The sequence below is a fragment of the Actinokineospora xionganensis genome (assembly GCF_014323725.1).
In the GTDB taxonomy this organism is placed as follows: domain Bacteria; phylum Actinomycetota; class Actinomycetes; order Mycobacteriales; family Pseudonocardiaceae; genus Actinokineospora; species Actinokineospora xionganensis.
This window is the reverse complement of the sequence record NZ_JABVED010000004.1, coordinates 57,672-115,342: the sequence shown is the minus strand read 5'-3', so window position 1 is coordinate 115,342 and position 57,671 is coordinate 57,672. Positions and strand designations below refer to the sequence as shown.

At 69.6% G+C, this 57,671-nt stretch carries 43 protein-coding genes and 1 pseudogene (2 of these 44 cut by a window edge); 27 read left to right on the top strand and 17 right to left on the bottom strand.

The window, feature by feature from the left end:
* The 8 genes and pseudogenes from GPZ80_RS09335 to GPZ80_RS09300 form a co-directional block, all read left to right on the top strand.
* Positions 1-110: pseudogene (locus GPZ80_RS09335) on the top strand (type I polyketide synthase); its annotated part reaches 5,101 nt to the left of the window's first position; the annotation flags it as partial.
* A 9-nt stretch (positions 111-119) separates the two neighbouring features.
* Positions 120-4,760, top strand: coding sequence for a type I polyketide synthase (locus tag GPZ80_RS09330; RefSeq protein WP_187219892.1), 4,641 nt, complete (start codon positions 120-122; stop codon positions 4,758-4,760).
* A gap of 8 nt (positions 4,761-4,768) precedes the next feature.
* Complete coding sequence (locus GPZ80_RS09325) at positions 4,769-13,909, top strand: type I polyketide synthase (protein ID WP_187219891.1); 9,141 nt, start codon at positions 4,769-4,771, stop codon at positions 13,907-13,909.
* A 25-nt stretch (positions 13,910-13,934) separates the two neighbouring features.
* Complete coding sequence (locus tag GPZ80_RS09320; RefSeq protein WP_187219890.1) at positions 13,935-14,798, top strand: 3-hydroxyacyl-CoA dehydrogenase family protein; 864 nt, start codon at positions 13,935-13,937, stop codon at positions 14,796-14,798.
* A 29-nt stretch (positions 14,799-14,827) separates the two neighbouring features.
* Positions 14,828-15,082, top strand: a complete 255-nt coding sequence (locus tag GPZ80_RS09315) for an acyl carrier protein (RefSeq protein WP_187219889.1) — start codon at positions 14,828-14,830, stop codon at positions 15,080-15,082.
* A 2-nt stretch (positions 15,083-15,084) separates the two neighbouring features.
* Positions 15,085-16,236 carry an acyl-CoA dehydrogenase family protein gene (locus GPZ80_RS09310; RefSeq protein ID WP_312880221.1) on the top strand — a complete coding sequence of 384 codons (1,152 nt, stop codon included), beginning with the start codon at positions 15,085-15,087 and terminating at the stop codon, positions 16,234-16,236.
* A complete protein-coding gene (locus tag GPZ80_RS09305) occupies positions 16,233-17,306 on the top strand; it encodes an HAD-IIIC family phosphatase (protein ID WP_187219888.1) in 1,074 nt (357 codons plus the stop codon). Before GPZ80_RS09310 ends, GPZ80_RS09305 begins: the two co-directional genes overlap by 4 nt.
* Positions 17,303-18,070 carry a thioesterase II family protein gene (locus tag GPZ80_RS09300; RefSeq protein ID WP_187219887.1) on the top strand — a complete coding sequence of 256 codons (768 nt, stop codon included), beginning with the start codon at positions 17,303-17,305 and terminating at the stop codon, positions 18,068-18,070. The genes GPZ80_RS09305 and GPZ80_RS09300 overlap by 4 nt, the downstream gene beginning before the upstream one ends.
* A gap of 115 nt (positions 18,071-18,185) precedes the next feature.
* Here the strand turns inward: GPZ80_RS09300 and GPZ80_RS09295 are convergent, their stop codons facing one another.
* Entirely contained in the window at positions 18,186-18,671 is a 486-nt protein-coding gene (locus tag GPZ80_RS09295) for a hypothetical protein (RefSeq protein WP_187219886.1), read from the bottom strand.
* A 155-nt stretch (positions 18,672-18,826) separates the two neighbouring features.
* Here GPZ80_RS09295 and GPZ80_RS09290 point away from each other — a divergent pair, with 155 nt between their 5' ends.
* Positions 18,827-19,141 carry a resolvase gene (locus GPZ80_RS09290; RefSeq protein WP_246476919.1) on the top strand — a complete coding sequence of 105 codons (315 nt, stop codon included), beginning with the start codon at positions 18,827-18,829 and terminating at the stop codon, positions 19,139-19,141.
* On the opposite strand, the gene GPZ80_RS09285 is transcribed toward GPZ80_RS09290, so the two are convergent.
* Complete coding sequence (locus GPZ80_RS09285; protein ID WP_187219885.1) at positions 19,078-20,754, bottom strand: hypothetical protein; 1,677 nt, start codon at positions 20,752-20,754, stop codon at positions 19,078-19,080. The genes GPZ80_RS09290 and GPZ80_RS09285 overlap by 64 nt on opposite strands.
* Before the next feature lie 70 nt (positions 20,755-20,824).
* Complete coding sequence (locus tag GPZ80_RS09280) at positions 20,825-22,333, bottom strand: ApeA N-terminal domain 1-containing protein (protein WP_187219884.1); 1,509 nt, start codon at positions 22,331-22,333, stop codon at positions 20,825-20,827.
* Positions 22,334-22,452: 119 nt separating this feature from the next.
* On the opposite strand from GPZ80_RS09280, the gene GPZ80_RS32560 reads away from it, so the two are divergent.
* The 8 genes from GPZ80_RS32560 (at position 22,453) to GPZ80_RS09240 (ending at position 27,366) form a co-directional block, all read left to right on the top strand.
* Entirely contained in the window at positions 22,453-22,692 is a 240-nt protein-coding gene (locus GPZ80_RS32560) for a hypothetical protein (protein ID WP_187219883.1), read from the top strand.
* Positions 22,689-23,222 carry a DUF6879 family protein gene (locus GPZ80_RS09270; protein WP_376771664.1) on the top strand — a complete coding sequence of 178 codons (534 nt, stop codon included), beginning with the start codon at positions 22,689-22,691 and terminating at the stop codon, positions 23,220-23,222. Before GPZ80_RS32560 ends, GPZ80_RS09270 begins: the two co-directional genes overlap by 4 nt.
* The gene (locus GPZ80_RS09265; RefSeq protein ID WP_187219881.1) at positions 23,197-24,066 is read left to right on the top strand and encodes a helix-turn-helix domain-containing protein; all 870 of its coding nucleotides are present in this window, start codon (positions 23,197-23,199) and stop codon (positions 24,064-24,066) included. Before GPZ80_RS09270 ends, GPZ80_RS09265 begins: the two co-directional genes overlap by 26 nt.
* 305 nt (positions 24,067-24,371) lie before the next feature.
* Positions 24,372-25,337, top strand: a complete 966-nt coding sequence (locus GPZ80_RS09260; RefSeq protein ID WP_246476918.1) for a radical SAM protein — start codon at positions 24,372-24,374, stop codon at positions 25,335-25,337.
* Positions 25,338-25,360: 23 nt separating this feature from the next.
* Positions 25,361-25,912, top strand: coding sequence for a 3'-5' exonuclease (locus GPZ80_RS09255; RefSeq protein ID WP_312880220.1), 552 nt, complete (start codon positions 25,361-25,363; stop codon positions 25,910-25,912).
* Positions 25,890-26,537 (top strand): dTMP kinase, encoded by a 648-nt coding sequence (gene tmk, locus GPZ80_RS09250; RefSeq protein ID WP_187219879.1) that lies wholly within the window; start codon positions 25,890-25,892, stop codon positions 26,535-26,537. Before GPZ80_RS09255 ends, tmk begins: the two co-directional genes overlap by 23 nt.
* Positions 26,534-26,893: a hypothetical protein gene (locus tag GPZ80_RS09245; RefSeq protein ID WP_187219878.1), complete on the top strand. Its 360-nt coding sequence runs from the start codon at positions 26,534-26,536 to the stop codon at positions 26,891-26,893. The genes tmk and GPZ80_RS09245 overlap by 4 nt, the downstream gene beginning before the upstream one ends.
* On the top strand, positions 26,890-27,366 hold the full coding sequence (locus tag GPZ80_RS09240) for an ATP-binding protein (RefSeq protein ID WP_187219877.1): 477 nt from the start codon (positions 26,890-26,892) through the stop codon (positions 27,364-27,366). The genes GPZ80_RS09245 and GPZ80_RS09240 overlap by 4 nt, the downstream gene beginning before the upstream one ends.
* Before the next feature lie 187 nt (positions 27,367-27,553).
* Here the strand turns inward: GPZ80_RS09240 and GPZ80_RS09235 are convergent, their stop codons facing one another.
* The 5 genes from GPZ80_RS09235 to GPZ80_RS09215 are packed head-to-tail and all read right to left on the bottom strand — an operon-like array spanning position 27,554 to position 38,792.
* Positions 27,554-28,708: an acyl-CoA dehydrogenase family protein gene (locus tag GPZ80_RS09235; protein WP_187219876.1), complete on the bottom strand. Its 1,155-nt coding sequence runs from the start codon at positions 28,706-28,708 to the stop codon at positions 27,554-27,556.
* Positions 28,695-32,411, bottom strand: coding sequence for an SDR family NAD(P)-dependent oxidoreductase (locus GPZ80_RS09230; protein ID WP_187219875.1), 3,717 nt, complete (start codon positions 32,409-32,411; stop codon positions 28,695-28,697). The genes GPZ80_RS09235 and GPZ80_RS09230 overlap by 14 nt, the downstream gene beginning before the upstream one ends.
* Positions 32,408-37,105 (bottom strand): type I polyketide synthase, encoded by a 4,698-nt coding sequence (locus GPZ80_RS09225; protein ID WP_187219874.1) that lies wholly within the window; start codon positions 37,103-37,105, stop codon positions 32,408-32,410. The genes GPZ80_RS09230 and GPZ80_RS09225 overlap by 4 nt, the downstream gene beginning before the upstream one ends.
* A 48-nt stretch (positions 37,106-37,153) precedes the next feature.
* Entirely contained in the window at positions 37,154-37,966 is an 813-nt protein-coding gene (locus GPZ80_RS09220) for an ABC transporter permease (protein WP_187219873.1), read from the bottom strand.
* Positions 37,956-38,792 carry an ABC transporter ATP-binding protein gene (locus GPZ80_RS09215; RefSeq protein ID WP_187219872.1) on the bottom strand — a complete coding sequence of 279 codons (837 nt, stop codon included), beginning with the start codon at positions 38,790-38,792 and terminating at the stop codon, positions 37,956-37,958. Before GPZ80_RS09215 ends, GPZ80_RS09220 begins: the two co-directional genes overlap by 11 nt.
* 279 nt (positions 38,793-39,071) lie before the next feature.
* Between GPZ80_RS09215 and GPZ80_RS09210 the strand changes: the two genes are divergently transcribed.
* Entirely contained in the window at positions 39,072-39,587 is a 516-nt protein-coding gene (locus GPZ80_RS09210) for a DUF1707 SHOCT-like domain-containing protein (protein WP_187219871.1), read from the top strand.
* A gap of 64 nt (positions 39,588-39,651) precedes the next feature.
* Here GPZ80_RS09210 and GPZ80_RS09205 read toward each other — a convergent pair whose 3' ends face one another.
* The 5 genes from GPZ80_RS09205 to GPZ80_RS09185 form a co-directional block, all read right to left on the bottom strand.
* Positions 39,652-41,838, bottom strand: a complete 2,187-nt coding sequence (locus GPZ80_RS09205) for an MMPL family transporter (RefSeq protein WP_222719099.1) — start codon at positions 41,836-41,838, stop codon at positions 39,652-39,654.
* Positions 41,839-42,176: 338 nt separating this feature from the next.
* A complete protein-coding gene (locus GPZ80_RS09200) occupies positions 42,177-42,602 on the bottom strand; it encodes a DUF1761 domain-containing protein (RefSeq protein WP_187219869.1) in 426 nt (141 codons plus the stop codon).
* A gap of 176 nt (positions 42,603-42,778) precedes the next feature.
* On the bottom strand, positions 42,779-43,048 hold the full coding sequence (locus GPZ80_RS09195; RefSeq protein ID WP_187219868.1) for a hypothetical protein: 270 nt from the start codon (positions 43,046-43,048) through the stop codon (positions 42,779-42,781).
* Positions 43,049-43,123: 75 nt separating this feature from the next.
* Positions 43,124-44,272, bottom strand: coding sequence for a GTP-binding protein (locus tag GPZ80_RS09190; protein WP_222719098.1), 1,149 nt, complete (start codon positions 44,270-44,272; stop codon positions 43,124-43,126).
* A gap of 31 nt (positions 44,273-44,303) precedes the next feature.
* The gene (locus GPZ80_RS09185; RefSeq protein ID WP_187219866.1) at positions 44,304-45,044 is read right to left on the bottom strand and encodes an anti-sigma factor; all 741 of its coding nucleotides are present in this window, start codon (positions 45,042-45,044) and stop codon (positions 44,304-44,306) included.
* 131 nt (positions 45,045-45,175) lie between these two features.
* Between GPZ80_RS09185 and GPZ80_RS09180 the strand changes: the two genes are divergently transcribed.
* The 5 genes from GPZ80_RS09180 (at position 45,176) to GPZ80_RS09160 (ending at position 49,202) form a co-directional block, all read left to right on the top strand.
* On the top strand, positions 45,176-45,577 hold the full coding sequence (locus GPZ80_RS09180) for a DUF4383 domain-containing protein (RefSeq protein WP_187219865.1): 402 nt from the start codon (positions 45,176-45,178) through the stop codon (positions 45,575-45,577).
* Between the two features lie 69 nt (positions 45,578-45,646).
* On the top strand, positions 45,647-46,201 hold the full coding sequence (locus GPZ80_RS09175; RefSeq protein WP_187219864.1) for a DUF6529 family protein: 555 nt from the start codon (positions 45,647-45,649) through the stop codon (positions 46,199-46,201).
* Positions 46,202-46,301: 100 nt separating this feature from the next.
* Positions 46,302-46,736 carry a cupredoxin domain-containing protein gene (locus GPZ80_RS09170; protein WP_187219863.1) on the top strand — a complete coding sequence of 145 codons (435 nt, stop codon included), beginning with the start codon at positions 46,302-46,304 and terminating at the stop codon, positions 46,734-46,736.
* A gap of 62 nt (positions 46,737-46,798) precedes the next feature.
* Positions 46,799-48,052, top strand: a complete 1,254-nt coding sequence (locus tag GPZ80_RS09165) for a hypothetical protein (RefSeq protein ID WP_187219862.1) — start codon at positions 46,799-46,801, stop codon at positions 48,050-48,052.
* Between the two features lie 94 nt (positions 48,053-48,146).
* The gene (locus tag GPZ80_RS09160) at positions 48,147-49,202 is read left to right on the top strand and encodes an AI-2E family transporter (protein WP_187219861.1); all 1,056 of its coding nucleotides are present in this window, start codon (positions 48,147-48,149) and stop codon (positions 49,200-49,202) included.
* On the opposite strand, the gene GPZ80_RS09155 is transcribed toward GPZ80_RS09160, so the two are convergent.
* Positions 49,166-50,134, bottom strand: a complete 969-nt coding sequence (locus GPZ80_RS09155; protein WP_312880219.1) for a DUF3048 domain-containing protein — start codon at positions 50,132-50,134, stop codon at positions 49,166-49,168. The two genes, GPZ80_RS09160 and GPZ80_RS09155, sit on opposite strands and share 37 nt — an antisense overlap.
* Before the next feature lie 163 nt (positions 50,135-50,297).
* Here GPZ80_RS09155 and GPZ80_RS09150 point away from each other — a divergent pair, with 163 nt between their 5' ends.
* From GPZ80_RS09150 to GPZ80_RS09135, 4 genes are all read left to right on the top strand, one after another.
* Positions 50,298-51,059, top strand: a complete 762-nt coding sequence (locus tag GPZ80_RS09150) for a bestrophin-like domain (RefSeq protein ID WP_187219860.1) — start codon at positions 50,298-50,300, stop codon at positions 51,057-51,059.
* Positions 51,056-52,159, top strand: a complete 1,104-nt coding sequence (locus GPZ80_RS09145) for a DUF6923 family protein (RefSeq protein ID WP_187219859.1) — start codon at positions 51,056-51,058, stop codon at positions 52,157-52,159. Before GPZ80_RS09150 ends, GPZ80_RS09145 begins: the two co-directional genes overlap by 4 nt.
* Positions 52,160-52,503: 344 nt before the next feature.
* A complete protein-coding gene (locus GPZ80_RS09140; RefSeq protein WP_187219858.1) occupies positions 52,504-53,082 on the top strand; it encodes an HAD domain-containing protein in 579 nt (192 codons plus the stop codon).
* Positions 53,083-53,289: 207 nt separating this feature from the next.
* Positions 53,290-54,015 (top strand): TIGR02391 family protein, encoded by a 726-nt coding sequence (locus GPZ80_RS09135; RefSeq protein ID WP_187219857.1) that lies wholly within the window; start codon positions 53,290-53,292, stop codon positions 54,013-54,015.
* Between the two features lie 17 nt (positions 54,016-54,032).
* Here GPZ80_RS09135 and GPZ80_RS09130 read toward each other — a convergent pair whose 3' ends face one another.
* The 3 genes in view from GPZ80_RS09130 to GPZ80_RS09120 are tightly spaced (each overlapping or abutting the next) and all read right to left on the bottom strand, a layout consistent with a single transcriptional unit that may run on beyond the window.
* Entirely contained in the window at positions 54,033-54,560 is a 528-nt protein-coding gene (locus tag GPZ80_RS09130) for a DUF6262 family protein (RefSeq protein WP_187219856.1), read from the bottom strand.
* Positions 54,557-57,040 carry a tyrosine-type recombinase/integrase gene (locus GPZ80_RS32060; protein WP_222719096.1) on the bottom strand — a complete coding sequence of 828 codons (2,484 nt, stop codon included), beginning with the start codon at positions 57,038-57,040 and terminating at the stop codon, positions 54,557-54,559. Before GPZ80_RS32060 ends, GPZ80_RS09130 begins: the two co-directional genes overlap by 4 nt.
* Positions 57,037-57,671, bottom strand: partial view of a tyrosine-type recombinase/integrase gene (locus GPZ80_RS09120; protein WP_312880218.1) — the 3' portion only. The gene runs 472 nt beyond the window's last position; the window shows 635 of its 1,107 coding nt (coding positions 473-1,107); its start codon lies off the right edge, out of view — the gene reads right to left on this strand; its stop codon occupies positions 57,037-57,039. The genes GPZ80_RS32060 and GPZ80_RS09120 overlap by 4 nt, the downstream gene beginning before the upstream one ends.

Sequence of the window (57,671 nt, the reverse complement as noted above, 5' to 3'; positions counted from 1 at the left end):
GCACCCTCGCCCGGCTCGGCGCGGGGCCCGAGAGCGGCGACGGGGTGCGGGACAAGATCCGGTCCGCCACGGACGACGAGATCTTCGCCTTCATCGACACGGAACTCTGAGAGGCACCCATGGCGACCGAGGACAAGCTGCGCGACTACCTCAAGCGCGCGACCGTCGAGCTCACCGACGCCCGCAGGCGCATCGCCGAGCTGGAGGAAGGCGGCCAGGAGCCGATCGCGATCACCGGCATGGCGTGCCGCTACCCCGGTGGCGGCGACACCGTGGACGGGTTCTGGGACCTGCTGCGCGACGGGCGCACCGGAGTCGTCGAAGTGCCGCCCGCGCGCTGGGACATCGACGACTACTACGACGAGGACCGGAGCGTCACCGGCGGCGTCTACACCCGGCACGGCTCCTTCCTGCCCGACGTGGCCGGGTGGGACGCGGAGTTCTTCGGCCTGTCCCCGCGGGAGGCGCTGCGGATGGACCCGCAGCAGCGGCTGCTGATGGAACTGGTGTGGGAGGGCTTCGAGAACGCGGGCATCGCGCCGCCCCGGGTGGCGGGCAGCCGAACCGCGGTGATGGTCGGCTTCATGGACACCGTCCAATATGGACGGCTGCAGACCGAGCGGCACGGGCCCGGCGTCGCCGCCGACCCGTACTTCGGCCAGGGCGTGTCGGCCAGCGTGGTCGCGGGCAGGCTCGCCTACCACTACGACCTGCGCGGGCCCGCGGTCACGCTGGACACGGCCTGCTCGTCGTCGCTGGTCGGCGTGCACCTGGCCGCGCAGGCCCTGCGCCGCGGCGAATGCGACCTGGCCGTCGCCGCGGGCGCGTTCCTGATCATGCAGCCCGACACGTTCGTCCAGGCGTGCGCGACCTCCATGCTCGCCCCGGACGGTCGGTGCAAGACCTTCGACAGCGCCGCGGACGGCTACGTCATGGGCGAGGGCGGCGGGGTCGTGGTGTTGGAGCGACTCTCCTCCGCGCTGCGCAACGGACGCCGGATCCGCGCGGTGCTGCGGGGTTCGGCGGTCAACCAGGACGGCCGCAGCAACGGCCTCACCGCGCCCAGCCGCGGCGCCCAGGCCGACGTGATCGGCCGGGCGCTCGCCGCCGCGCGGGTGTCGCCGGACGAGGTGGCCTTCGTGGAGGCCCACGGCTCCGGCACCCAGCTGGGCGACGCCATCGAGCTCGCCGCCCTGCACGACGTGTTCGGCGGCAGGCGGGCGGAGCGCCCGTTGCACGTCGGCGCGGTGAAGACCAACATCGGCCACACCCAGTCCGCGGCGGGCGTGGCCGGGCTGATCAAGGCGGTGCTGGCCGTCGAGCACGGCGAGCTGCCCGCGAACCTGCACACCGCGGACCCGGCGGGCGCGATCCCCGCCGACGGGACCGTGCGGCCCGCGACCGCGCCGGTGCCGCTCGACGGCGACGTCATCGCCGGGGTCAGCTCCTTCGGCTGGTCGGGCACGAACGCCCACCTGGTCCTGCAGACCGCGCCCGCCGAGCGGGCGGCCGAGGGCGGACGGGCCGCGGCGTACGCGCTCACGGTGTCGGCGGCGACCCCGGCCGCGCTGCGCGCCCAGGCCGAGCGCCTCGCCGAGCGGCTGCGCGCGGAGCCGGGCCTGGACCTCGCCGACGTGGCGCACACGCTGACCGTGGGCCGCGCCGAGCACGACTACCGCCGTGCCCTGGTCTGCTCCGACACCGCGGCCGCGGCGCGCGGGCTGACCGCCGAATCGACCGCGGTCGACGCGCGACGGGCCAAGGGACGGCCGAAGGTGGCCTTCCTGCTGCCGGGCGTGGGCGACCAGTACCCGGGTCTGGGACGCGAGCTGTACCGGACCGAACCGGGCTACGCCGCCGCCGTCGACCGGTGCGTCGAGATCGTCGAGCGCCAGTCCGGGATCGATCTGCGCCCGCTGTTGTTCCCGGCCGACGACCGGGCGGCGGCGGGCTTCGCGGCCATGGTCGGGCGCGTCGGCGCCGAGGACGACCCGTCGCACCGCGCCGAACTCGCGCACCCGTTCCTGTTCACCGTCGAATACGCGCTGGCCACCCTGCTCGGACAGTGGGGCGTGCGGCCCGACGTCCTGGTCGGCTACAGCCTCGGCGAGTACGTCGCGGCGTGCCTCGCCGGGGTGTTCAGCCTGGACGACGCCCTGCGCGTGGTGGTCGAGCGGGCCCGGCTGATCGCCGAGGCGCCCGCGGGGGCCATGGTGGCGGTCGCCGCGGGCGAGACCGAGGTCCGGGCGGTGATCGCCGCGGCCGACGTCGACGTGGCCGCGCTGAACGGCCCGTCGATGACCGTGCTCAGCGGCGGCGCCGCCGAGATCGAGGCGGTCACGGCGAAGCTGGCCGCCGCGGGTCTCGTGGCCCGTCCCCTGCGCACCGCGCACGCCTTCCACTCGTCGCTGCTCGAACCCGCCCGGGACAAGCTGGCCGCGCTGGTCGACTCCGTCGCCCGGCACGCGCCGACCACGCCCGTGGTGTCCAACCGCACCGGCGCCGTGCTCACCGCGGCCGAGGCGACCAGCCGCGACTACTGGGCCGACCACCTGATCAGCCCGGTCCGCTTCGCCGACAGCGTGGCGCACTGCCTGGCCGAGGGCGTGGACGTGTTCGTCGAGCTGGGCGCCGGGCAGACCCTGGGCGGTCTGGTCCGACAGCACCCCACCGCGGGCGTCGACAGTGTCGGCACCCTGCCCGCCCACTGGGTCGCCGCGGACCGCGCGGACGACCGCGCCGAGCTGCTGGCCGCTTGCGGGCGGCTGTGGGAGAGCGGCGTCGGCGTGGACTGGGCGGCCACCCACCAGGGCGCGGCCAAGATCGTCAGCCTGCCGAGCTATCCCTTCCAGCGCACCGCCTTCTGGCCGGAGCAGCAGGTCGACGTGGTCGCCCAGGCGTTGCCGAGCAGGCCTGCGGACCTGTGCTACGCGCCCACCTGGCGGCACGACCCGGACCGCGCCCTGTCCACACTGGACCTGCCGGGTCCGCTGGTGGTCTTCACCGACGGCGTGCTCGGCTCGGCGCTCGCCGACCTGGCCGCCGCAGGCGACCGGCAGGTGGTCGAAGTGGTCGCGGGAACCGAACTGCGCCGCGACGGCCGGAGACTGGTCATCGACCCGACGAACCCTGAGCACTACCGCGAGGTCTTCGCCTGCCTGGACGACGGGCCGGTCGGCGTCGCGCACCTGTGGAGCCTGCTGGCCGACAGCGGGTCCGACAGCGGGTCCGACACTGGGTCCGACACTGGGTCCGACGCCATCCGGTACGGCTTCGACAGCCTGCTCCTCGCCGCCCAGGCGTTCGGCGATCTGCCCGGGCGCCCCGGTGTCCGGCTCCTCACCGTCAGCCAGGGCGCCGCGGAGATCCTCGGCGCGGACGCCCACGCGCCGTGGCGGGCCATCGTGCACGGCCTCGGTCGCGTCGTGCGCCACGAGTACGCGGGCCTCACCTGGCACGGTGTCGATATCGATGTCGACGTCGACGCGGACGCCACCGCCGGGCAACTCGCCCACGAGCTGATGGCCGACCGGGCCGACGTGGTGGGTTGGCGCCGCGGCAGGCGCTGGCTGTCCGACTGGACCCAATTGTCCACAGTGGACAGCAAAGAGCCGGTGTGGCGGCCGGACGGGGTCTACCTGATCACGGGCGGGACCCGGGGCCTCGGCATGGCCCTGGCCAGGCACCTGGTCAAGGCCGGTGTCCGAAACCTGGCCCTGCTGAACCGTTCCGGACGCGCCGACGTCACCGACCTTCAGGCCGCGGGCGCGCGGGTGCTGCTCCTGGCCGCCGACGCCGGCGTGCCCGACCAGCTGCGGGCCGCCCTGCGCGCCTGCCGCGACCACTTCGGCACGCTGACCGGGGTCGTGCACGCCGCCGGTGCCCCCGCGGGCGGAATGGTCGCCCGCCGCACGGTCGAGGACGCCCGCAAAGTCCTCGCGCCCAAGGTCTCGGCGATGGGACCGCTCGCCGAACTCGTCGGCCCCGACACCCCCGTCGACGAACGGCCGGAGCTGCTGGTCCTGTACTCCTCGGCGGTGACCGCGTTCGGCGGCATCGGCGAGGGCGACTACTGCGCGGCCAACACGGTGCTCGACGCCTACGGCGCGGCGCTGTCGGCCACGGCCGAGTCGACGAAGGTCGTCACGGTGGCCTGGGGACCCTGGCAGCACGACGACTGGCAGACCGAGGGCGTCGGGAACGGGCTGGCCGACAAGGCCCGCGAGTACCGCCGCAAGTGGGGCTTCGCCGACGAGGCCGGTTGCGCCTTCCTCGACGACATCATCCGCACCGGCCACGGCCAGGTGGTCGCGGTCCGCCAGCCGATGCGCGAGGCCCTGCGCGACTGGTCGGCGATGCTCGACATCGACGCCCTGGCGGGCGCGGGCGCCGCCAAGCCCGCGAACGAGCGGTTCCCCCGGCCGCGGCTGCGGACCGAGTTCGTCGCCCCCCGCACCGAGCTGGAAACCCGGATCGCCGACGTGTGGGGCGGTTTCCTCGGGATCGACCGGGTGGGCGTGCACGACCCGTTCTTCGACCTGGGCGGCAACTCGCTGGTGGGCATGGCGATGGTGCACGCCGTCGAGAAGCTGATCGACACCCCCATCGCGCCCGCGGTGCTGTTCGAACACCCCACCATCGCGCAGTTCGCCGCCGCGCTCGCGCCGGACGGCGCCGCGCGGGCCGCGACCGACTTGCTGACCACCAGTTCGGCCCGAGGACAGCGGCGGCGCCGCGCCCGGCCGGGTACCCGGAAATGAGGACCGACGTGAGTGAGCACCACGACAGTGCCGAGAGTGCCGGTGCGGACCACGGCACCGACATCGCGATCGTCGGCATGTCCGGCCGGTTCCCGGGAGCCGCCGACGTCGGCGAACTGTGGGCGGGCATCCGCGCGGGCCGCTCGGGCATCACCCGGTTCACCGACGACGAACTTCGGGCGGGCGGTGTCCCCGAGGAGCTGATCGCCGACCCGGGCTACGTCAAGGCGGGCGCGGTGATCGACGGCATCGAGCTGTTCGACGCCGGCTTCTTCGGCTTCGGCCCCAAGGAAGCGCAGATCCTCGACCCGCAGCACCGGCTGTTCCTGGAGCACAGCTGGCAGGCGCTGGAGGACGCGGGCTGCGACCCGACCAGGTTCGACGGCTCCATCGGCGTCTTCGGTGGCAGCGCGTGGAGTTCGTACCTGCAGAACAACCTCTCGCCCAGCGGTGTCGGCGCGGTGATGGGCGACCTCGCCGTGGGCCTGGCCAACGACAAGGACTCGCTCACCACCCGGGTCGCGCACACCCTCGGCCTGACCGGGCCCAACTACGGCGTGCAGAGCTACTGCTCGACCTCGCTGGTCGCGGTGTGCGCCGCGGCGAGCAGCCTGGCCGGGTTCGAGTGCGACCTCGCCCTCGCCGGCGGCGTCGCGGTCTCCGTGCCGCACCGCGTGGGCTACCTCTACCAGCAGGGCGGGATCGCGCCGCCGGACGCGGAGTGCCGGGCCTTCGACGCCGCCGGGTTGGGCAGCCCGCTCGGCAGCGGCGTCGCCGTGGTCGCGCTGCGCAGGCTCGAGGACGCACTCGCCGCGGGCGACCGCGTCTACGCGGTGATCAGGGGCTGGGCGGTCAACAACGACGGCGGCCGCAAGGTCGGCTTCACCGCGCCCGGCGTGCACGGGCAGGCCGCGGTGATCGCCGAGGCGCTCTCCAGCGCGGACCTGACCCCGGCCGACATCGACTACATCGAGGCGCACGGCACCGGCACCGCCCTGGGCGACGCGGCCGAACTCGCCGCGCTGCAACAGGTCTTCCACGACGAGTCGTGCCTCATCGGGTCGATCAAGACCAATGTCGGGCACCTCGACCGGGCGGCGGGCGCCACCGGCCTGATCAAGACCGCGCTCGCGCTGCGCAACGGGGAGATCCCGCCGACGCGCAACCTCACCGACCCCAACCACCAGCTCCGCACCGGAGCCGCCGCGCTGGAGGTCGTCACCGAGCTCACCCCGTGGCCCAAGCGGGACGGCCGGACCCGGCGGGCGGGGGTCAGCGCCTTCGGCATCGGCGGCACCAACGCCCACGTCGTCCTCGAAGAGGCGCCCGCGGTGGCCCGGCCCGAGCCCGCCGCCCGGGCGGAGCTGCTGGTGTGGTCGGCGCGGAGCGCCGCGGCGGCCGACGCCTTCGGCGCCCGGCTCGCCGAGCACCTCGCCGGGAGCGGCGACCGGCTCGCCGACATCGCCCACACGCTGCAGACCGGACGCCAGGTCTTCGAACACCGGCGCATGGTCGTCGCCGCCACCGCGGACGACGCGGTGGACGCCCTGGGCGACCCCGGGCCGCAGGCGCGGACCGACAGCGGCGCCGACCGCGCCGTGGCGTTGCTCATCGCGGGCACCGGCGAGCAGTACACCGGTATGGCCGCGGACCTCTACCGGACCGAGCCGGTGTTCCGCGAGGTGCTCGACGAGTGCCGCGCCGCGCTCACCGTCAGCCTCGGGTTCGACCCGCTCGACGACATGCTCCGCGAGCGGGAGGTCGCCGCGCCGGGATCCGGGCTGAGCTGGCTGCTCGGCCGCGAGTCCGAGCCCCGCGCCGAGGCGGGCGCGGCCACCGAAGTGGTGCAGCCGGCCACGTTCGCGGTCGAGTACGCGCTGGCCCGGCTGCTGCGGTCCTGGGGTGTGCGGCCGAGCGTCATGGCGGGCTACAGCCTCGGCGAGTACGTCGCGGCCTGCCTGTCCGGGGTCCTGACGCTGGACTCGGCGTTGGCGTTGGTCGCGCACCGGGCGAAGCTGATCAGCTCCCTGCCCGCGGGAGCCATGGCCGCCGTGCCGCTGTCGGAGGATCAGGTGCGGCTGCGGATCGAGCGCTGGGACGCCCGCGTCGACGTGGCCGCGGTCAACGGCCCCGAGCTGACCGTGGTGGCGGGCGAGCCCGAAGCGGTCCGCCGATTCCGCGCGGCGCTCGAAGCCGAGGCCGTGCCCTGCCGCCCGCTCGCCACCAGCCACGCCTTCCACTCCCGGATGATGGAACCGATCAAGGCGGAGCTCACCGCGTGGGTGGCCGAGCACATCACCGCCGGCGAGCCGCTGGTCCCCTACCTCTCCAACGTCACAGGCGGCCTGGTCACCGCCGAACAGGTGCGCGACCCCGGGTACTGGGCCGAGCACATGTGCTCCGCCGTCCGGTTCGACACCATGCTGGAAACCGTGCTGGCCCAAGGGGAATCGGCACTGCTGGAACTGGGACCGGGGCAGTCGCTGGGCGCGATGGCGCGCGGTAGGCGCGACTGCCCGCCCGCGCGCTGGTCCCTGGTGGTGCCCACGCTGCCCGCCGCCGGCGACCCGGCCGAGTCCGGCACGGTGCTGGCCGAGGCGGTCGGCAGGCTGTGGCTGGCGGGCGTGCCCATCGACTGGGCCGGCTACCAGGCGGGCCGGCCGGTCGGCAAGGTCGGGCTGCCCGGCTACCAGTTCCAGCGCGAGCGCTTCTGGGTCGACGCCCCGGCGGTCGGATCCACCGCTTCGGGGGTTGCCCGGCAGGCCGCGCCGCCGGTCGACCACGTCACCCTGCTGAGTCCTCAGTGGACAGCCGAGCCCGTGACCGGCGCGGCCCTGACCGGCCGGTACGTGCTGCTCGCCGACCGCGCGGGCATCGCCGAGGCGCTCGCCGAGGTCCTGCGGGCCGAGGGCGCCGACGTGGTCGTCGGCGAGCACGAGACGAACGCCGAACCGAGCGTCCTGGTCGACTTGCGGGCCATCGGTGTCCACGGCGACGAGTCGGCCGCGGTGCTGCCGATCGCGTCCCTGCTCGACGCCTGGGGCAGCGACGGCAACGACACCACGGAGGTCGTCCTCGTCACCCGAGGCGGGCAGGCGGTCGCGGGCGAGCGCCCCGAACCCGCCCAGGCCGCGGTCGCGGCGCTGCCCGCCGTGGCCAACATGGAGTACCTGAACCTGCAGTGCCGGGCCGTCGACCTGGACCCGGACGGTGACCTCGAGGCGGCGGTCCGCGCGCTGGCAGGCGAACTGCGGCACCGCTCGCAGGACGTCCTCGCCGCGTACCGCGCCGGCCGCAGGCACGTCCGCTCCTTCGTCCCCGTCGAGCCGGGCAAGTCGGGCGCCGCGCTCTCGATCCGCCCCGGCGGCACCTACCTGATCACCGGCGGTCTCGGCGACGTCGGGCTGCTGGTGGCCGAGCACCTGGTCCTGGCGGGCGCCGGGCGGCTGGTGCTGACCAGCCGCGCCGGCGTCGGCAACGGCCGCCGGGCCGCTGTCGAGCGTTTGCGCGCGCTCGGAGCGGAGGTCCGCACGCCCAAGGTGGACGTGACCGACGCGGCTGCCATGCGCGCGCTGTTCGACGAGATCGGCACGCCGCACGGGGTGGTCCACGCCGCCGCGCAGACCGGCCCGGAGACGTTCCGGCCGCTGCGCGACCTCGACCAGGACGCCGTCGACCGGCACTTCGGCGCCAAGGTGGTCGGCGCCCGGGTGCTCGCCGAGGCGCTGGCCGACCTGCCCGAGGCGCCGGAATTCTGCCTCGTGTTCGCCTCCACCTCGGCGATCCTGGGCGGGCTGGCGTTCGGCAGCTACGCCGCGGCCAACGCGGCGCTCACCGCCGTGGCCCACCGGCCGGACTCGCCGACCACGTGGATCGCGGCCGAGTGGGACACCTGGGCCTGCACCCTGGCCAAGATCGAAGGCGGCTTCGGCGCGGTCATGCACGCCCACTCCATGACGACCGCCGAGGGGCTCGCCGCCTTCGACGGGCTGCTCGCCGCCGGGCGACCCGAGATCGTGGTCGCCGCGGGCGGACTGGACGACCGGCTCCCGCGGGTCACCACCGTCCTCGGCGAACCGGTCGCGGCGGGGGAGCGGTTCCCGCGCCCCGACCTGCCCCAGCCCTACAGCCCGCCGCTGTCGGCGACCGAGCGGATGCTGGCCGAGCTGTGGTCGGAGGTGCTCGGCGTCGAGCCGGTCGGGACCCGGGACAACTTCTTCGACCTGAGCGGCAACTCGCTGCTGGCCCTGCAGATGCTGGCCCTGGTCAAGAAGCGCTCCGGGCTCACCGTGCCGTCGGTGGCCCTGTTCGAGGCGCCGACGGTGCAGGCCCTCGCCGTCATGCTGGACCAGCAGGGTGGGACGGTCGCCGCGCCCGCGGTCGTGGCCCGAGCCCCGCGCGCGACCACCGCCGAGCCCGATGTGGACGACCCGATCGCGGTGGTCGGCATGGCGGGCCGGTTCCCCGGCGCGGCCGACGTGGCCACGTTCTGGCGCAACCTGTGCGACGGCGTGGAGTCCATCAGCTTCTTCACCCCGGAGGAGCTGCTCGACTCCGGGGTCGACCCGAAGCTGATCGGCGACCCCGCCTACGTCCCGGCCCGACCGGTGCTCGACGACGTGGCCGGGTTCGACGCGTCCTTCTTCGGCATCAGCCCGCGGATGGCGGCCCTGACCGACCCGCAGCAGCGGCTGTTCCTGGAGGTCTGCTGGGAGGCGCTGGAGCAGGCGGGCTACGCCGCGCCGGAGAACCGCGACCGGGTCGGCGTGTTCGGCGGCACCAACCTGAGCACCTACCTGCTGCGGATGCCCGAGCAGATGTTCGCCGAGGGCGAGGTCAGCACCTACGAGATCATCATGGGCAACGAGAAGGACGCCCTGACCACCACCGTGTCCTACCTGTTCGACCTGCACGGCCCGAGCGTGGCCGTGCAGACCTTCTGCTCCACGTCCCTGGTCGCCACCCACATGGCGATGCAGAGCCTGCGCGGGGGCGACTGCGAACTCGCCATCGCGGGCGGGGTGTCCATCCGGGTGCCGGACAAGGTCGGCCACGAGTTCGCGCCGGGCGGCATGGAGTCCCCGGACGGGCACGTGCGGACCTTCGACGCCCAGGCCCGCGGCAGCATGTTCGGCGACGGAGCCGCCGTCGTCGTGCTCAAGCGGCTCTCGCACGCCCTGCGCGACGGCGACCACATCTGGTCGGTGATCCGCGGCTCGGCGATGAACAACGACGGGGCGCTCAAGGTCGGCTACACCGCGCCCAGCGTGGTCGGTCAGGCCAGGGTCATCGCCGACGCCATGGCCAACGCCGGGGTGACGGGCGAGGACGTCAGCTACATCGAGGCGCACGGCACCGCCACCGAACTCGGCGACCCCATCGAGGTCGCCGCGCTCACCCGCGCGTTCGGGCCCACCGAGACCACCCAGTACTGCCCGATCGGCTCGGTCAAGACCAACATCGGGCACCTGGACCGCGCCGCCGGGGTCACCGGGCTGATCAAGACGTCGCTGGCCCTGCGTGACGGCGTGATCCCGCCGAGCCTGCACTACACCAGCCCCAACCCCGACATCGACTTCGAGAACAGCCCGTTCTACGTCAACACCGCGCTCACCCCGTGGCGGCCGCGCGGCGGGCGCAAGCCGATCGCGGGCATCAACTCGCTCGGCATGGGCGGCACCAACGTGCACGTGGTGGTCGAGCAGGCCCCGGTCCGCGAGGTCTCGCGGGCCGAGTCCGACACGGCCCGGCGCTATCAGGTGGTGACGGTGTCCGCGCGCAACACCGCGGCCATCGACCAGTCCTGCGAGCGGCTCGCCGCGCACCTGGCGGCGGCGCCGCAGACCCGGCTGCTCGACGTCGCCTACACCCTCCAAGTCGGCCGCAAGACCTTCGAGCACCGGCGCGCGCTGGTCGCGGGCAGCACCGACGAGGCGGTCGCCGCGCTGTCCGGCGGCGCGCTGCTCGGCCGGGTGGACGCGGTGCGCGGCAGGCGGGTCGCGTTCCTGTTCGCCGGCGTCGGCGAGCAGTACCCGGGCCTGGTGCGTGAGTTGTACCGCCGCGAACCCGTGTTCCGCGCCGAGTTGGACGAGTGCGCCGCGCTGCTGCGCGACTCGCTCGACGTGGACTTGGTGGATCTGGTGGCGGGGGAGCGGGCGGCCGGGGCCGATCTGGGCGCCCTGCTCGGCCGCTCCGCCGCTCCAGACGACCCGCGCGCGGACGCGCTGGAGCGCACCGAGGTCGTCCAGCCCGCGCTGTTCGCCGTCGAGTACGCCCTGGCCCGCACCATGATGGCCTGGGGGCTGCGCCCGGAGATCATGTTCGGCTACAGCCTCGGCGAGTACGTCGCGGCCTGTCTCGCGGGCGTGCTCTCCCTGCCGGACGCGCTGGCCCTGGTCGCCCACCGGGCCAAGCTGATCGGCACGGCCGACCCCGGCGCGATGGTCGCGGTGTCGCTCACGGTGGCCGAACTGCGCGAGCGGTACGGCATCGACGAGCGGGGCCTCGACGTGGCCGCGGTCAACGGACCCCAGGTCGTCGTGCTGGCCGGTCCCGTCGAGTCGACGGACGCGTTGCTCGCCGACCTGCGCCGCGACGAGGTCGCGTGCCGGGCGCTGCGGACCACGCACGCCTTCCACAGCAGGATGCTCGCGCCGATCGGCGCCGAGCTCACCGAGTGGGTGCGGGCCAACATCACGCTGAACCCGCCGAACCTGCCGTATATCTCCAATGCCACCGGTGAGCGGGCCGACGCCGCGCTGGTGTGCGATCCGGCGTACTGGGCCCGGCACATGTGCGCCACGGTGGAGTTCGCCGCCGCGGCCGAGGCGCTGCTGGCCGACCCGGAACTGGCCGTGGTCGAGATCGGCCCCGGTCAGTCGCTCGGCGCGCTCCTGCGGTCCGCGGGCTGCCCGCCGCCGCGCTGGCCCCAGATCCTCAGCGCGCTGCCCGCCGCCGGCGACAGCCGCCCGGACGACGCGGTCCTCACCGACTGCCTGGCCCGGCTGTGGCTGCTCGGCGTGGACGTCGACTGGGCGGCTTACCACGGTCGCGGGTCCGAACGGGCCGACGACGCCGCGCTGCCCGGCCGGGTGCCGCTGCCGACCTACCCGTTCCAGCGGCAGCGCTACTGGATCGACGCCGCGCCAAGGATTCCCGGACAGCGCCAGGCACTCGCCCTGCCGGACGCGGCGAACCTGTTCGACGCCATCGCCACCCTGCCGAAGCTTCCCGAGGAGCAGTGGCAGCACCTGCCGGTGTGGCGTCAGACCGCCGCGCCCGCGCCCGCCGAGCGGCCGGAGTCGTGGCTGGTCTACACCCGCGACGGGCGGGCCGACGAGATCGCGTCCCGGCTCGGCCCGGTGAGCCTGGTCCGACCGGGCGAGGCGTACGCGGTCACCGACGACGGGTACACGGTCCGGCCGGGCGACGTCGACGACACCCGCGCCATGCTCCGCCACCTGCGCGCGGCCGGTCGCCCCCTGCGGCGGGTGACCCACCTGTGGACCCTCGACCCCGCCGCCGCCGAGCAGACCGTCTCCCACGGGCTGCACACCCTGGTCGCGCTGGCCCGGGCGGCGGGCGAACTGGGGGCGGACGCGTGGTCGCTGGACATCGCGGTCGCGGGCACGCAACAGGTGTTGGGGGAGGACGTCACCAACCCGTACGGCGCCACCCTCACCGGGCCGTGCCTGGTGATCCCGCTGGAGTACCCGAAGGTCACCGCCCGCCTGATCGACCTCGACGACGGCGCGTCCCCCGCGTCGGTCGCGAACGAACTGCGCACGCCCCTGACCGACCGAATCGTGGCGCTGCGGCATGGGAGGCGGTGGGTTCCGGGCTACGAGGCCATGTCCACCACCCTGCCCACGCCCACGCTTTCCCCGACCGCGGAACAGAACGCGGACACCGCGGTGCTCCGGGCCCGCGGCGTCTACCTGATCACCGGCGGGCTCGGCGGCATCGCGCTGGGCCTGGCCGACCACCTGGCCCGCGAGTGCCGGGCGAGACTGGTGCTGCTGGGCCGAAGCGGCCTCCCGCCGCGCGCCGACTGGCCCGGTGTCCTCGCCGGAACAGTCGCCGTCGACGAAGCCACCGCCGCCCGGGTCGCCAAGGTGTCGCGGCTGATCGCCGACGGCGCGGAGGTCGAGATCGTCGTCGGCGACGTGGCCGTGACCGCCGACGTCCGGCGCGCGGTCGACGTCGCCGTCGAGCGGTTCGGCGGCCTGCACGGGGTGATCCACGCCGCGGGCGTGCCGTCCATGGGGCTGATGCAGTTCAAGCGCCACGAGGAGCTCGACCAGGTGCTGGCGCCCAAGATCGCCGGCACCCTCGCGGTGGCCGAAGCGCTGCGGATCGGCGAGCCCGACGAGATCGATCTGGACTTCCTCGTCCTGTTCTCCTCCATCACCTCCGCCACCGGCGGCGGCCCGGGGCAGGTGGACTACTGCGCCGCCAACGCCTTCCTCGACGCGTGGGCCCACCAGGCCGCCGCGACCGGTCGGCGGGTGCTCTCGGTCGGCTGGGGCGAGTGGACGTGGAACGCCTGGGAGGACGGCCTCGCCGGGTACGACGAGAAGCTGCAGAAGTTCTTCCGGGAGAACCGGGCGCGCTTCGGCATCGGTTTCGACGACGGCTGGCGCTCGCTGCTGCGCGCCGTGAACAGCGGCGAGACCAGGGTCGTGGTGTCCACACAGGACTTCGAGACCGTGGTCACGGGCAGCGCCCGGTTCACCCTGGAAGCGGTCACCGCCCCCGCGGGCGGCGGCGGGGAACGACACCCGCGCCCGGAACTGGTGACCTTCTACCAGGAGCCGTCCGGACACACCGAGGAGACCATCGCCGAGACCTGGTGCGAGTCGCTGCGGCTGCGGCGGGTCGGGGTCGGCGACAACTTCTTCGAACTGGGCGGGAACTCACTGCTCGGCGTCACCATCGTGACCGCTCTGCGCACGGAGTTCGGGCTCGCCGAACTGCCGCCGCACATCCTCTACGAGGCGCCCACCGTGGCCGCGCTGGCCAAGGTGATCGACGCCGCCGCCGCGGGCGCGACGTCGGCGGCGAACCCGGACGACGGCGACAGCCATGTCCGCGCGCAGCTGCGCCGATCCGGCCTCGAAGCATCCGCCGCCCGGCGGCGTGCCCGTTAGCAACAACCAGAGAAATGGAGAGGTCATGACCGTGATCGGAGTTGTCGGCGCGGGGGTGATGGGCGTCGGAGTGGCCCAGAACCTCGCGCAGACCGGGCACGAGGTGATCCTGGTCGACACCAGCGAGGCCATCCTCACCGAGGCGCTGGCGACCATCAGGCACAACTGCAGGCTCAGCGGGCTCATGGGCGGCCCGGTGCTCGACGCCGACGAGGTGCTGTCGCGGATCAGCACCGGCATCGGCGCGGACTCGGTGGCCAAGGCGGACGTGGTCATCGAGAACGTCACCGAGAACTGGGACGTCAAGCGGGAGGTCTACGAGGCGCTCGACGCCGCCTGCGGCGCGGAGACGGTGTTCATCGTCAACACCTCGGCCATCCCCATCACCAAGGTGGCCGCGGTGACCGGCAGGCCCGGCCAGGTGGTCGGCGTGCACTTCATGAACCCGGTGCCCGCCAAGGCCACCGTCGAGCTGATCCCCGGTTTCCACACCACGCCGGAGACCGTCGAGCGCACCAAGGCGCTGCTGACCGCGATGGGCAAGAAGGCCGTCGACGTCAAGGACGCCTGCGGGTTCATCTCCAACCGGGTGCTCATGCTCACCGTCAACGAGGCCGCCTTCCTGGTCCACGAGGGCGTCGCCACCGCCGAGTCGGTCGACGAGGTGTTCCGCGGCTGCTTCGGCCATCCCATGGGCCCTTTGGAGACCGCCGACCTGATCGGGGTCGACACCATCCTCTACAGCGTGGAGGTGCTCTACGAGCACTACGCCGACAGCAAGTACCGCCCGTGCCCGCTGCTGCGCGAGATGACCGCCGCCGGGCTGCACGGCCGAAAGACCGGCCGGGGCTTCTACGACTACCGCGGCTCCAACCGCGTCACCCACTGAATTACACCGTCTACAAAGGAGAGAACAGCATGTCCGACACCGCCCAGGCGCAGATCCTCACCTTCATCCGCGGCCGCTACCCGCAGGTGGAGATCGACGCCGCGCAGGACATCTTCCAGCTCGGCTTCGTGAACTCGTTGTTCGCCATGGAGCTGGTCATGTTCGTGGAGAAGACCTTCGGCGTCACCATCCCCAACGACGAGCTGCAGCTCGACCACTTCCGCACCGCGGACTCGATGGCCGCGCTGGTCGGCAGGCTCTCGCCGGCCCCGGCGGGGGTGTGACGGTGGCCGCCCCGGTGCTGCTCGCACCGCCGGGTGACCAAGTGCGCGACCGCGCCGCGGCGCGGGCCTTCGTGGACACGCACATCACCCCGCACGCCAACGGTTTCGAACGCGCGGGCGCCGTGCCGGAGGACCTGCTCGACCGCATCGGCGCGGCCGGTCTGTGGGCGCCGTTCCTGCCCGTCGAGGACGGCGGCGCGGGGATCGACATGGTCACTCTCGGCGAGCTGCACGAGGAGGTGGGGCGGGGCTGCTCGTCGGTGCGCAGCCTGCTCACCGTGCACACCATGGTCTCCTGGACCGTGCGCCGCTGGGGCACCGCGGCGCAGCGCGAGCGGTGGGCCGGGGTCCTCGCCCGGGGCGAGGCGCTCGGCGCGTTCTGCCTCTCGGAGCCCGAGGCGGGCAGCGACGCGGCGGGCATCAGCACCCGCGCCGTGCCCGCCGGCGGCGGCTGGGTGCTCGACGGCGTCAAGAAGTGGATCACCGGCGGGCAGCGGGCCGACGTGTTCCTGGTCTTCGCCAAGACCGACGCGAGCATCGGCGCGTTCCTCGTGCCGCGCGACACCCCCGGGGTCGAGGTGCGCCCGATCCCGGAGATCCTCGGCACCAGGGCGTCCATGCTCGCCGAGGTGTCCTTCCGGGGCGTTCGGCTCGACGGCGACGCGCTGGTGGGCCCGAGCGGGTTCACCGCGGGGATGGTGCTGACCGGCACGCTGGACCTCGGTCGCTACAGCGTGGCCTGCGGGTCGGTGGGCATCATCCAGGCGTGCCTGGACGCCTGCGCGGACTACACCTCGCGCAGGCGGGTGGGCGGCGAGCTGCTGCGGACCATGCCGCTGATCCAGGCGAAGGTGTCCGACATGGTCACCGACGTGCGGGCGGCCCGCATGCTGTGCGCGGAGGCGGGCAGGCTCAAGGACGCCGGTGAGGCGTCGACCCTGATGGCGACCTGGGTGGCGAAGTACTTCGCCTCCACCGCCGCCGCCCGGCACGCGTCCGAGGCGGTCCAGATCCACGGCGCGAACGGGTGCGGCGACGACTACCCGGTCGCGCGGCTTTACCGCGACGCCAAGGTGATGGAGATCATCGAGGGCAGCAACGAGGTCCAGCGGATGACCATCGCTGGCGAGGCATACCGGGAGATGACGCGGTGACCACCGTCGAAGAACGTCAGGCGCCCGCGCCGGAGAAGCCGGTGCGCGGCCGGATCAAGTGCGTGGTGTGGGATCTCGACAACACGCTGTGGGACGGGGTGTTACTTGAGGACGGCGAGGTCGCCGTGCGGCCCGCCGTCCTCGACCACATCCGCAGGCTCGACGGCATGGGGGTGTTGCACTCCGTCGCCAGCAAGAACGACCACGACGCGGCCATGGCGAAGCTGCGGGAGCTGGGCATCGCCGAGTACTTCCTGTTCCCGCAGGCGAACTGGAACGCCAAGTCCGAGTCGATCCGGCGGATCGCCGGCGCGCTCAACCTCGGCCTCGACGCGTTCGCCTTCATCGACGACCAGGAGTTCGAGCGGGCCGAGGTCGGCCACGGCGTGCCGGAGGTGACCTGTGTGGACGTGGCCGACCTCGACGAGGCGTTGGCCCGCCCCGAGTTCATCCCCCGGTTCGTCACCGACGAGTCGGCCAAGCGGCGCGAGATGTACGCAGGCCAGATCGCCCGCGACGACCTGGAACGCGAGTTCGTCGGCACCAACGACGAGTTCCTGTCGAGCCTGGGGCTCTCGTTCGTCATCGAGCCCGCGCGCCAGGAGGATCTGCAGCGGGCCGAGGAGCTGACGGTGCGCACCAACCAGCTCAACTCGACCGGCCGCACCTACTCCTACGAGGACCTCGACGAACTGCGGACCTCGCCGGACCACCTGCTGCTGGTCGCGTCGCTCACCGACAAGTTCGGCGGCTACGGCAAGATCGGGCTGGCGCTGGTGGAGAAGGGCGAGCGGGTCTGGCACCTGCGCATGCTGCTCATGTCGTGCCGGGTGATGTCGCGCGGCGTCGGAATGGTGCTGCTCAACCACATCATGGGGTTGGCCAAGGCGGCCGAGGTCACGGTCCGCGCGGACTTCGTGGAGACCGGGCGCAACCGGATGATGCAGATCACCTACGCCTTCGCCGGGTTCCGCGAGGTCGGCAGGCACGGCGACGAGGTGGTCTTGGAAAACGACCTGTCCACCCTGCAGCCGCCGCCCGCCTACGTCACTGTCGAGGTGCTGGGATGACCGCGGTCGACGTCACGGCCCGGTGGCTGCCGCTGCGGGCCCTGACCCGGCCGGGGCTGCCGCTGTTCTGCCTGCCCCACGCGGGCGCGGGCGGCTCGGCGTACCGCACCTGGCTGGACCGGATGCCCGGGGTGGCCGTGCACCCGGTCCAGCCGCCGGGGCGGGAGTCCAGGCTGCGGGAGCCCGCGTTCGAGCGGATGGGCCCGCTGGTGGAGGAGTTGGCGTCGGTGGTGCTGGAGACCGTCGACGGCCCGTACGCGGTGTACGGGCACAGCCACGGCGCGCTCGTCGGCTTCGAACTGCTGCGGGAGATCCGCAGGCGTGGGGGACCGGCGCCCGTGCGGCTCATCGTCTCCGGCAGCGCCGCTCCGCAGTGCGGTGTCGACGACGGCCCGCCGGTGACCGGGATGACCCGCCCCGAACTGATCGCGATGCTGCGCAGGCTCGGCGGGACACCGGAGTGGCTGCTGGCCGACGCCGGCGCGGTGGACATGATCCTGCCCGCCATCGTCGGCGACTTCACCGTCCGCGAGGCGTACGAGTACGTGCCGGAACCGGTGACGGACGTCCCGATCACGATCCTCGCCTCGACCGACGACCCCCGGGCAAGCCTGGCCCGCCAGCAACGTTGGCAAGAGCTGACCTCCGCGTCGACCGACCTGCACACGCTCGTCGGCGGGCACTTCGCGGTGTTCGAGCAGGCGGTGTCCACGCACCGGATCGTCTCGGCGGCACTGCGGCCGTGGGTGGCCGGCCCGCGGTGAACGCCGCCCGACCGGGCGAAGCGAGAACAGGCTCCTGGCGGGTGCGGGAAATCGCATCCACCAGGAGCCTGTCGTTCGCGTTTGTCCTACACCGGGGACACGGTATCGGGGCAGGTCAGTCCCGCTCGTACCGGGAAATCGACTCGTAGGACCCGAACTCGGGAATCGGCTCCCAGTGGGAAGTCACATCGACTGAATCGTAGTCCGTTACAGCAATTGTTTCCACACGCAAGTCGTCTATTTCGTGGCGAACAATCCCCTCGGATGTGTAGGCGCAACTTTCCACGACCAGTGGAGCCAGCCCCCTGGCGCCCTGCTCATCTCCATAGGTGTAGGAAATTATATCCTGGAGGAACAGTTTGTCGCCTTTTCTCATGAACACATACGCCAGTTCGTCGCGACCGCGTCCGTCTACGAACCGTGTGGCCGAGTAACCGGTCTCCAGTCTGACTTCAATGAGAATGCGCGTCCCGTCCGGCCGCGCGTCGACGGCGGTGTAGAGATCGCCCGACTCGTGTCGACGGCGTGCCTCGCTCTCGCCAAACGGGCTCAGCGGCTTGTTCAGCACACGGTTCCAGTGTTCGCAGTACGTCCACGTCACCTCGGGTCCTCCTCGGGAGGCAATTCATAGATACGCCGCTGACCTTCTCCCCGAGCAGCCTGCTGAACGCTGTGCTTTAGAGGGGTTCGAGTAAGGCGACGCGGGTGGAGCGTCTCCGCCGGTATTCGAACCGTCCCAACCTCGTGGGACCGCTGGTGGACGTCCTGCGCCGGATCAACGACACGGACCAGGACGGACACGAGACGGCCACCACGATCGAAGGCACGACAGCCTCTCTTGACCATGTGCGGGAGATCCTCACGGAGCAGGACGTCACCGAGGTGATCGAGGCCTACCGGTCGAGCGCTATGGCCAAGGCGTTGACCGAGCGAAACGGCGTTCATGCCAGCACGATCAAGAAGAAGCTGAGGAAGCACGGGGTGAGGCGGGCCACGATGGCTCGCCATCAAGTCAGTGACTCTTTGAGGTCGTTCAAGTCATCGGTGCCGTCATCGTCAATACCGAAGTGAGTTGATAGGGCCTCCAACAGTTCAATGGCCGACGTGAGGATCGCGCCGAATGCTTGGGTGTACCCAAGATCCTCCACTTGGAAATATGTTAGTGCCCGCTCATATCTTTCGCCTTTAACGTGAGCGGGGCCACTCCTGAGATCCTGAAGGTTCCGCAGCAAGAGGAGTCGATCGCCTGCGTCAAGATATCCTTGAACCGTTAGATACTTCTCCAACTTGCTGATACCCGCTTCACGATCTTCGACCTTAATGTGCTTCCTGATCTCCTTCTCGTTGATGCGTTCGATCAGGACCTTCGCCAGAGCCATGACCTGAGAGTCAAACTCCGCCTGATTTCCATCGTCTGGAAGGTGAAGGGTATCGAAGTAGTGCGCGTCGGCCGCCTTTAAAGGCTTAAAGAAGTACCAATCGAACTTGGCAAACCATTTTTGACCGAATCGCTCATAACGCGACTTGAACAATAGGTCGGGCGCTTCCGGTTCCAACCATTGCCCCAAGATGCTCCGACCAAAGTAGGTGGCGCTAATACTGCCGTCGGGAACTACGTTAAAACTTTTCCAATACAATTGCTCCTTTTGTGGAAGATGGCCGAGATCCCCAAGGAACACAGTCACGTAGGAGGAGTGATTGTTGTCGATCCGCAAGCTCCAAGAATTCACACAGGACAGATTGCTGTCAGACACCCTGTAACGTCTCGCGTCAGCGTAGTACTTCGCCAAAACTTGTTTTCGAAAGAAGACTGGCGTCAAATAGTGAGGAGCTTCAGGATTCTTTCCGAAGTAGTTTCCAAGTTGCTCATCATTGCTCGTGAAAAGCAACTCTTCGCCGTTCTCATCCGTACCGATGATGAAATTTTCGTAGGTCTTCTTACGGTCCCATGGCTTGTGGTCGGCCGCAATTAGGCCAGGGCGAACGACCTTCTTGCCACGTAGGCGTGCAATCGAGTTTGCCGACTTGTGGGCATCGATGCTGAACCACGGCTCGAGTAGAAACTGACTGAATCGAAACCCGGCGTATTGCTCCTCCCACCGACCTTCATCACCGACGCCAAGCTCAAGGGGCGTCAAGGTGGAATAGCGATTGTACTCAAAGAATATCAGCAAACACATGTCCCGTGCAGCCAGATATTCTTTCAAGTAGCGAAGCCGGACCTGCACCTGATCGGGAGTCACACGCGCAACATCGACCTCATCGCCCCCGTCGTCAAACAGGAAGTGACGACCCGTCTTTTGATCTACGCACAGGTTGTGAAAAAGTCGAAACTCCTCGGACAACTCGTTGTAGGATTCACTCGGGCCCGGAAAGCTACGTGAATGAATGAATGGCTCGACAGGCCGGTCGCCGATACGAACATAACGATACGTACCGCCGCTATAGCTTTCAAACCCTGGGCCTCCGTTTCCAACAAGGAGATCCCATTCGTCATCAGATAGTGCTTCGTCGAGATGGTCTGGCTGCGCGAGCGCACAGAAGAACATTGCTTCGGTACCGGGCGCTCCCCATGGATCGAAGCGGTATAAAGTCAGCCACTCCTCGGTGCCGAGGCGTTGTGCGACGTAGTCGCGCAGATCAACGAACGTCATCCGCGCGATCTCATCATCTTGAGCTTTCATAAAGTCTTCCAGTTCGCCGCGATCCCATGTACGTGATTATCTCACATCCTGAATTGCCACATCGGCATCGCTATTCACGATAAACCGCGGGTATGTTCTCTGACGCCCGTTCGAGAAAAAGTCGGTAACTGCTGAGGTCTCGCAGTCGAGCCGCGAGCAATTTACTATCCAGTCCGGCTTCCAAAAGTAGTATGCAGCGGAGGAGCCATCTAAGCGATTCAAGGACAGTGAAAAGCGTATCGATGTCAGCTTCGTCAAGAAAGCCTGCCGTTCGATGCGCGTACTTATTCCGAGCATTAGACACTACCTGAGCCCATTTGTTGACCTTCCCGCAGATCGTCGGGATTTCCGCTTCCACGATTCGAGCCAACCCCTTCAGGCGGCTCGGATACCCCGGCTCGCCAATGTGAGTAAGCATCCCGCGGAGGACGTCCACAACGCGGACATCCATATCGCCGACAGCCTGAAGTACTCGATCGCTGATCAGCTTGCAGTCAGCATCGCTGAATCGTTTCTCATCGGGAAATAGTCTTGCATGCAGCCCCTCGGCTACGGTGGTCATTTCGAGAAGCTCGGTTTCGAACTTTATCGAGGCTCGCTTTGACGAGAAATGCGCGACCACCGGAGGTAGTGGACCTAGATTGTCAACTTTGTTCAACCATGTTGCTACGCCGGACAGGCCTAAATCCGCAAGACCAGCAAGACCTTCGATTCGGCTGTTGGCGGGCTGAGAAGACCGAATGTGATCCGAAACGAGATCAACCCAGCGCTCGCCATCAAAGGTCAGTTGGGCGGCGACCAAACCATTTTCTCGACCGAGGCACAAAGTTATGAGACTCGACAACGGTGTCACAATCCGGCCGTCAATCGCTGACCAAGTACTCGGCGGCAAACTCTGAATCTGAAACCATACGTCGCGTGTCATCGCGCCCCCTCGAACGTGGGGGCCTTCCAGGTGCGCACGCTGATTGAGGGAGAGAACGGCGCCGTTCGCAAGCTGGATGGGTTCAATCGAAGGCTCTCGGTAGTTCAAGCCCCTCGTGCCATCCTCGCCTTTCGTTGAAGAGAACCCTTGAAGGCTGGCCCACTCGTCAATATTTGCGGTTCGCATCCGAACCCCAGAGAACACTTGAGTTGTGCCTGCTGTATGGGCACCAAAAATGACACCCATCGGAGCAAGAATATATTCACCTAATCCACCATTGAACATGTCGGAACGGGACTGCACGGTGACGCATTCATAAGCTGTGACTTTTCCGACCAGCTCGCCAATCCTGCCGTGGATGGTGAGGGGAGTATCTACATCAGGGGAATCAACTACTTCGAAGACTGGGTCTTGCTCGTCTTGATGGCGCGGCACGTAGCTTGGTCCCGGCCGCAAGTCTTCGAATAGCTGAATACGTATACCTTCCGATGTGCGGAACAACCTGCCTGGTACTTGTTTTTCTGCTTCGTTCGGTGTCCAGAACTGCCCGAACAAGTCGAACGGTTGGTTCACATCTAGCGATGGCATTGCCGATTTGTACCACTCATCGGCCTTGGTTCGAAGGACGACTCGCTCCGGCTCCAACCGAACCACGTCCGATCACCCAAACGCCAGGGGCAGGCGGCGCACTGGGTCACGCCCCCATTGACGAACACCCCTCTCTGCGCCACGATGTACGAGAAGTTTTCTCCATCTTCGAGCAAGGAGAGCCTGTGCGAGCCAAATTTCTAGGCAAGGATCCCGAGTCCACCGAGGGTGACTCGCCTACGCTGTACGCCACAGACAGGACCGATCGCGTCACCTGCATCGCCCAGGGCTGGAAGGTGACCGACCCGCAGGCGCTAGCCGACGTGGGCCCGGTCCCGGACCACGAGACCCTGATAGAGATCCCTGAAGACGTGCTCAAGTACTACGCCCGCCGCTACCAGCAGGAGAAGGGGGCGGACAGCTGACCCTCATCGAGCCCGGACCCGACTTCGCCCAGCTCTTCACGACCTTCGAGCACACAGCCTTCCGACTGGAGACCCGCGACCAGTACAACTCGCCGCGGGAGGCAGAGGCGTACCGAAAGTTTGTCGCTGGGGACCGCGATGCGTCGTACCACGAGAACTGGCTGAACATGGTGCGTCAGGCCACGGCCGAAGGACGATTCTTCTCCCGCGTGCGAGTGGTGGGGCTGCCGCTTACCGACTACATCCGCTTCAGTATGTGGATCTCTGGGTTTACCCGCGAAGCTGGTGACGACATCCGTTACCTCACCCGCGAGCAGGCCGAACTGCCGCACTATGACTACTGGCTGTTCGACTCCCGCAAGCTGGTCAAGATGCACTTCGGCGACGACGATCGTTTCGCTTACGGGGAAGTCATCGAAGATCCGGCTGTGATCGTGAAGCACAACTACTGGCGTGATGCAGCGAAGCATCACGCCGTGACCCGAGATGAGTTTGTCGCCAGGTATGAGCAGCGGGACATCAGGCGTTGACGAAGCGCGCAACGCGCTGGGCAAACGACTCCGCGAGCTGCGGGTAGCCGCCAAGCTATCCGGCAAACAGCTCGCGGAGTCTTTGTCGTGGGTTGGGTCCAAAATCTCCAAGATCGAGAACGGCCGCCAGACTCCCACGGATGAAGACATCCGGGACTGGGCGAAGGCCACCAACGCCGAAGGCCAGGCGGCGAGTTTACTCGCGGCGCTACACAATCTTGAGCTGCAACATGCCGAGTGGCAACGGGTCCTCAAGGCAGGCATGAAGTCCCATCAAACCAGTCTTTCTCAGGTAGATGAGAAGACGACTTTCTATCGGGGCTTCGACAACACGGTAATTCCGGGGCTGCTTCAGACACCCGAATACGCCCGCGCCCGTTTCGCTCAAGTTGTCATGGTCCACCGAGTGTCCAATGACATCAACGAGGCAGTGAAGGCCCGGATGCAGCGTCAGGAGATGCTGTACCGGCCGGACAAGCGCTTCCACTTCGTCCTGACCGAGGCGGCGCTTCGCTACCGGCTTGTCTCGGTGGACATCATGCTCGGCCAGCTCGACCGGCTCATGGCGATGACTTCCATGCGCAATGTCAAACTCGGGATCATTGACTTCAAAACTCAGTATGTCACCGATCCGCGCCACAACTTCTGGGTGCTGGACGACCACCTCGTGCGGTTTGAGTCCTACTCGGCCGAGATCAACCTACGTCAGCCGCAAGAGATCGAGCTGTACACGGGCATCTTTGAGCACTTGGCGGGAGTCGCCAGCTACGGCGCGGCTGCCAGGGAGATCATCGGCCGCGTCATGCGGGAGCTGGCCGCCGAGGACGAGGATTCTGGCGTGTAATTTCGACCAACGAACCAGAGGAAAGTTTTTCGAGAAAAACCGAGAAAATTTCTGGCGGCTATGTAGTCGCGCACTTACTCTCCAAAGCGTTCACCCCGCTGACCTTGGAGAAGAGCCGCGTGATCACACCTGTGCCGTTGCTCAGTCAAGACAAGATCAACCGCCTGCCCGAGCGTGCCCGTGAGGTTGTGGAGTACCGCAAGAGCGGCTTGAGCCTGAACCACATTCAGGGCTGTTCGCTTGGCTGCTCGTACTGCATACGGCACACCTACGGCCTATGGGATGAGAATCAACCGCGAGCTCTCATGTCCGATGCCGAGGCGGTTGAGGAGCTGGTGGCTCACCGCTACTTCCAGCCGCACGTCACGCCGATCCAGTTGTTCAACCGGGCGACGGAGCCGTTCCTACCGAAGGTCCGGCCGCACACGTTCGCGGTGCTCGAAAACCTCGATGCCCGCGAGTTGACCAACCACGTGCTCGTCATCACCAGGCACAAGCTCACGGATGATGACGCCGATCAGCTCAACCAGCTCCGGCACCTCAAGGTGACGCTGCTGTTCACGTACTCGGGTATCGACAACCCGAAGATCGAGCCGTACCCGTCGCACATCGCGGCCGAGTCCCTGAAGCTCATGAGCGCGCCGGAGGTGCGGAAGTACCGGACGGTTCTGTACTGGCGACCGCTCGTCCCCGGCCTGAACGACACCGACGAGCACTTGGCGACCGCGTTCGAGTTGAGCAAGCACGCCGACGCCACGGTGTTCACCGGTTTGTTCTACCGGGGCGAGATCGCGGAGTACTACAAGGCGAACGGCATCCCCGAGCCCTACGAAGGCACTGCCCGCAGGAAGATCGTTCCCGAGACGTTGGAGCGCCGTGTGCTCGACGCCTTCTCCAGCACGACGGCGCTGTTCCGCAAGACCTCCTGCGCGGTGTCCTACGCACACGGCCTGCCGGACTACAACGGCCACGTCGGCATCCGGGAACTTTGCGACATCTGCCCGCTGAGCCAGCTCGAACGCTGCCTGAACGCCCACCGAGTCCCCTCCGCGGAACAAGTACGCGACGTGGCCCGCGTGTTGCCCGAGGCACGTGAGCTGGAGGTCGTAGACATCACCGGGCGGGCCGCCGTCGTGTCGGGCTTGTGGGAAGAGCAACCGCGCTACTTCCTCCAGCACGCGCTTGGCTTCCAGGTGCATGACGAACGCCACCCGCACCACGCGAACCGACATGGGCGCGCGGACATCGGCTGGAAGGGAACACCGGCATGACTGACTGGACGAGCCTGAGCTACGTGGTGGTCGATGTCGAGGGCAACGGCCAGCAGCCGCCCGATCTGGTGGAGCTGGCCGCCGTGCCGATCGTCGGCGGGATCATCGGCGAGCCGGTGACGTGGCTGGTCAAACCCGAACAGCCGATCACGCACTTCGCCCGCAAGATCCACGGCATCACCAATGACGACGTGCGGGACGCGCCGGTGTTCGGCTACGTCGAGGCCGACGTGCGCAAGGCGCTGGACGCCTCCGCCCTGATCGCTCACAACGCACATGTCGATGTTGGCGTGCTTCAGCGCAAGCTCGGCGACTGGGAGTGCCCAGAGGTGTTCGACACGCTCAAGGTGGCCCGCCGACTGCTGCCCGGTCGTAGCAGCTACAAGCTCGGCGCGCTGGTCGATGAGTTCAAGCTGGCAGCGGATTTCGCCGCCGACCTCACGCCGCATCGGGCGACCTATGACGTGCTGGTGACGGCCCGGCTGTTCGTGGAGATCGCAGGCCGACGGGCGCTGGAAGAGCTACGCGACGAACCGTCAGGGGGTGGTCGCGATGACGGGGAAACCCTCTTCTGACCGCAGGTTCGGCCTGTTCGTCAGCGTCGACGGGCCGAGCGGCGCGGGCAAGACCACGATCGTCCGCCACCTCGCGCAAACGCTTGTGGCCCAGGGTGAACAGGTCACCGTCACGGCCGAGCCCTCGTCCGGTCCGATCGGCAAGCTGGCCTCCGAGCTGACCGAAACGGTCACCGGCCACGCGCTGGCCTGTTTGTACGCGGCTGATCGCTACCACCACTACGACACCGAGATTCGACGGCTTCTCCAGTCCGGGCACATTGTCGTGTCCGATCGCTACGTCGCCTCCGGCCTGGTGATCCAACGGTTCGATGGCCTCGACCCGACGTTCCTGTGGCAGCTCAACGAGGAAGTCGAGATCCCCGACCTCGCCGTGATTCTCGAAGCCGACGCCGACGTCATCGCTGAGCGGTTGGAAGCTCGCGGACCACACAACCGCTTCCAGCTGACGCCGGGTAGCAGTCACAGTGAAGCCGCGTATTACAAAGACGCGAAGGAACGGCTCATCGAGGCGGGCTTCACCGTGCTGGCCGTGGACTGCACGACCCGACCGGCGGAGCAGTCCGCGGTGATCATCGCCAGTGAACTTCGAACGCTTCTCCTGTCATCGGGAGCAACCCGATGAACGAGAAGATCACCGAAGGCGACGCCCTGCGCCGGTTCCCCGAACTCCACGAGTTGGTGACGATCAGGTCGTCGGGTTGGGTGTTCCGGGGCCTTTACGACGAGAGCGGCGAACTGGTCGGCATTGTCGGAAGCTACAGCCGCCGGCAATACACCGATGCCCTCTTCATCTTCGACCGCCACAACGTCAGCGCGGCCCGAGTCCTCGACGACTCCTACGGCGGCGGCTGCGTGTGGGCCAAGGAGGGAACGGACCTTCAAGAGGTCGTGCGGGATCTGCTCGGGCTGCCCGAGCCTGGCGAATCCGGCGCACCCTCACTGGTCAAGCGGTCAAGCCTGCTGTGGACGCCGGCATGAGCGCGGCATCGCTGGTCTACGGCTACGTCCGAAGTTCGATCGACCGGCCGGAGACTCGGCTGCGTGAGGAGCCTCGCTTCTCGGCATCGCTGGACTTGGTGGCCCTGCCGACTGCTGTCAACGTCGCCCGCATGTTCATCTCGGACACCCTCAACCGGTGGCACGCTCTCTGCGTCGAAGACCACATGGAGGCAGTGGCCGCCGAGCTGGTGACGCTGGCTGTCGAGGCCACGAAACCGGACGACGGCACGAGCTGGAACGACCTCACCGAACTCAACCCGATCACGCTGCGGATGTTCGGCTACCAACGGCACATCGTTTTCGAGGTCACCGACGTACATCCGGAAGCACTGCGACGCCCCGAAAACCTACAACAGGACAGTGGCCTCCACTTGGTCGACGCGCTGGCCAACCGCTGGGGATCATCCATGGAACCGCGGGGCCGGGTGATCTGGGCTGAACTCGCCGTGTAAGAGCGGACAGGGGCGGGGCTGCCGAAACGTGAAGGCCGACCGACACCGCATCCACGCACCGGATGCCTCCTTGGCGACACTGCTTGCCAGCGCAAACAACGAAAGCGGCTCCATCCTGGATGAGGATGGAGCCGCTTTCGATCTTGCTACCGACGCTGTCTTTCGGCGTGTCGTTGCGGACCACGGCTCAAGTGCGTTTGGAGACCGGGACCACGAACCGCGTGAAGACCAGGTCCCGCAGAACGTCGTCCCCAGCCTCCACAATGGACACATACCGCACGTCCCGCAGCAGCTTCCCGATCACCGCCTCGTGCGTATACCCCAGCCCGCCGAACATCTCCGACGCCGTCGCCGCGATCTGCCAGCCCGTCTGGCCGCAGAACATCTTCGTCGTCAACGCCGACTTCAGAGCGCCCACCCGCAAGAACTCCTCACCCGCGTCCGGCCGGGCCGCGATCGCGTCGTATTCACGGGCCGCGGTGAGGCACTGGTTGGCCATCACGTCGATCTGCATCTCGAACTGGCCCAGCCGCGAGGCGAACACGGCGTTGCCCAGCAGTGGCGATCCCTTGACCGACTTGGTTTTCGCATAGTCCATGCACACGTCCCGCACCCGGCGGGCGATGCCGAGGGCGGTGGTGGCGATCAGGATCCGGCTGGCGTTGAGCCCGACCTCCAGCAGCCGCAACCCGTTGCCCTGCAAGGCGTTTTCCGCCGGTACCCGGCAGTTCGACAGCGACACCTGGTACGTCGCCGAGGAGCGCAGGCCGATGACATCCCAGCGCTTGTCCATGGTGACGCCGGGGGTGTCCCGGGGCACCAGCACGGCCTGGAACTGCGCTGGGTTGTCCTCCGCCCGCGCCACCACGACGAGGAACCGGGCGAAGTCGGCGTCGGTGGAGAACGCCTTCTCCCCGTTGAGGACGAGCGTGTCGCCCTCCCGCCGCACCGTGGTGGTGATCCGCCCCAGCTCACTGCCCGCGGCGTGCTCGCTGCCCAGGGTGGCGCAGAACCCGCTGCCCAGGTCGTCGAGGTGGCGCCGCCGGAGTTCCTCGCCGCCGTACCAGGCGACCATGCTGGTCGTCAGCACCGGGATGAACAGCGTGAAGGCCGCCCCCGCGTCGCCGTAGGCGAGTTCGTTGACGATCCGCACGCTCTCCTCGAGGGACATGCCGAGGCCGCCGTGCTCCTTGGGCAGCCACCAGTTCGCCAACCCGGTGTCGGCCCACCGCTCGTAGAGCGGCAGCGGCGCGGGGGCGAGGGAGTCCAGTTCCGCCTCCCGGCCGATCAGCTCGCGGCGGACGAACCCCTGCACCGTGCGCAGGTACTCAGGCTGTCGCATCGGGCGCCTCCGTCCCGTCGATCAGGTCGGCCAGTTGGCGGACCGTGGGGCACTCCAGCAGCCCGGTGATCGGGATCGACGCCCCGAACCCCTTGCGGATGCGCGCGGTGAGGTCGATCGCGATGAGCGAGTGCCCGCCGAGCTCGAAGAAGTTGTCCGTGGCGCCGATCGGCTCGATCCGCAGCACCCGCGACCAGATCTCCGCGAGCTTCTCCTCGGTGCCCTCCTTGGGCGCCACATACGGGCTGCTCAGGTCGGGCCGCGGGTGCCGCTCGCGGTCGTCGACCTCGTCCTCGTCGTCGGCCTCGTGGATGTCGCCGGTGATCCACTGGGCGAGCCGCGCCTCCAGCGAACCGGTGGAGATCACCAGGTGGCCCACCTGGTCGCCTGCCGACAGGGTCCGCTCGAACACGTCGACGGCCTCCGCGGGCACCATGGCGAAGTCGGTGACGCTGGGCCCGTGCCCTTCGAGCCGCTGCGGGTCGACGTTCCAGGTGTCCCAGTCCACCGTGACCCACCGGCCCTCGCCCGCCAGCCGCGCCGACCGGGTGTAGGCGTCGAGTGCCGCGTTCGCGGCGGCGTACGGCGCCAGGGCCATCCCGCCGAGCACCGCGGCCAGCGACGACAGGGTGATCCGGCGGTGCGGTGCCTGGTCGGCCAGCACGGTCTGCAGCACGTGGAAACCCTTGACCTTGGCCAGGAAGTGCGCTTCGCAGGCGTCCCGCTCGATCAGGTGCGCGAAGGTGAAGTACTGCCCGTCCTGCACACCCGCGGCGTGCACGACCACGTCGATCCCGCCGAACGCGTCCACCGCGGTCCGCACGACGCCGCGCATGTCCTCCACGTCGGCCACGTTCGCCGACAGCGCGAGCACCGTCGCGCCGCGGCTCTCCAGATCGAGGACGTTGCCGATGTGCCGCGCGGTCCGCTCGCCGCCCTCGGGCACGGCGGCGAGGAAGTCCTGCCACTGTTCGCGCGGCGGCAGCGGGGAACGCGCGGTGAGCACGAGCTTGCAGCCGTACCTGCTCGCCAGGTGCCGGGCGAGGACCATGCCGATGTCGCCGAGCCCACCGGTGATCAGGACCGCGTCGCCGTCCTTGACCGGCCGGGTCTGGTCGGTCAGCTCCTCGATGGGGAACGGCTGGTAGCGGCGCAGCCACAGCTCGCCCGCCCGCACCGCCACCGGCCCGTCGTGCCCGTCGACCGACGCGGCCAGCACGGGGGTGGTCAGCCGGGCGAGGTCGCCCGCGTCGACGTCGATGTGCCGGGTGCGCAGCCGCGGATTCTCCTGGGCCAGCGTCGGGGCCAGCGCGGCCAGCGTCGCGTGCTCGGGGTGGCGCAGGTCCGAACCGGCCACGTCGACCGCGCCCGAGGTCAGCACGACCAGTTCGATGCGCGCGGCGGCGCCGGTGTTGTCCACCAGCTCCCGCGCCAGCGCCATCACCGAGTAGAAGCCGCGGTGCTGTTCGGCGTCGAAGTGCGCCATGGCGTCGGGTCCGGCCTCGGCGCTGCCCAGGCTGAACCCGTGCACGATGGTGCGGGGCCCGACCAGCAGCGACCCGATCAGCTCCGCCATGTCGCCCGGCTCGTCGACGCGGACGGTGAAGTCGCCCGTCTCGTCCTGGTCGAACCGGTCGCCGGGGCGCACGGTGGTGACCTCGACGCCCGAGTGGGTCAGGTGCTCGACCAACGCCTCGCCGCGCTCGTCGCCGCTGAACACCAGCCACGGCCCGGCGGCCCGGAGCCGCTCGTCGAGGTCGGCGAGTGGGCGCGGCTTGCGCTGCCAGGTCGGCAGGTAGGTCCACTGTGCCCGGTCGTAGGTGCGGGTCGTGGTGGTCGGCGCCGACCACCAGACGTCCGGGACGTCGAACGCCCGAGGCTTGGCGTCGATCCAATACCGCTTGCGCTGGAACGGATACGTCGGCAGCTCGACCCGCCGTCCGGCCCCGCCGTGCAGGGCGGGCCAGTCCAGGACGCTGCCCGCCTGCCACAGGGCCGCCAGCGCCGCCAGGAAGCCGTCCTCACCCGGCTCGACGACGATGTCGAGCACGTCCTCGGCCTCCTCGTCGACGACCCGCGCGCCGAGGGCGGCGAGCCGCCGGGTGGACTCCTCGGGCCCGAGGAGCCGGACCTTCGGGTTGCGCCGCTGCGTCTTGCCGTCGATCCAGCGCTCCGGGTCGCCCAGCGCCGCCACCGCGTCGGCGTGGTCGGCGACCACCACCGCGCGCCGCAGCGCGAAACCGCACCGCGACATCTGCAGGGTGAACGCCACGTCGGCCAGGTCGTCGCCGGTGTGCTCGGCGAGATGCCCGGCCAGGCGCTCGGTGACCGCGGCCAACGCGTCGGCGTCGGCGGCGGAGAACGCCAGCAGGTGCGGGCCCGCGCGGTGCGGCCGGACCGGCCGCGGCGGGGCCTGCTCCAGCACGACGTGCGCGTTGGTCCCGCCCAGGCCGAACGAGCTGACCCCGGCCCGGCGCGGATGCGGGCCCGCCGCCCACGCCTGGTGTTCGGACAGGACGGTGAACCGGTCCAGCGACGTGGCCAGGGCCGGGTTCGGGTCGCGGTAGTCGGGCGTGGCGGGCAGCAGTTCGTGTTTGAGGTTCATCGCGGCGCGCATCAGCCCGGTCACGCCGGACGCGCGGTCGAGGTGGCCCAGGCTGGGCTTGAGGGTGCCCAGCACGCACGGCACCTCACGGGCCTGGGTGAACACCCGGTTCATCGCGGCCAGCTCGATCGAGTCGCCGAGCATGGTGCCGGTCGCGTGGCACTCGACGTACCCGATGGTCTCCGGCTTCACCCCGGCCACGCCGAGCGCGGCGTCGATCACCTCGGCCTGGCCGTCGACACCGGGCGCGGTGTACCCGGCCCGCACCCGGCCGTCGTTGTTGGCCGCCGACCCGAGGATCACCGCGTGGATCACGTCGCCGTCGCTGATCGCCTCGGACATCCGCTTGAGCGCGACCACGCCGACGCCGCTGCCCATCACCGTGCCGTTGGCCTCGGCGTCGAAGCTGCGCACCCGGCCGTCCGGGGAGGTGATGCCGCCGGGTTCGTAGACGTAGCCGGTCGGCTGGGGCAGCGGGGTGTACGCGCCGCCCGCCACCGCCATGTCGCACTCGTAGGTCAGCAGGCTCTGGCACGCCAGGTGCACCGAGACCAGTGAGGTGGAGCAGAAGGTCTGCACCGAGATCGCCGGTCCGCGCAGGCCCAGTTTGTAGGACACCAGCGAGGCCAGCGAGTCGCGCTCGTTGCCGACCGCCATCAGCAGCGCGCCGCCGGGCTCACCCGCGAGGTGCTGGATGTTCTGCACGATGTAGTCCGGGAAGCCGGAGCCGCCGAACACCGCGACCTGGCCGGGCGTGTCCGTCGGGCAGTACCCGGCCGACTCCAGCGCCTCCCACGAGCATTCCAGGAACAGCTTGTGCTGCGGGTCCATGGTCTCGGCTTCGCGCGGGCTGATCCCGAAGACCCCCGCGTCGAACCGGTCGAGGTCGCGCAGCGGCCCGCCGACGCGGACGTAGCGGGGGTCGGCGAGCTGTCCCGGCTCGACCCCCGCGTCGCGTAACTGCTCGTCGGTGAGTTCTTGTAAGCCTTTCACCCCGGCCAGCAGGTTGCGCCACAACTCGTCGACGCTGCCCGCGCCCGGGAAGCGCCCGGACATCCCGACCAGGGCGACCGCCGAACCGTAGTCGGTTTCCGTCATGACGACCTCCTGTTTCGGAGCGTGTTGCGCCGTTGTTCGATCCGGGACCGGTTCTGGTCACCGGTCTCCGCTGTGCCTTCGTCTTGCTCGGTGCCGCCCGCGGCGGCGGTGGCCAGCGCGGCCACGGTCGGCGCCTGGTAGAGGATGTGCGGCGGCAGGTAGGACAGGTCGAGCGCCGTACGGACCCGGGCGATGATCTCCATGCCGATCAGGGAGTTGCCGCCCAGTTCGAAGAAGTTGTCGTGCACGCCGACCTCGTCGAGCCCGAGGGCCTCGGTCCACACGTCCGCGATCGCCTGCTCGGCGGGTGTCTGCGGCTGCACGAACGAGGTCGACAGGTCCGGCCGGGGATGCCTGCCCAGCGCGTCGCGCGCCTTCTTCACCGTCGCCTGGTGGCTTTCGATGGAGGACAGCCTGCTCATCGCGACCAGTGGCGCGAAGTCCTGTGTGGACACCACGACGTGCGGCTCGCCCGCGGCCAGGATCCGCCGCAGGACCCGCCATCCCTCGTCGAAGGAGATGCCGAAGGTCTCCCGGTAGGTCTCGAAGAACTGCCGAGACCCCTCGTCGTAGCTGTCGAGGCCGACGGTCCAGCCGTTCCACGTCCACTCGCCCCAGTCGATCGAGGTCACCAGGCAGCCCGGCAGGGGATCGCTCTGCGCGAAGGCGTCCAGGAACGCGTTCGCCGCGCAGTAGTCGACCTGGCCCGCGCCGCCGCCGGTGGCCGACGTCGTCGAGGAGAACAGCGCCAGGAAGTCGACCGGCACCTCGCGCAGCACCTCGGCGATGGCCAGCGTTCCCGCCACCTTGGGCGCGAGCACCTTGTCGACGTCGGTCGCGGTCTTGAACTGCATCAGGCCCAGCGCGGGCACCCCGGCGCAGTGCAGCACGCCGTCGAGCCCGCCGAACCGGTCGAGCGCGGTGTCGACCGCGCGGCGGACGTCGGCGGTGCGCGCCACGTCGCCCGCCACGGTGACCACCTGGGCGCCGTGGGCTTCGAGGCCGCGCAACCCGTCGATGCGCCTGCGCACCTCGGGCGCGGTGTTCGCCGCGGCGGCGATGGCCGCCCACTGGTCCCGGGGAGGTGCCGGCGTGCGGCTCAGCAGGACGAGCTTGGCCTGGTACTGCTCGGCGAGCCGCTCGGCCATCGCGAGACCGATGCCGCCCAGCCCGCCGGTGACCAGGTACGTGCCGCCGCGGCGGATGCCCACGACGGGCTCGGTCTCGTCGACACAGGAGGCGTCGAGCACCTCGTAGCCGGGGATCCACCGCCTGCCGCCGCGCAGGGCGACGACCTGGTCGGCCGGTTCCGCGCGCAGTTCGGCCAGCAGGGCGGCGCCCGACGTGGTTCTGTCCAGGTCGATCAGTCGGGTGGTGGCGCTCGGGTACTCGACCGGGATGAGCCTGGTCGGGCCGATCAGGGTGCCGGTCTGCGCCCGGACCTTGTCGCCGGGCAGGACCCGGTGGCCGCCGGTGGTGACGATGTCGAGCGACCATCCGGCCAGGCCGAGGTCGCCCGCGGCCTTGGCGAAGGCCACCAGGGTGTGGAAACCGCGCGGCAGGTCAGCCGCACCGCCCACCGTCCACAGGTGCACCACCCGGTCGGGGGCCAGTCCGCGGTCGGACAGGTCGCGCAGCGCGGCCGTGGTGTCCTCAGTGGACCCCGGGCGCAGCGTGACGCCGTCCGGGCCGCTGTCGAACGCCGCTCCCGGCCGGGCGAACACCACCCGCCCGCCCGCCGCCTCCAGCTTCGAGCGCAGCGCGGTCGCCAGATCGTCGGCGGTGCCGGTGTCGGTGTAGACGAGCCAGGTCGACGCGTCCGTGCGGGCTGGGCGCGGCGCGGTCTGCCGCCACACGGGCAGCGTGATCCACTCCGTGTCGGGCCGCTTCGGCAGGGCGGTCAGGATGCTGGTCGGGTCGTTCACGTCCAGCACCGGGCCGACCGGGCCCGCGGCTCCCTGCTCGGCCTCCAGCCAGTATTCCTGGCGCTCGAACGGATACGTCGGCAGCGGGACCCGACCCGGCCGCCAGTCGTCGAGGTCGTGCGCGGCATGCCAGTCGACCGGCGCGCCCGCCAGCCACAGCCTGCCCAGGGACTCCGCCACCGCCTGCTCGGCGTCGCGCGGATCGGCGGCGCCGGGCAGCGAGGTCATGATCAGCGGCCACTGCGCCTGCGCGCACGCCGGGTGGATGCGGGCCAGCGCGCCGAGGGACTGGCCGGGGCCGATCTCCAGCAGCGCGAGGTCGTCGATGCCGAGCACGTGCGCCAGTCCGGCGCCGAACTCGACCGTCTCGCACATGTGCCGCGCCCAGTACCCGGGGTCGGTGACGGCCTTCTCGGTGGCGAGTTCCCCGGTGACGTTGCTCAGGTACGGGATTCCGGGCGGGTTCAGGGTGATGTTGTCGCTGATCCACTCTGTCAGCTCGGCCGCGACCGGCGCCAGCATCCGGGAATGGAACGCGTGCGTGGTGTCCAGCATCCGGCAGCCGATCTCCTCGGCCACCAGCGCCGCCCCGGCCGCCTCGACCAGGTCGACCGGTCCGGCCAGGACGATCTGCGACCCCGTGCGCACCGCGATGTCCAGGTCGAGGAGCGCTTCGTCGCCGAGGACCGCACGGAGGCGGGACTCGGTCGCGGCCACCGCCAGCATCGCGCCCGGGGGCAGCGACGCGATCAGCGTGGCGCGGTGCGCGACGAGCCGCAGCGCGTCCGGCAGCGACAGCACGCCGGACAGGCAGGCCGCGACGTACTCACCGAGGCTGTAGCCGACCATGATGTCGGGCCGCACGCCCCAGCGCAGGAAGTGCCGGGCCAAGGCGTACTCGGCGACGAACACGGCGGGCTGGATCAGGTGCGCGTCGAGGGCGGGCGTCGGCATGGGCTCCGCCGCGCGGCCGAGCAGCCGGGCCAGGTCGCCCGTGCTCGCCCCTGCGGCGGGAACGAAGATGTCCGACAGGTCGACGGCGGCGTTCAGGCCGAGCACCGCGAGGCACTCGTCGACGTCGTCGCGGAACGCGCTCTCGTTCGCGTAGAGCGCGGCCACCATCCCCGGGTACTGCTCTCCGACCCCGGCGATCAGGAACCCGACCCGCCTGCCGACCGTCGCGTCGGCCCGGCCGAGCCTGCGGGCTGGGTCGGCCAGCTTCGCCGCCGCGTCCGCGGTGCTCTCGGCGACGACGAACCGGCGGTGGTTGAACACTTTCCGGCCGACCTGCAGGGTGAAGGCCACATCGCCGACGTCAAGGTCCGTCGCCCCGTCGAGCCGCGCCGCCACCCGCTCGCAGGACTGGTCGGCGGCCGCCGCCGAGCGGGCCGACACCGGGATCACCTGCCAGCGCCGGGTTCGCTCGGGTCGGGCGGGCGGCGCGGGTGCCTCGGTGATGATGGCGTGCGCGTTGGTGCCGCCGGTGCCCAGCGAACTCAGGCCCGCGATCCTCGGCCGGTCGGCGCGCCGCGGCCACGGGGTCGGCTCCGCGCTCACCCGGAACGGGCTGTTCGCGAAGTCGATCTCCGGGTTGGGCGTGGTGAAGTTCAGCGTCCCGGGGATCAGCTCGTGCCGCAGCGACTGCACGACCTTGATCAGCCCGGTCGCCCCGGACGCCCGGTCCAGGTGGCCCACGTTGGGCTTGACCGAGCCGAGCAGGCAGTACTGCTTGTCCTCGGTCGGCCCGAACGCGCCGGTCAGGGCGGCGACCTCCATCGGGTCGCCGACCTCCGTGGCGGTGCCGTGCGCCTCCACATAGGAGATGTCGGCCGGGTCCACCCCGGCCCGCGCGATGGCGGAGGTGACACACCGGCGCTGCCCGTCGATGCTCGGAGCCTGGAAGCTGAACTTCAGCGCGCCGTCGTTGTTGATCGCCGAGCCGCGGATCACCGCGAGCACCGTGTCGCGGTCGGCGAGCGCCTGGTCGAGCCGCTTGAGCGCGACGACCGCCACGCCGTCGCCGAACATGCTGCCGCGCGCGCCCGCGTCGAAGGTGCGCACGTGGCCGTCGGGTGAGGCCTGGTTTCCCTCGTGGTACATGTATCCGGTCCGGTCGGGCACCCGGATCGACACCCCGCCCGCCAGCGCCATGTCGCACTCGCCGCGGCGCAGGCTGTCGCACGCGAGGTGCACGGCGACGAGCGAGGTCGAGCAGAAGGTCTGCACGGTGACGCTGGGGCCGCGCAGGTCGAGCCGGTAGGACACGTTGGTGGCCAGGGCGTCCTTGTCGTTGCCGACCATCAGCCCGTCGATCTCCACGCCCATCTTGAACGCGTTGGGCCGGGTCAGCAGGTACGTGCTGATGTTCATCCCGGCGAACACGCCCACCGCGCCGCGGTCCTCCGAGGTGGCGTAGCCCGCCGACTCCAGGGTCTCCCACACGCACTCCACGAACAGCAACTGCTGCGGATCGGCCAGCGTGGCCTCGCGCGGACTGCTCCCGAAGAAGCCCGCGTCGAACCCGCGGATGTCGTTGAGCACCGGGCGGGCGCGGACATAGTCCGGATGCCGGAACACCGCCGGGTCCTCGCCGCCGAGGATCAGCTCCTCGTCGGTGAACCGGGTGAACGACTCGGTCCCGGTGCTGATGTTGCGCCAGAACGTGTCGACGTCGTCGGCCCCCGGGAACCGCCCGGACATGCCGATGATCGCGATCTCCGGCTCGGTGGTCGAGTGTCTCGTGTCGTTGGGTAAACCTTGCTGATCCATCAACGTGCCCCTAGTTGGTCCGGGATTCGAACGCGGCGTGGAGAGTGCTCACAGCAGCCGGGTGCGGCCCCACCCTCGGGTGAGCCTGCGGACCGCGAACGTGCCCGCGAGAACGCCCAGCGCCAGCAGGATCACGGTCGGCAGCACCATCGCCGCGCCGTCGCCGCGGACCGCTGCCTGCATCAGCGAAAGGGCCCAGTAGCCGGGGGAGGCGTGCGCGGCGGCCTGCGCCCACCCGGGCATGATGCTCAGCGGGACCAGTGCCCCGCCCATCGAACTGAGCACCAGCGCGCCGACGTCGGAGATCACGCCGAGCTCGCCGAGACTGCGGGCGATCGTGGCCAGCGCCGCGCCGATGGCGAGCAGCGCGAACGCCCAGACCAGGATCGCGAGCGCCAGGTAACCCAGGGACGGCGGCATCGGCAGCCCGATGACCAGGCAGCCGTAGGTCAACAGGATCGACTGCTGCGCCACCATCACCACGAAGATCGGGATGACCTTGCCCAGCAGCATCTCCGTCGCCGAGGCGTTGCTCGCCCGCAGCCGGTCCCAGGTCTGCCACTGCCGCTCGACCATGATCGAGCTGCCGGCGATGGCGATGGCGAACACGGAGAACATCACCAGCAGACCGGTGACGACCTGGGTGGCGCCGCCCTCGACCGCGCGGACGTAGAGCGGCTTGAGCACGATCATCAGCACCATCGGCATGGCGATGTAGCTGATCATCTGGCCCGGGTCGCGCAGCCGGATGCGGATGTTGTGCCGGACCATCGCGCCGATCCGGTAGGCGGACTCGCGTGGACCGGTGGGCCGCGGCCGGGCGTGGACCTGGGCCTGGACCTGGGGGGTGTCAAGAAGCATGGCTGACCGCCAGGGATCGGTAGAGGTCGTCCAGGGAGGGGTTGCGCACGTCCACCGAGGACACCGGCCGCTCGGTGCGGCTGAGCAGCTCGATCAGCGTCGCGGTCGGCTCGGTGGTGGAGACGCGGATCTCCTCCTCGTCGTCCAAGGTCAGCCGGACCTCGCCGGGCAGCCCGTCCACCAGTTCGTCGTAGGTGCCGCGGGCGATGATCCGCCCGCTGTGCGCCACCGCGATGGTCGCCCGCAACTCGGTGAGCTCGGGCAGGTAGTGGGTGGTGTAGACGATCGCGGCGCCCTCGCCCGCGCGCTGCTTGACCACGTCGAGCATCGCCTCGCGGGTCTCCAGGTCGGCGCCCGCCGTCGGCTCGTCGAGCAGCAGCAGGCCGGGCCGGTGGATGAGCGCGGTGGCGGCCTGGGTGCGGCGCTGCTGGCCGCCGGAGAGCACGCCGGTGCGCCGGTCGATGATCTCGCCGAGGCGCAGCGCGACGGTCAGGTCCTCGATCGCCGTGCTCAGCGCGGTCCGGCGCAGGCCAGCGAGCCTGCCGAACAGTTCGAGGTGCTCCCGCACCGTGATCGAGGGGTACAGCCCGAGGTGCTGGGGGGTGACACCGACTTCGCCGCGCGCCGCGGCCGGGGACTTGCCGCCGATGGTGATGGTGCCGCTGTCGGGGCGAATCAGGTTCGACACGATTTCGACGAATGTCGTCTTTCCCGCGCCGTTGTGACCGACCAGGCCCACGATTTCGCCTGCGGAAACCCGCAAGCTGAATCCGTCGAGTGCGTGCACCGGACCGTAGCGCTTGACCAGGTCTATTGCTTCCAGCATTGTGTCACATCCTTGGGAATAATAGAGCTGCGCACTACGGTCGGCGTCGGCGGCGGGTGCGTCGGCGAATTCAGGGAAAACGGATGGTCCGAGTTATCGCGACGATAGCCGCGTGCGGCGGACCGCCGCTATTGGCAAGAAGTGGCCGAAAACAAGAGGTCATCGCCGAGCCGCCCGGTGCGGCCCGGATGGGCGGAATTCGACGGGACGCCGCTGTATGCGTGCGGCGCTCGACCAAATACGATCGGACCGGAATATGTCGAGCCGGAGGCGTGTGTGATGGATGAGCGGCGAGAGATACGGGTCTCGGACAAGGATCGGCAGGCTGCCGTCGACCGACTTCAGGCCGCGATGGACGAAGGCAGACTGAACCTCTTCGAGTACGACAACCGGCTGGCCCAAGCCTACCAGTCGACTACCTACGGCGAGCTGGCCGACCTGTTCGTCGACCTGCCCGCCGGCGGCAGCGGCGCCGTGGCCAGGCATGAGCCGAGCGCCGCCGCGGCCAGACCGGTGGCGCACCCGGAGGCCGCCAAGGTCTCCCTGGGCCTGCCGATCGCCCTGAAGATCCTCTGGACGGTGTGGGGGGCGGTCATGGCCATCAACCTGACCGTGTGGTTCCTGACCGGCGTCGGCAACGGCGAACTCGACAACTTCTGGCCCGTGTGGTTCCTGGTGCCTGGGGCGGCCCTGCTGGCGGCGACCGTCGGCGTGCAGGCCATCCGGAAGGATCGGGCCCAGCGGCGGGCGCTGGAGCCGGCGCGGCGCACGGTGAAGCGGATCAAGCGCAGGTAGCCGGAAACGCCGAACAGGCCCCGCGAGCGGAGATCGCTCGCGGGGCCTGTTCGGCGTTTGCGGGCTAGCGGGTGGCGGCCGTCTCGGGGGCGCGCTGCGCCGTGGCGGCGGGCTCGTCGAGGTCGTCGGTCTCCCGGAAGCCGTACCGCGCGTAGGCCTTGCGCAGCGGCGCGGGCGCCCACCAGTTGTGCCTGCCGAGCAGGCGCATCGTCGCGGGCACCAACAGCATCCGGACCAGGGTCGCGTCGACGACCAGGGCGACGAACATGCCGACGCCGACCATCTTGATGAACGTGATGCCCGAGGTGGAGAAACTGCCGACCACCACGCAGAGCAGCACGGCCGCGGTCGTGATGATCCCGCCCGTGCGCTGCACGCCCGCGGCCACCGCGGCGGTGTTGTCGCCGAGGCTGTCGTAGCGCTCCCGGATCCGGGAGATCAGGAACACCTCGTAGTCCATCGACAGCCCGAACAGGATCGCCACCATCAGGACCGGTTGACTGGCCTCCACGTACCCGGTGGGGGTGAAGTTGAGCAGGCCGGAGAAATGGCCGTCCTGGAAGATCCACACGACCACGCCGAACGCGGCGCCGATCGAGACGAGGTTCATCACGATCGCCTTGAGCGGCACCACCACCGAGCCGAAGGCCAGGGCCAGCAGGAGGAAGGTGATCCCGGCGATCAGCAGCGCCATCCACGGCAGCCGCGAACTCAGCGAGTCCAGTTGGTCGACCACGCTCGCGCTCGTCCCGCCGACCATCACCAGGGCGCCCTCAGGCCGGTCGAGGGCGCGGATCTTCTCCACGATGCCCCTGGCGTGCGGCGCGTTCGCCTCGCCGTCGTAGGTCACGTTGAGCAGGCTGGTGGTGCCGTTGCCGGCGCTGATCTCGACGTCGTTGACCCCGGGGACCTGCTCGAGCTGTCGGCCGAACGCGGCCGCGGTCGACTGCGGGACATCGGCCACAAGCACCCGGATGGGCCGGATGCCGGTGCCGGCGAAGTCGCTCTGCAGGCGTTCGGACACCACCCTGCTCTCCGTGCCGGGCGGCAGCACCCGCTCGTCGACGCCGCCGAACTCGACCCGGGCGAACGGGGCGGCGAGCACCAGCAGGATCGCGGAGACCCCGACGGTGAAGATCACGGGCCTGCGCATCACGGTGCGGGCCAGCCGCGCCCACCAGCCGCTGTCGGCCGCCTTGGCCACGGTCGTGGCGACCGCGCCGGTCAGGGTGGGGACGCGGCGCTTGCGGGTCCACGGCAGCGGCAGCCTGCCCGCGTCGATCCGGTGGCCGAGAATCGCGAGCATGGCGGGCAACACGGTGAGGCTGGTCAGCATCGCGACCAGGACCGCCGCCGCGCCGCCGAGGCCCATCGAGCGCAGCAGGATCTGGGGGAAGATCAGCAGGCCGCACAGCGAGAGCCCGACGATGAGCCCGGAGACGGCGACGGTCCGGCCCGCGCTGGACATGGTGCGGGAGACGGCGGTGTCGACCGGATGCCCGCGGTCGAGTTCCTCGCGGAAGCGGCTCACGATGAACAGCCCGTAGTCCACGGCCAGGCCGAGGCCGAGGATCGTGATGATGTTGATGGAGAAGACGGACACGTCGGTGAACAGGGTGATAACCCGGACCAGCATGAAGGCGCCGAGGATCGCGATCCCGCCGACGAGAATCGGCATGAGCCCCGCGACTAGGTTGCCGAAGACGATGATGAGCAACAGGAACAGGATCGGCATCGCGATCATCTCGGCCCGGGCGATGTCCGGCCCGATGCGGCTGTCGATGTCGAGGTCGATCGCTTTCTGCCCGCCGACCCGCGTGGCCACTCCGGCCGCGGCCAGATCCGCGCGGACCGCTTTGACGACCTTGCTTTTGGTGCCCGCCGCGAACCGGACCGGGACATAGGTCGAATGCTCGTCGGTCGAGACCAGTTCGCGAGATTGGCTCTCGTAGAACGAGGTCACCATCGTCACTTCGGGATACGTGCGCACTTTCGTGACGACGTCTTCCACGGCGCGGCGGAACGCAGGGTCGTCCACGGTGCGGTCAGGGCTTGAGTAGAGCGCGATGAAGTCGACGGTCTGCCTGCCGAGCGCGTCGGTGACCGGTTGGCTGATGCGCTGGGACTCGCTGGTCGGGTCGTCGAGGCTCGCGTCGCCGGAGAGTCGGTCGAAAACCCCGGTGCCCCAAATCCCGGAAAACGCCATGAAAGCGATACCCAAAGCCAGGATCAACCACCGAAGCCTGCTCACTGCCATTCCCCACCACGCGAACATATCTGTCCCTTCACTTCTCCTCGGTGAGGAGACCTTCGGTGTCGAGCCTGGATGCGCGTGAGCAGTGTGGCATGACGTCGCAGACCGCCGACAGGCCGTTACCAGGCCACCCGATTGGCCTATCGAAGCGCCAAGATCGCGCCCTGCGCGCGTTTCCGCGCCTTTGACTAGGCGAAACCCCGCGGAAACGTGAGCGACCTGAGAGGGATTTGCGAATTATCGGCGGATGGCCAATTCCGGCCGGCCGGAAGCTGCCATCGCGTTCACCGATTTCGGGCAGGCCGGGGGAGAAGCGGCTTAGGGACGCCCCGCTGTCACGGCCAGAGGGCGACGATGAGCGACACCACGATGAGGCCGAGCAGGTGGTACCCGGCGGTGACGGCGACCCACGTCATCGGCTGCGGCTTCTTCGGGTCGAAGAACCCGGTCACCAGCAGCGCCATCGCGGCCAGGCCCAGACCGGCGACGACGCCGAGCGCGAGCGCCTCGCCGACCGTGTCGGTTCCGGTCGCGTTGGCCAGCATGGCCAGCGCGAGGCTGGAGACGAAGCACGTCAGCAGGGGCATCAGGTAGATGGTCACCGGCGGCTTCTCGTCGCCCGCCATATCCAAGCCCACCGCCCGGCTCCAGATCTTGCCGAACAGCAGGGTGGAGTACCAGAGCCCGCCGAGGGCGAAGAACGCGACCGTGGCGACGAGCACGGCGAGCCAGTCGAGGTCGGTCAGGATCGAGAAGCTCATGCGTCCTCCTGTGGCAGGCCCGACTTTCGAATGGTCGCGCTTCGGGCCGGGTCTGTCCACACGCGACCCGGATCGTGACCTCGCTTGATGTCCGCGGGCATGAGCCCCAGCAGGTGACCGGTCGCGAATTCCCGCCCGCACTGGAGCATGTGGGCGCGGAGATCCGATTGTCGGGCCTAGCCGTGCCTCAGGGCCCGGGCGAGTTCGTCGCGTCCCATCTTGGAGCGGCCGGGGAGGTCCCGGCGCTTGGCCTCGTCGTAGAGTTCCTGCCGCGTCTTCGGGCTCGACCCGCCCGTGCGCTTGCGTTTGGCGACCGCGGCGCCCTGCCTGCCGAGGGCGCCGCGCGTCTCCGCGGGCATCTTGGCGATCGAACGCTTCTCCTGGGCGCCCGCCTGGGCCTTCTGCACGTTGCGCTTCGCCGCCCGCACCTGCTTGGTCGTGGCCATCGTCGCGCACCTCCTGTCGTGGGCCGGTTTCTCCACCGCCCTGTTCGCATACCCCGTCCGGTGCCTGCGCAATCCCTACGCGGCGCCGACCGAACCACCCATCGCGTGCCGGTGGTCGTGCGGTTCGGTGTCCTCCCAGGCGGGCAGCGGATCGGGCAGGTCCCGCCACCCCGTCGGGCCCGCCGCGAACTCGGCGTCGGTGAGCAGCGCCGGGTCGAGCCTGCGGCGCGGTTCGTCCGGGTCAAGGTCGACGCCGATGAAGACCAGTTCCTGGCCGGGGGAGCCGTCGCCGAGCAACTCGCCCGGTTCGATCGTGAGGTTCGGCCCCGCCTGCGACCAGACCGCCAGCGTGTCGGGGCGGCTGGCGAGGTGGCAGAAACCCTTGCTGCGCAACACGCCTTGCCAGTCTTCGAGGGCCGCGGCAAGGCGGGCCGGATGGAATGGCCGGGCGGCGCGGTAGGTGACCGAGCGGATGCCGTACTCCTCGGTCTCCGGCACGTGCGACCCGGCGAGTTCGGCCGCCCAGCCCGCTGAGGTCGCGGCGGTGACCGGGTCGTACCGGTCGGTGTCGAGCACCTCGGCCAGGTCGACCACGCCCCGCTGCGCGCGCACCAGCCGCGCGGTGGGGTTCAGCTTGCCGAGCAGCGCCTCTACCACGGCCAAGCGCTCGCCGGTGACGAGGTCGGTCTTGTTGAGCACCAGCACATCCGCGAACTCGACCTGGTCGATCAACAGGTCCGAGATGCCCCGCTCGTCCTCCTCGCCCGCGGCGAGGGCGCGTTCGGCCAGCCGGTCGCCGCGCTGCAGTTCGGGCAGGAACCCGGCCGCGTCGACCACGGTGACCATCGTGTCCAGCCGCGCGTGGTCGGACAGGCTGGTGCCGTCGTCGAAGGTCCACTCGAAGGTCGCGGCGACCGGCATCGGCTCGGAGATGCCGGTCGACTCGATCAGGATGGTGTCGAACCGGCCCTCGGCGGCCAGCGTGCCGACCGTGTCGAGCAGGTCCTCCCGCAGGGTGCAGCAGATGCACCCGTTGGTCAGCTCCACCAGCCGCTCGCCGCCGCGCCCGGCGACCAGGGCGGCGTCGATGTTGACCTCGCTCATGTCGTTGACCACGACCGCGACCCGGCGGCCTGCGCGGTTGGCCAGCACATGGTTGAGCAGCGTGGTCTTCCCAGCGCCGAGGAAGCCGGACAGGACGGTGACAGGAACACGGGTGGGCATGATGAACATGATAATCGTTGTTGTTCGGTGCTCAGGCGGGCAGGGTCAGCAGTGCGACCGCGCTGGTCGTGGGCCGCGGGGAGCCGCCGGGAGGCTCGACGGTGATGCCGACCTGGGTCGCTCCCGAGGCGGCGGCCAGCACCGGAGCGGCGTCCGGCCCGGTCTGGACCAGCCCCGCCGACCGAGGACCATCCGGGCCGATCAGCCACGCCTGGTACACGCGGTCCGAAGGCGGCTCGGGCATGCCCCTGGCCAGCACGACGACGCTGTCGAGTTCGCGCGAGAGAGCGGCGGTGGCGCCGTGCCCCATGCTCAGCCGGACATCCGGGGCGGTCAGCACCCGGCTGATGGCGTGGACTCGCGCCTGCGAGGCCTGCCTCGTCCGTTCCAGTTCGTGGTGCGTGGCCATCGCCTGCGCGCCCATCGCCGTCGCCGCCACCACGCTCGCGGCGACGGCGAGCGTGGCGGCCCAGCGCCACTGGTCGCGGCGCACGGGTTCGGTCGACGGGACCAGCGGCGGGACCAGCGGCGGGAGCTGGCGCTCATGCCGGATCATCGGCACGACCCGGTGCTTCAAGTCCGCGGGCGGGAGCGCCGAGGCAGCGGTCGCCAACCGTCCGGCGGTCTCGCTCAGCTCGGCGATCTCCACGGCGCAGGCGTCGCACCGCCGCAGATGCTCGTCGAACTCGGCTCGCTCCCGCGTGGTCAGCGCGTCCAAGGCGTAGGCGCCGGTCAGCGAGTGGATCTCCGGATTCACCCGTCGTCGCGGCATGGAGGATTCCTTTCGCTGCGGCCCACACTTCGACATTCGGAGCGGGGACCGTCTTGGATTAGTCCAATCCGGATCGGGCCGGTGAACCGAATCCCTCCCAAGCGTCCGTCGATTCTCTTGCGGAGGGCACCATGAGCACTCGAGCCGACATCCGGACCGGATCGCCCAACCGCGTGCTGGGCTACGCGTTCGGCGCGGTCTACCTGTTGGTCGGGCTGGTGGGCTTCACGCTCACCGCGGGCACAGGGTTCGCCGCCACCGCCGGACCACACCTGCTGTTCTTCGAGATCAACCCGCTGCACAATCTTGTGCACGTCGCTATCGGCGCGCTGCTCGCGGGCGCGGCGTGGCGGGGCGCGGGCACAGCCAAGGCCGCCAACACCACGGTCGGCGCCGTCTACCTCCTGGTCGCGGTGGTCGGCCTGTTCCTGGTCGGCAACGCGGGGAACCTGCTCGCGCTCAACCACGCGGACAACATCCTGCACTTCGCCAGCGCCGCCGTGCTGCTGGGCGTGGGCCTCACCCGCCGCTGATCGACGTCACCCCGAGGGGCGGCCCGTCGCTGCGCGGCGGGCAGCCCTCGGCCGTAGTAGGGGCCCGCCATGACCCATACCGATCCGAAGCCGAGCTCACGCGTCCCGCTCACCGTGATGGTGCTGGCCGGAGCGGCCGTCGCGATCACGCTGGGGGTCGTCGGATCCATCGGCGGTGCTCCCCGCGAGTTGCCGGTGTTCTGGTTCTCCAGCGTGCAGTCGCTCAAGGCCTGGTCGGCAACGGTCGTCCTGGCCCTGGTGTTCGCCCAACTCGCGACCGCGCTGTGGATGTTCGGCCGAATCCCCGGCGTCCAGACGGCCCCGTCCTGGGTCCCACCGGTCCACCGGATCACCGGGACGGTGGCGTTCCTGCTGAGTCTGCCGCTCGCTTTCTACTGCCTCCACGGATTCGGATTCGACACGTCGACGCCGCGCACCCTGGCGCACTCGGCGGCGGGCTGTCTGTTCTATGGGGCGTTCACGGCCAAGATGATCGGCATTCGATCCCGCAGGCTCCCTGCCTGGGGGATCGCGGTCCTGGGCGGCACGGTTTTCACCCTGTTCGTCGTGTTGTGGGCGCTGAGCGCGCTGTGGTGGTTCGACGCGGCGGGCTTCGATCGGTGATCGGGGAAATCCCCGCCAATCCGCCCGGACCCGTGCCCCGAATGCCAGACAAGAGATACCGAAGCGCACCGGCGGACGATCTCGCTGAATGGAGGATCCCATGCACCGGTTCCGGCGGTTCCTGCTGATCGCCCTGTTCGGCGGTGCGCTGACCGCGTGCGGGACATCCGGACAGGATCAGGGAAACCCGATCACCATCCCCAGTTCCGGCCACGGCGGACACGGTTCCGCGGCGGCGTCGGACACGACCACAGTGACCACGAAACTGCTCGACTTCGCCCCGGAGAAGATCACCGTCAAATCCGGCACCACCGTCGTGTGGAAAGTCGACGGCGGCATCAGCCACACCGTGACCACCGGCACCTTCACCCTCGGCGGCGACGGTCTGCGCAATTCCGAGCAGCCCGACGGAAAAGTCGACATGCCGCTCGCCAAAGGCGGTGAGGTGTCCTTCACCTTCACCGAACCAGGCACGTACTCGTACTACTGCTCGATCCACAAGGGAATGAACGGCTCGGTCGAAGTGACCGGCTGAGTTCTCGAAGCTTTCGCGCCCTATAGCAGCGCCTCGAATTTCCCGTACCTGAAAGGAAAGTCATGTCTGTCCGTGCCATTTCCGTAGTCAGCATGGTCGCCGCAGCCGCGTTGACCGTGACCGCGTGTTCGGCCAACGAGCAGGCGGCCCCGCCGTCCTCGTCCACCGTCAGCGCCCCCGCGACGTCGGCGCCAGTGGCCGCCGTCAGCGGCAAGGCGTCCGTCGAGACCCCCGCCGCCAAGCTGCGCGCCGACCTGACCCAGTTGCTGACCGAGCACGTCTACACCGCGGCCATCGCGCTGAAGACCGCCGTCGACGCGGGCGGCAAGATGGACGACGCCGGTGTGAAGGCCGCGGTGGCCAACCTGGACGCCAACTCCGTCGCGCTGTCCAAGGCGATCGGTGGCGCCTATCCGGCCGCCGAGGCGCCGTTCCTGGAGTCGTGGCGTCAGCACATCGGCTTCTTCGTCGACTACACCCTGGGCAAGGCCACGAAGGACCAGGCCAAGGTGGACAAGGCGAAGACCGACCTGGACGGTTACCGCACCTCGTTCGGTCAGCTGATCAACTCCGTGGTTCCCGAACTCCCGGCCGACGCCGTCGCCGAGGAGCTCAAGCCGCACACCGCGAGCATCTTCGCCACCATCGACTCGCTGGTCGCCGGTGACGGTCAGGTCTTCGCCAAGCTCACCGAGGCGGCGGGCCACATGCCGATGACCGCGGCCACGCTGGCGGGCGGCATCGCCAAGAACAAGGGCCTCGAAGGCGACGTCAACTCCAAGGGCGCCGAACTCCGCTCGGGTCTGACCTACCTGCTGACCTCGCACGTCGACCTGGCGGGCATCGCGCTGGCCCAGGCCGTCGCCAAGGGTGGCGACCTGAACGAGCCCAGCGTCAAGGCCGCCGTCGCCGCGGTCGACGCCAACTCCGTCGCGCTGTCCAAGGCGATCGGTGGCGCCTATCCGGCCGCCGAGGCGCCGTTCCTGGAGTCGTGGCGTCAGCACATCGGCTTCTTCGTCGACTACACCCTGGGCAAGGCCACGAAGGACCAGGCCAAGGCGGACAAGGCGAAGGCCGACCTGGAGGGCTACCGCACCTCGTTCGGTCAGCTGATCAACTCCGTGGTTCCCGAACTCCCGGCCGACGCCGTCGCCCAGGAGCTCAAGCCGCACACCGAAAGCGTGTTCGCCACCATCGACTCGCTGGTCGCCGGTGACGGTCAGGTCTTCGCCAAGCTCGCGGAGGCAGCGAACCACATGCCGATGACCGCGGCGACCCTCGCCGGTGGCATCGCGGAGAACAAGAAGCTCTCCTGACTCCGTTAGCCAGTGACCTCGGCCGGAACCCCCTCGGGTTCCGGCCGAGGTCGTTCGAGCTGCTGCGGGCGGTCCGGCTCGATACCGTTCGGAGATGGCCCCTTCGGACGAGGTGACGGTCAGGAAGCTGGTGTGGGCGGGTGCGGCCGTCCTCGTCTGGGCGGCTGTGGCGTACCTGGTGTGGCGGGCGATGGGCGTGCTCGCCCCCGTGCTGGTGCCGGTCGCGGTGGCCGTGCTGATCGCCGCCGCGCTTCGGCCCGCGGTGCGCGGGCTGGTCCGGCGCCGGTGGCCGCGGGTGCTCGCGGCGGCGCTGATGGTCGTCGGGCCGCTCACCGTTCTCGGGGTGCTGCTGGTGATCACGGTGGACGCGCTGGTGCGCGGTGGGGGCGAACTCGCCGAGGCCTTGCGCGACGGGGTGGGGACCGTGCGGGACTGGCTGGTGCGGGGGCCGCTGGGCCTGAGTGAACCGCAGGTCGGGGGCGCGGTCGACAACCTGGTGGCGTTCGTGGGAGACCAGGGGGAGCGGATCGTCGGCGGGGCGACGGCCACCGCGGCCGCCGTGGGCGGGTTCCTCGCCGGTCTCGTGCTCGCCGTGTTCGTCCTGTTCTTCCTGCTCTACGAAGGAGAACGGATCTGGACCTGGCTGCTCGCCCCGCTTTCCGCCTCGGTCCGCACCCGGTTCGACCAGGCCGGGCGCGAGGCGTTCAGCTCGCTGGGGGCGTATTCCAGGGCGACCGTCGCGGTGGCCGTCGTGGACGCCGTCGTGATCGGCGTCGGGTTGGCGATCATCGGGGTGCCGATGGTTATTCCCCTGGCGTCATTGGTGTTTCTCGCCGCGTTCGTGCCGTACGTGGGCGCGTTCGTCGCCGGATTCGTGGCCGTGCTCGTCGGCCTGGTGTCCGGCGGACCGGTCACGGCGCTGCTCGTCCTCGGCCTGAGCGTGCTCGTCCAGACCCTGGAAGGCGAAGTGCTGCAACCGTTCCTGCTCGGCCGGATGGTGCGGCTGCACCCGCTGCTGGTGGTGGTCTCGATCGCGGTCGGCGTCGTGCTCGCGGGGATCGTCGGCGCTCTGTTCGCGGTCCCGGTCGTGCTGGTGGCGCGCGCGGTGCTGCGTCAGCTTCCGGGCACCAGCAACACCCAGACCGGGTAATCCGAGAGCGGCAGCGGCGCACCCTCCGTCGTGTGGAACCGGGTCGGCGCGGCCGGATCCGGCCGCGACCACGTCGCCGCGTGCCGCTGTCCGTCGCGCAGGACGGTCGCCGAGCCCGCGCCCACGCTCGTCACCACGGGCGAGCGGGCTCCGGTGGCGTCCTCGATGGCCTCGTCCTGTGTCACGGTCACCCGCTGCTCGATCACGGTGGCCGCGGTGACCTGGCCGGACTCGGTCGACGTCAGCGGCGTGCCGTCCAGTGAGACCGCCCAGCGCCCGGTTTCCGCCGACCAGGTGAACGAGTAGGCCGCCGCGACGTACTCGACGCGATGAACGTCCGTCGGGGTGCCCGTGACGGAGGTGGGACCGAACTCGAGCGGTTGGGCCGCGGGCGCACGCGCGGTGTCCGGCAGCGAAGACGGACGCACGAAGAGGTCGTGTGGTGCCCGCCTGCCGCTGTCGCGGAAGTAGGCGGGCGCCGCCGCTTCCGGTGGGGCTTCGACCAGCCGCGCCCCGCGCAGCACGGGCAGCAGCTCCGGTGCGGCGCCGGAGTAGGCGAACACCGGTTCGCCGTGCTGGGCAAGCAGATCCACGTCGCTGCGCCGGGCGCTGCGCACCGGCCCGACGACCTCGGGCGGCGTGCCCTGGTAGAGCGCGAGGAGCCGGGTCAGCCCGCCCTCGACCGGCTCGACATACACCACCTCCGCCGCGCTCAACCCGGTGTGCGGCCGGGCCTCCGCGACGTTGTCGATCTTCACCGCGAGTACGGCCGCGCCCGGCGAGGGCGTCCGCGGCGCGGAATCATCCGCCGGGACACCGCCGAACATGTCCCGCACCGCGAACACCGCCGCGACGGCCAGGGCGAGCACGATGAGCGCGCCGAACAGGACGGTCCGCCCGGACCGCCCACCGCGCCCGCGCCCATCACCCACCGCTGCCTCCAGAATGCGACACCTCCAGGGTGCGCCCGCTCAGCGCCCGCGCGCCACCGGAACCGACCCTGCTCGGTCGTGGCGGGCCGACGGTGACAAGATCGCCGCAGCCGCGAGCGGGCCACCGACTCGGTTCGGCAGTGACGTCATGGGGGAACCAGCGGTGAACATCTACCTGGCCGGGGTGCTGTGGGTCGTCGGCGCCGCGACGGTCGTGGCGCTGGTGGCCTACCTGATCCGGCGCATCGGCGAGACCGACGGGATCGTGGAGAACAACGAGGCCGCGGGCCAGGTCTTCACCATCGTCGGCGGCCTGCACGCCGTGCTGCTCGCGTTCGTGCTGATCTCGCTGTTCGACGGGGTGGGCGCCGCCGACGAGGGCGCGTCCCGGGAGGCCGAGAGCCTGGTGGCCGCGTCCTGGGCCGCGGACTCGCTGCCGGAACCCACCCGAACCCAGGTGCACGACCTGGCCCGGTCGTACGCCGTCACGGTGGCCGAGGAAGAGTGGCCGAACATGCGCGCGGGCGAGGAGGTCACCGGAGCGGGATGGGCCGCGCTCGACCAGTTGCGCCGCTCGGTCGCCGACGCCGCGGTGACCGACGAGTGGCAGCACGGCCGCAAGGCGGAGGCCGCCAACCAGCTGTGGGAGGTCTACCAGGCCCGGCAGGCGCGGATCGACACGGCGGGCAGTGACGGAATCAGCGACGTCATCTGGTTCGCGCTGATCGTCGGCAGCGTGCTGTCGGTGGCGCTGCCGATGCTTTTCGGCGGTCCGCGGCCGGTCACCCACATCATCATCGTGTCGATCCTGGCGGGCACGCTCGCCCTGCTGCTCTTCGCCACCCAGCAGCTGCAGTACCCCTACAGCGGCAGCGCCCAGGTCGGGCCGGACGCGTTCGAGGCGGCCCAGGTCCGGCTGCGATGAGCCGGGCGCGGTGGGCCTTGGTCGCGGTGATCGGGTTCGCGGCGGTCGCGGTGTCCTCCGGGCCCGCGGCGGCGGCGCCCGCCGTGTGTGTGGCACTTCAGGTCCAGAGCGGCAAAGCCGGGCTTTCGGCGCTGGTCAGGGTGGAGCTGCCGGGCGGTCGGGCCACGCCGGTCGCCGATCTCGGGTTCCGGGTGAACGCGATCGGCTACGCGGCCGCGCAGGACGTCGCCTACGGATTGGCTTCACACGGTCGATCCGGGGGTCTGTCCGCGGGCGGTCATGTGGTGACGATCAGCCGGGACGGGCAGGTCACCGACCGCGGCCCGCTGCGCTCGCCGGGGCAGGCGCACGGCGCCACCGCGGGCGCGGTGTCGGGTACGCGCTGGTATCTGCGGTCCGGCTCGGCGCTGTCCGTGGTGGACGTGGATCCCGCCAGCCGCACATATCTCACCGTCGTGTCGACGGTTTCGCTGCGCTCGCCGGGACTTTCCCAGACCGTCGACGACTTCGACCTCGGCCCCGACGGGCTGCTGCACGGGGTGGCCGCGCAGGGCAGGCTGGTCACGATCAACCCGGTGGACGGCGACGTCCGCGAGGTCGGCACCCCGAGCCTGGGCGGCGGGCGCAGCTACGGCGCGGCGGTCACGGGACCCGACGGGATGCTCTACGTCCTGGGTGAGCAGGTGCGTGGGCAGAGCGTGTGGTTCCGGATCTCGCTGCGGTCGCCCGCGGCGGTCGAGTCGGTCGTGAACCCCGCGTCCCCGGACCACACCGACGCGGCGGGCTGCCTACGGGCCCGGCCCGGGCCGACACCGCCGCCGGTAGCGGTGCCGCCACTGCCCGCGCAGCAACCGCCGCCCGCGCGACCCGCCGTGAACCCCACGATCACCCCGAGCCCGGTGGCGCCGCCGAGCGGCGCCCCCGCCGTGGGGCAACCCGCGGGCTCACCGCCCAGCCGTCGGCCGTACAAGACGGCGACCGCGGTCCCGCGGGCGGACACCAGGCTCGGCCGGACCGAGGAGAAGCGCCGCTGGGGGCTGGCTGTGCTCGTCCTTGTCCTCGCCGGTGGCGCGGGCGCGGTGCGTCGCACCCGCGGCTGATTATCGGCGCGAAATTAAATGATTGACGCGCCGCTCGACGCTCGCCATGATTGCCATGAACAAACGACAAGGGAGATTGTGATGGCGGGCATGCGTATTCGGGAACGGCGCCATGGCGCGTGCCCGCTCGTGCTTCCCGTCCTTGGCCTGCCGCTGCTTGAGCAGCGGCTTGGCAGCTCAGGCTCCCCGCCATGACGTGACTCGTCATGCTCAGGGAGCCGCCATCGGGACACCGGTAGGCGGCTTTCTTTGTTTCGCGCTCGAATTCATCGACTTTTGTGCACTTTGACAATTCCACAGCAGGGCAGAAGTATTCATCACCCGGGAGAGGGGAGGGTGAACCGATGTCGCGTGGACTGCTGCTGATCGACGTGGACGGCCCGCTGAACCCCTTCGCGGCAAAACCGACCCGGCGGCCACCGGGATACGAGACGTTCCGCCTGACGCCCAACGGCGGCTGGCACACGGGCCCGGCGGCGCGCCGCCGGGGCATGCGGGTCTGGCTGCGGCGCGACGACGGCGAACTGCTGCTGCGGGTCGCCGAGGACACGGGCCTGGAGCTGGTGTGGGCCACGACGTGGATGCGCGAGGCCAACACCTACATCGGCCGGGCGATCGGCCTGCCGGAGCTGCCCGTCATCGAGTTCCCGGACCGCGACCTGCGGGCAGGCCACGGCTGGCGGGCCGACGGCGGCTGGAAGTGGCCCGCGGTCGCGGAGTATGCCGCGGGCAGGCCCCTGGCCTGGCTGGACGACGAACTGCGCGACCACCGGGCGTTCGTCCCGGCCCGAACCGCGTTCGTCCAGATCAGGGCATCGATGCCGACGTTGCTGTGCCACGTCGACCCGAGGCGGGGGCTGCGGCCCGCACATCTCGCCGAGGTGCGCGCCTGGGCCGCGGATCTCACCGACCCGTCCGCTTGAGGGCGGGTCACCACGGGTGCGAGGGAGATGGCAACCCATCCGTTCTCTGGGGGATGCTCGTCGGAAACGGACCATGCGACGAGGTCCCTGCAGGTCTGGGGCTATTTGGGCGAACCAGGGCAATTGCAGCAGGTGTGGTGCAAGTCGACCAACTTGCTCGAACTGCGCAGCACGGCTCGCGCATCTGGGAGGTTCTAGGCTGGCTCGATGGATATCGAGTGGGCAAAGACCCGCCTGGAGGAGTACCTCGTCTTGTTGGGACGGTTTTCCCCGAGCACGACGTCGACCGGCCAATTTTCTGGTGGTGACCGGTCGGCGCTGCCAGCGCTACAGGAGCGTGAGCCGACCGTGCGAGAGATCCTCAAGACGCTCGATTCGACGCTTGGGAACTTCAGGCTTGAGCCCGGACGTTCCGGGAATCTGTCCGACATCGCCGGGAGGGTGCGGCGGGGACTCGGGATCCTCGCCGACCGCAAGGAGTGGGCGATTCGTCTTGCCCCGGATGTGCCTCAACTGGGCGCTGATCAGCTTCATCCGTGGGTGTGGGAAGCGGCGCGGTCGTTGTGGGAGTCCAAGCACTTCCGATTGGCCGTGCAGGCCGGGTTCACCTCGGTGAACGCCCGCCTGCAGGCGAAGGTCGGCCGCCGAGACGCCTCTGAAGACAAGCTCTTCCAGGACACGTTCAGCGACGACCCTCCGAAGGCGGGCCAGCCTCGGCTGCGGATTTCAGGCGACCCGCAGGATCAGACCGTGGCGAGCAAGCAACGTGGGGTGAGGCTGTTTGCGCTGGGTTGCGCATGGGCCATTCGCAACCCAGCTACTCACGAGGATGGCGAGTGGGAGGAGCAGGAGGCGCTCGAGCAGCTCGCTGCGCTAAGCGTGCTTGCTCGGATGATCGACCAATGCGAGGTCATCCGAGTGGAGGACGAGTAGCTCCGGTTCAGCAGCAGTCAGGGCCTCCGGTTGAGGTTAGTGATCAGTTCCCGGTTGGCGGCTCGCGCCGCGTCAAGCTCCTGGTCACGGTCAGCAAGTTGAGCGTTGAGCTCGACAACCTGCTGTTCCAACGTGGTGATCTGGCGTTGGAGCTGGTCGATGTCGGCGGGTGCACCAAGCCCGGACTCTCGCCAGGCATGCTCGCCGAGCAGTTCAGACAGCTTCTTCTCCAGTTGCCGAACGTGCGCAGCTTGGCGGGTGATCTGGCCATGGGCGTTGGCCAGGTCGGCTTGCAGCGAGGCCCGACTGACGGTCGGGACTCCGTCCTCGCCTATGGCGGGGTTGGCCTGTGCGGCGTGGATCTGGCCGAGTAGATCGCCGTGGCGATAGAGGAAAGTGCGGTCGACACGCGCTGCGCGGGCGATCGCCGAGACACTGATCTCGGTGCCCTTGGCGCCGGCCTCGTTGATGGCTTTGATGACGCGCTGGCGGCGACGTGCGGAGTCGGCCCGCCGTCCTTCGATCATGGGGTTGCTACTGGTCATGCGCTGCGCTCCGGTCGGATGTCGGGTAGGGGCTGCCGGATGCGGGGGATGCCCAGGCCGACGATCTTGGCTCGGCCACTGCGGATGATGCCGACAGCGTCGTCGATCTGAGCGCGTTCCTCGTCGGTGAGGTCGTCGAGGTCGCCCTTCATGCGGTCGATGAGGCGGCGGATGCGCTTGATCTCCTGGTCGGAGGGCATGGCCTCGTTTTTGGCCCATTCGTCGGCGTCCAGCGTCGCGGCCAGGCGCTCTCGGTGGCGCAGCAGGTCGGCAAGGTAGCGCTCGAGGTCGGGCAGGTAGGAGATGTCGGTGCTGAAGTGGCCGCAGCCGATGCAGCGGAACCGGATCGGGCAATCCTGGCCAGCGGCGGCGACATTCGACGGTTCTGAACAGCCGCCGTAGGGGACGGCGACTTCGCCGACCGCTCGGCGGGCGTGCTCGGAGTCCAGCATGGCCTGGGCCCGGCGCCAGACGCGGTTGCCGTGCCGGTCGAACTGCATCGTGGTGACTCGGTCGACCGCCTCCCGGCGGCGTTCCTGTCCGACGTTGTAGTAGCCCTGTGTCGTGGTCAACTGCCGGTGGTCCATCAGCTCCCTGAGCACGGTGACGTCGACCCCAGCGTCAGCGTGCCGCTGGGCGTAGGTGTGCCGGTAGGCGTACGGGAAGATCCGGGTGGTGTCGAAGGCCAGCATCTTCGTCACCTGAACACCGTTGTCCGTGACGTTGGTCGGGACGAGGACGGGTGGCATCGCGTTTACCCATTCACGATGTCGGTCGCCAATCCCCATGGCTCCCAGTGACTTGCGGCCGTGCGAGTTCGCTACCGGCGTGGGCAGCAGCACCAGTTCGCCGCTCGGGGTGTCGGGGAACTGGGTCCGAACGCGTTCTTGCTGCGCGACGATGAGGGCGGCCGTGGCCTCCGTGATCGGCAGCCGCCGACCCTCACGAGCGGCCTTGTGGTTGTCGTAGATCAGTACTGGTTTGCCATCACCGTCACGTTCGAGGCAGTCCCAGCTCAGCTTGGCGACCTCGTCCGGTCGGCGTCCGGTGTCGATCAGCAGCTCGATCGCGACCCGAAGCTCGCGGCGGGCGAGGCCGTCCAGGAGCGGAAGGTGCTCGCAGAGGTGGCGCATCACCTCGACGGGAAGGTCACGCCCCGCTTCGGCGTCCTCTGGGAAGTCGGGCATGTCCTCGGCGCCAAGGCTGAATTCATCCGGAAGGCCGTGCAGCGGCTCGCCTGGGCGGTTCAAACCCATCGTGCGCATCCGTGTCAACAGGTTGCGTAGGACGCGAGTCTGCTCGGCCCTGGACTTGAGGCTGAGCTCGCCCTGCTTGACGAGGTAGCCCATGCGGTTGGTGAACGCGGTGATGTCCAGTCGGCTGAGCGTGGCCGAGCGATCGCCATGGTCGTCGCGCTGCAGGCGCAGGCTCGTGGAGAGTTGCGCGAGGGCGTTGAGCCGGAACTGGACGCTCATGCTTCCCGAGTCACCGCGGCGACGCGGCAGGTTGTCGAAGGCCCAGCGCTTGGCTGCCTCACGCAACCACGGCTGGCTGATCTCGCCGAAGCGCAGAGTTCCTGAGTGACCGAACACGGTCGCGTTCCAGACGTCCTTGTGCCGCTCACTTTCCGGTGTGGCGCATACCAAGTAGGCGTAGTTCGCCATGGTGGAGTGAAGCCGGCGATCACTCCGGGACAACGACTCCGGGTCCAGTTCGTCCAGAGAATCGACCTGAAGGAGCCGCAGCCGGTCGACGAAGGGGCGCAGCTCATGGTGCTTCGTCGCAACGTCGTGGTGAGTGCGTTGCTGCAAGCCGTAGAGCACCTCGGCCAGGACCCGGTCGGGGAGACCCCGCAGGCTGACCAGGTTGTTCTCCGCGATCGCCGAGGTGGTGCGCCGCCAAAGGTGTTCATCAGTAGAAGGCTCGTTGCGGCGGGTGGTGTTCCATCGGTTGAGGTGGCTCTGACAGTAGGAAGGCTTGTGGCCGCAGCGCGTGCGGGTGCAGGCCGCGACCAGACATGGGGCGAACGGTGGAAACCCGATCAGGCCCGGCGTCTTCAGGAACTTCGCCAGCGTCTGGCCTGCCTTCGCCCGCTGGGTCTCATGGGTATGGCAGAGCTGGGCGGTCGAGGTCGTCCAGGTCCGTAGGCAGTGCGGGACTACGCAGTCGCCGATACCGATTGCCCGCCAGTCGCGTTCGGCGGCCTCGAGGAAGTCTTCCAACATCTGGCCGTTGGTCGCCGTCCAGCGGCGCGTGCAGGTGGGGCAGAGCTTACTGCTCAGCGTCGTGAGCTTGGTGCATCCACGAACGACGCACGCGCTCCATCCGAGCCGAGGATGCGCTTGCGGGAAGGTCACGACCTTCCGGTCGTGGTCCCAGGCGATCACGTCAAGGAACGCAGGCTGGATGACCCCCCACAGCATGGCGGCGACGTCCTTGTTTGCTTCTTGGTCTCGGATCGGCACCAATGCCCTCGTCATCGGATGACGCCTTCGATCAGCAGGCGGGGCGTGGGCACCCGATCCACCGCGGCCCGCAGTCGGGAAGCATTGGGGTGCAGGTAGGGCTGGGAGGACGACACGCTGGCGTGCCCCATCAGCCGCTGGATCTCGTCCAGCAACGCGCCTGAGTCTGCGAGGTTGCTCGCGAACGCGTGCCGACACATGTGCGGCGCGACGGACCTCGTCAGTCCAGCGCGGGCGCACAGCGCCTTGAATAGATCGTTAATCGCGTCCGGGGTGACCGGGCTGCCCAACGGCGCCCGGAACAGATTGACCAGCAGGAAATCACTACCGACGGCGGCTGCACATTGCTGCCGTTCGATCTGGTACTGGTCGAAGGCTTGAACAAGCAGGAAGTCCACCGGCACCGTTCGAGCATGCCGGGACTTCGCCCAGGCGCCGTTGACGTTGTCGCGGCGGATCACGTGCACGTGCGCGCCTTCGACCTCACAGCCCATAGATCGGTTGTTCGGCAACAGATGTAGGTCGCCGCGCCGCAACCCGGCCGTCTCGCTGCGACGTAGTCCGGCCCGCGCCAACAGCAGGACGATCAGCCGGTCCCGTGCCGAAAGGCAGGCCGTGAACAGCGCGACGATCTCATCGTCGCTGG

What these genes read in the sequence shown, in the direction of transcription:
- tmk (WP_187219879.1), top strand. Translation starts at nt 25,890, where the DNA reads ATGACGGGGAAACCCTCTTCTGACCGCAGGTTCGGCCTGTTCGTCAGC.
- GPZ80_RS09195 (WP_187219868.1), bottom strand. Translation starts at nt 43,048, where the DNA reads ATGGCCACGACCAAGCAGGTGCGGGCGGCGAAGCGCAACGTGCAGAAG.
- GPZ80_RS09235 (WP_187219876.1), bottom strand. Translation starts at nt 28,708, where the DNA reads ATGCGACAGCCTGAGTACCTGCGCACGGTGCAGGGGTTCGTCCGCCGC.
- GPZ80_RS09265 (WP_187219881.1), top strand. Translation starts at nt 23,197, where the DNA reads ATGAGCAGCGGGACATCAGGCGTTGACGAAGCGCGCAACGCGCTGGGC.
- GPZ80_RS09315 (WP_187219889.1), top strand. Translation starts at nt 14,828, where the DNA reads ATGTCCGACACCGCCCAGGCGCAGATCCTCACCTTCATCCGCGGCCGC.
- GPZ80_RS09210 (WP_187219871.1), top strand. Translation starts at nt 39,072, where the DNA reads ATGGATGAGCGGCGAGAGATACGGGTCTCGGACAAGGATCGGCAGGCT.
- GPZ80_RS09145 (WP_187219859.1), top strand. Translation starts at nt 51,056, where the DNA reads ATGAGCCGGGCGCGGTGGGCCTTGGTCGCGGTGATCGGGTTCGCGGCG.
- GPZ80_RS09240 (WP_187219877.1), top strand. Translation starts at nt 26,890, where the DNA reads ATGAGCGCGGCATCGCTGGTCTACGGCTACGTCCGAAGTTCGATCGAC.
- GPZ80_RS09140 (WP_187219858.1), top strand. Translation starts at nt 52,504, where the DNA reads ATGTCGCGTGGACTGCTGCTGATCGACGTGGACGGCCCGCTGAACCCC.
- GPZ80_RS09300 (WP_187219887.1), top strand. Translation starts at nt 17,303, where the DNA reads ATGACCGCGGTCGACGTCACGGCCCGGTGGCTGCCGCTGCGGGCCCTG.
- GPZ80_RS09190 (WP_222719098.1), bottom strand. Translation starts at nt 44,272, where the DNA reads ATGCCCACCCGTGTTCCTGTCACCGTCCTGTCCGGCTTCCTCGGCGCT.
- GPZ80_RS09135 (WP_187219857.1), top strand. Translation starts at nt 53,290, where the DNA reads ATGGATATCGAGTGGGCAAAGACCCGCCTGGAGGAGTACCTCGTCTTG.
- GPZ80_RS09220 (WP_187219873.1), bottom strand. Translation starts at nt 37,966, where the DNA reads ATGCTTCTTGACACCCCCCAGGTCCAGGCCCAGGTCCACGCCCGGCCG.
- GPZ80_RS09180 (WP_187219865.1), top strand. Translation starts at nt 45,176, where the DNA reads ATGAGCACTCGAGCCGACATCCGGACCGGATCGCCCAACCGCGTGCTG.
- GPZ80_RS09285 (WP_187219885.1), bottom strand. Translation starts at nt 20,754, where the DNA reads ATGAAAGCTCAAGATGATGAGATCGCGCGGATGACGTTCGTTGATCTG.
- GPZ80_RS09225 (WP_187219874.1), bottom strand. Translation starts at nt 37,105, where the DNA reads ATGGATCAGCAAGGTTTACCCAACGACACGAGACACTCGACCACCGAG.
- GPZ80_RS09200 (WP_187219869.1), bottom strand. Translation starts at nt 42,602, where the DNA reads ATGAGCTTCTCGATCCTGACCGACCTCGACTGGCTCGCCGTGCTCGTC.
- GPZ80_RS09160 (WP_187219861.1), top strand. Translation starts at nt 48,147, where the DNA reads ATGGCCCCTTCGGACGAGGTGACGGTCAGGAAGCTGGTGTGGGCGGGT.
- GPZ80_RS09330 (WP_187219892.1), top strand. Translation starts at nt 120, where the DNA reads ATGGCGACCGAGGACAAGCTGCGCGACTACCTCAAGCGCGCGACCGTC.
- GPZ80_RS09170 (WP_187219863.1), top strand. Translation starts at nt 46,302, where the DNA reads ATGCACCGGTTCCGGCGGTTCCTGCTGATCGCCCTGTTCGGCGGTGCG.
- GPZ80_RS09230 (WP_187219875.1), bottom strand. Translation starts at nt 32,411, where the DNA reads ATGACGGAAACCGACTACGGTTCGGCGGTCGCCCTGGTCGGGATGTCC.
- GPZ80_RS09245 (WP_187219878.1), top strand. Translation starts at nt 26,534, where the DNA reads ATGAACGAGAAGATCACCGAAGGCGACGCCCTGCGCCGGTTCCCCGAA.
- GPZ80_RS09130 (WP_187219856.1), bottom strand. Translation starts at nt 54,560, where the DNA reads ATGACCAGTAGCAACCCCATGATCGAAGGACGGCGGGCCGACTCCGCA.
- GPZ80_RS09215 (WP_187219872.1), bottom strand. Translation starts at nt 38,792, where the DNA reads ATGCTGGAAGCAATAGACCTGGTCAAGCGCTACGGTCCGGTGCACGCA.
- GPZ80_RS09185 (WP_187219866.1), bottom strand. Translation starts at nt 45,044, where the DNA reads ATGCCGCGACGACGGGTGAATCCGGAGATCCACTCGCTGACCGGCGCC.
- GPZ80_RS09165 (WP_187219862.1), top strand. Translation starts at nt 46,799, where the DNA reads ATGTCTGTCCGTGCCATTTCCGTAGTCAGCATGGTCGCCGCAGCCGCG.
- GPZ80_RS09320 (WP_187219890.1), top strand. Translation starts at nt 13,935, where the DNA reads ATGACCGTGATCGGAGTTGTCGGCGCGGGGGTGATGGGCGTCGGAGTG.
- GPZ80_RS09260 (WP_246476918.1), top strand. Translation starts at nt 24,372, where the DNA reads ATGTCCGATGCCGAGGCGGTTGAGGAGCTGGTGGCTCACCGCTACTTC.
- GPZ80_RS09175 (WP_187219864.1), top strand. Translation starts at nt 45,647, where the DNA reads ATGACCCATACCGATCCGAAGCCGAGCTCACGCGTCCCGCTCACCGTG.
- GPZ80_RS32060 (WP_222719096.1), bottom strand. Translation starts at nt 57,040, where the DNA reads ATGACGAGGGCATTGGTGCCGATCCGAGACCAAGAAGCAAACAAGGAC.